The following is a 54707-nucleotide window of genomic DNA, read 5'->3' as shown; positions in this document are numbered from 1 at the left end:
CTCGTACAGGCGAAGACGGCGCGGACGGTGCAGGCGCAGTTCCTTCGCGCCTTCGCTCATGCCGCGGTACGCCTTGTGAAGCCGCTCCTCGGCCGCACGCGCACGCTGGTGCCAGACCATGCTGCGGCGCTGGGCGATCTGCTGCACCAGCGTGCCCGCCGCGAGTGCCAGCATCAACAGGCCGAACATCGGCAGCGACAACCAGGCCAGGTACAGCAGGCAGCCCGAGGCCACCACCACGGCAACGGCGAGGGCGGAAAGAGAGAACACCGTGCCGCTGATCGTGTCCACGTCGTTCACGAGCACGGGCATCAGGCGGTGCGTGCGGAACCGCTCCAGGGCATCGACGGGCGCCGCGAGGATCTTGCTCGCCAGCGTACGCCGCACCTGCGCGACCAGGCGCTGGCCGATCCAGTTGCTGCTGATGAGCGACGCAGCACGTGCCACCAGCGTCAACAGGCACAGGCCCACGACGGCGCCGAGCAGGCTTGCGCCGTGGTACTCAGTGGCTTGCAGGGCGGCATTGATCTGGGCCAGCAGCGCGACGGTGGCCGCGCCCGCGGCCACGCCCGCGAGCGCCGAGAAGACGAGCCAACCCCAGTAGGGCCGCAGCAGCCGCAGCAACTCGATCACTGTGGCCCACGCTGCAGGCTTGGTCATGGCGTCGGCGGCGCCCACCGTGGTGTGCGCGCGATCGCTCGCCAGATGCAGCCGGGCGCGGGACTTGGAAGAGGTGGAAGAGCGATCAGCAGCCAATGGGACACCCGTCGTGCAAGATGGAAAAACGGCCCTGCTTGCGAAGATGTGGCGGTAGCTGGATCGAAGCGCGCTCGAGGGCAAATTGAGCCTACAAATTATTACGGCTCTTCCAATTCCCGCCAGCGCATTTACCCCTGTGTTTGGTGTGCTCTTTGGAGACCAACGTGAATTGCTAGACACAAATTGGCACGACGTGTTTCTTGCGCTCTGGAATCCGGCGCCTCTTGTTGGCGCAGGCACAATCGCGCCATGTTCTCCGCGCTGCAGCAACTCACCCTGAACCTGTTCAGCGACGCGCCGGCTGCCCCCACAGTGAATTCCAGCGCGCCCGAGCGCTCATCCGGCCCGACCCGCGGTCCGGCGGGCGAGGCCCCGCGGGCCGAGCCGCGCGTCGTCGCCCTCGATGGCGCCGCCTTGCTGCCGCTGCCGTTGGCCGATGCACTTGCGCCGGCCAGCTTCACCCATCCGCGCGCGAATCGCCAGGCGCGATTGGGCGACGCCTTCGTCGACTATGAATTCACCCGGGTCCAGCGCCGTACCATCGGCTTCGTGATCGGGCCCGAAGGCTTGAGCGTGCGCGCCCCGCGCTGGGTGCCCCTGCGCGAGGTGGACGCCGCGCTGCAGGAAAAGGCCGCGTGGATCGTTCGCAAGCTCGCCGAAATGCGCGAGCGCCAGCAGCGGCAGGAGTCCGAACGCATCGAGTGGCGCGACGGCGCCGAATTTCCCTTTCTCGGCGAGACGGTCACCGTGGTGCTCGATCCCGCGCATGGCTTCGCGGCCAGTGGCGGCGTGCTCGACCTCGGCGCCGACGGCAATGCCCGCGTGCTGCGCCTGTCGCTGGCGCGCAATGCCTCCAGCGTTCAGGTGCGCGATGCGGCGCAAGCCTGGCTGATGCGCCAGGCTCGACGCATCTTCATCGAGCGGCTCGACCACTTCGCCCCGCTGCTGGGCGTGGCGTGGAAGAAGCTGTCGCTGACGAACGCCTCCACCCGCTGGGGCAGCGCCAGCATCGACGGCGCCATCCGGCTGCACTGGCGGCTGGTGCATCTGCGCATGCCGGTCATCGACTACGTGGTGGCGCACGAGCTGAGCCACCTGCGCGTGATGGACCACAGCCCGCGCTTCTGGGAGACGGTGGAAAGCGTCGTGCCCGACTACCACCACCTGCGCCGCCAACTCAAGGACGCGCACATGCCGCGCTGGGGCTGAGCGGCGTGATGCTTGCGATGGGCGTCGATCGGGCCGGCCAGGATCCGCTGCTGCTGCGCCGGCTGTTGCGCGCGAAGGACCGCATGGACGCCGCCTCTCACGAGGATTGGCCGGTCGAGCGCCTGGCCGGCGTGAGCCACGTCTCCGAAGCGCACTTCGCCCGGTCCTTCAAGGAGGCCTTCGGCATCCCGCCGCACCGCTACCTGCTGACACGCCGCATCGAGCGAGCCGTGGCGCTGCTGCGCGACAGCGACCTGCCCATCACCGACATCGCCTTGCAGACAGGCTGGCGCAGCCTTGGCACTTTCGGGCGGATCTTCCGCGACATCACCGGCGAGACACCCGGCGCGAGCCGCGCTCGAGCGCGCGCGGCGGCCCACGGTCTGGCCAGCGTGCCCGCCTGCATCGTCGGCGCGGCGCAGCGCCCCGATCTCAGGACCGCAGTTTTGGAGAAGCGCCGGCGTGCGGCCGGCGGTACAAAAGAGGCTCTACTCAAGGATCCTCAATGAACCAAAGTGTCCAGGTCGTCGGCGTGTATGTGCGGGATCAGGATGAAGCGCTGGCCTTCTACGTCGACAAGCTCGGATTTCGTGTCCACACCGACGTGCGCAATGGCGACTACCGCTGGCTGACGGTGCAGGCGCCCGGCCCGGCGTCTTTCCAGCTCGGCCTGTTCGTGCCCGGGCCGCCCGTCCATGACGCGGCAACGGCGCAGGCACTGCAGGCAATGGTCGCCAAGGGCGCGATGCCGCCGCTCGTTCTCGAAGTCGACGATTGCCGCGCCGCCTGCGAGCGCATGCGCGCCCAGGGCGTCGAGTTCACGCAGGAGCCGGTCGATCGCTACGGCACCGTCGATGCGGGCTTTCGTGATCCGGCCGGCAACGGCTGGAAGGTGATCCAGTCGCGCCGCTGAAGGCGAGGCAGCCGGTGGCTCAATGCCGTGCGGTCGGTCGGCGCGCCAGCTCGCCGGCCAGCTCTCCGAGCCGGCGCAGTGCCGCGTCCACCTCCGGGCCGTACGGCCAGCCGCAGTTGATGCGCAGGCAGTGGTCGAAGCGGGCCGAATTGGAGAACAGGGCGCCCGGCGCGACCAGGATCTGTTCGGCCAGGGCCATCTCGCACAGCTGCTGGCCAGACAGATCTTCGGGCAACTCCACCCACACCTGCAGGCCGCCCGGCGGCAGGTTCATCCGCGTGCCGGCCGGAAAGTAGCGGGCGATGCCGTCGGCCGTGCGCTCGCGCTGCCGGGCCAGCGCGGCGCGCAGGCGCTGCAGGTGCCGGTCGTAGGCGCCGGTGCCCATGAACTGCGCCACGCCGACCTGCGCCAGGCCCTCGTTGTTGCGGGTCTGCGCGTACTTGAGCATCTCCACGCGTGCCTGCCAGCGGCCGGCCGCGATCCAGCCCAGGCGCAGGCCCGGCGCCAGGATCTTGTGGAGCGACGCGCAATGGATCACCTGCCCGGTGCGGTCCCAGCTCTTGATGGCTCGCGGGGGTGCGTCACCATCCGCCAGCGCGGTGTAGGTGTCGTCCTCGATCAGGGCGATGCCGCTCGTCTCGCACAGCTTCAGCAGTTGCCGCTTGTGCGCATCGGGCATCAGGCTGCCCAGCGGGTTCTGCAGATGCGGCACCACCACCACGGCGCGCACGTCCGGGTAGGCCCGCAGGGCCAGTTCCAGTGCCTCCAGCGACAGTCCGGTGCGCGGGCTGGTCGGGATCTCGAGTGCGCGCAGGCCAAGGCTTTCGAGCACCTGCAGCAGGCCGTAGAACGTCGGCGATTCGACCGCGACCGTGTCGCCGGCCTGCGTGACCGCGCGCAGCGCCAGGTTCAGCGCCTCGATGCAGCCGTTGGTGACCAGGATGTCGTCGGGCGCCAGGGTCATGCCGCCGGCCAGCGCACGCCGGGCCAGTACCGAGCGGAAGCCGAGGTCGCCGCGCTGCTGCGGGGCGGCGGTCAGCAGTTCCGGGCGCGTTCGCAATGCCTTGGCCAGCGCGGCGCGCAGCGGCTCGCCCGGATACAGGTGCGGCGCGGCGCGCGCAATCGAGAAATTGATCTTCACCGGCCGGTCGCGCCGGTTCGCCACGAACGCCGACACGCGGGCATGAATGCCGACGTACTGCGCCGGATCCGGCGCGCGATGGACGGCGGGTTCGGCCATCGCGGTGAGCGCCAGCCGCGCCGGCTGGCGCACGAAGTAGCCGGACCGCTCGCGCGCCTCCAGCCAGCCGGCGCTCTCGAGCTCGCGGCACAACTGCAGCGCCGTGGACAGGCTGACCGAGTGCAGCCGCATCAGGTTGCGCAGCGACGGCATGCGCTGCCCGTGCGCCAACGTGCCGGCCTGGATCGCGTCCAGGTAATGCGCGGCGAGGCGCTTGTAGAGAACAGGTGTGTCCATGGGGCGGGTGGCCATGGTGGCGCGAATGCGCCGGCCGGAACAGATGCAGATCGACCGGGAAAGGACCATAACAGAGCCCCGCCGCCGCCGTCTGTTTCGTGGCAATGACCCGACTCTGTGCCTTATCGCGGGTGCCCGCGCTTCCTACGATGAAGGCGTTCTCATCCCACCTGGAGCCGGCCGTGACCATCACCGCATCCACCCCTTCCGCCGCGCGCCCGAACTGCCTGGACGCAGGCCAATGCCTGCTGATGCCGGTGCGAGCCGGCGCCGTCATCCAGGTCGTGCGCGGCCGCCTGCATCTGACCGAGCCGCCGCGCTGGCTTGCGGAAACCCTGTCGTGGCCAACCTTGGCGCTGGCCGAGGGACAGGCGCACTGCGTGGGTCAGGCCGGGTGGCTGGCATTGCGGGCGGGCGACGGCGAAGCGGCGCACTGGCTCCAGTCCGACCCCGTGCCGGCCTGGGCGACCGCGTGGCGCCGGCTGCTCTATTTCGGGCGTGCCGGCATCTTCGCCAGGAGCGCCGCGCGCCGCGCCAGGCTTTCGGGCGGCCACATCTCCGACGCCTTGTAGTACTGCGTCACCGCCGGCGTGCCGGCAGGCAGCGCCACCCAGGGCTGCCTGGACTCGGTGAAGATGTGGATCTGCGGAGGCAGCGCGTCGGGATCGTCCAGCGTTCCCACCCGCACGAAACTCACCGCCGCGCCGAAGCCCGCGTAGTGGCTCCACAGCGCCACGCGGCAATGCGGGCAGCGGGCGATCCGCTGGCCCTCGCCGCTGTTCGAGGGTGTGTCCACCAGTTCGGCGTGGCCCTGCAGCAGCGTCACGCGGTCGGTCTCGATCATGGCGTTGAGCGCGAATGCGCTGCCGGTCTCGCGCTGGCACCAGCGGCAGTGGCAGCAGTGCACGAACAGCGGGCGGCCGCTCATGCGGTAGCGCACCTGGCGGCAGGTGCATGCGCCCTCGCGCTCGACAGCGGGTTCGACGTTCATCGGGCAACCTCCGTTCTGCGACCTGCGGTGCGAGTCCCATCCGCAGCAGCCGGGGCAGGGCTCGTTCGGCGACTGGCGCCTGTTTCTACTCCCCGCGAGTGTGGATCACGCCGCCGTCGACCACCAGCGTCGAGCCCATGACGTAGTCGCCGGCGCGCGATGCCAGGTAGATGGCGGCGCCGGCCATGTCCTCCGGCTCGCCGATGCGGCCGGCCGGAATGCGCTTGGCCACTTCGTCGCCGTGGTCGCGCGCCGTGCGGTTCATGTCCGAGGCGAAGGCGCCGGGGGCGATCGCGCTCATCACGATGCGGTCCTTGGCCAGGCGAGTCGCCATGCGGCGGGTGAGGTGGATCAGCCCGGCCTTGCTGGCCGCATACGAGTACGTTTCGAGCGGATTGACGGCGATGCCGTCGATGGACGCGATGTTGATCACCTTGGCGAGATGGTCGGTGGCCGCCGCCTTGAGCATCGGAGTCAGCGCCTGGGTGAGGAAGAACGGCGTCTTCATGTTCAGGTCGACCACCTTGTCCCAGCCGCTTTCCGGAAAGCTCTCGTACGGCGCGCCCCAGGCGGCGCCTGCGTTGTTCACCAGGATGTCGAGGCTCTCTTCATGCTTTTGCAGCGCCGCGACCAGCGCCTGCACGCCATCGGGCGTGGACACGTCGGCCGGCAGCGAGACACAGGTGCCGAGCGCCGACATCTCGCGCGCCGCGGCGTCGCAGGCTTCGGCCTTGCGCGCGGAGATGTAGACCCGTGCACCCTGGGCCAGGAAGCCCTCGGCGATCATTCGTCCGATGCCGCGCGAGCCGCCGGTGACGAGGGCGCTGCGGCCCTTCAGGGAGAAGAGTTGGCTGGTGTCCATGCGTGTGTCTCCTGGATGAAATCTGCACTTGTGCCCGAGCTTAAGTGCGATGCGCCCCGTCGCGGCGTCACCTACGCGCCACGCGCTGACTGGCCGCGGCGCCTAGGAGTGCCGGCCCAGCGCGGCGAGCGTGTCGTCGATCTCGGCAAAGTCGGGACGGGCGCTGGCCGAAGGGGCCAGGCAGCGCGCCTGCAGGTCCTGCAGCGCATCCCGCGCCGCAGCGCCCAGGCCGTCGCCCGCATGGGCCAGCAGTTCTTCGAGCAGGCAGCCGAACGCACGTGCCTCGACGCGCCGCACGGCCGTCGCCTGGGCGCTGGCCGGCGGCGAAAAGGACGCGGCGCCGAAGTCGCCCAACAGCGCCTGCGCGCCGCCGTTCCATAGGATGTTGTGCGCGTACAGGTCGCCATGCGTGATGCCGCGCGTGTGCAATTGGCGCACGGCCGACGCCACGCCGCTGGCGATGCCGAGCACGCTGGCGGGGGCCAGGCGGGTGTCCGGCGGGTATTCGTCGCGCGTGCAGCTTTGCAGGCTGGGCGGGCCGGCCAGGTTGCGCCAGGCGGGGTCGACCAGCCCCAGCACCAGGCCGCGGGCCCCCTGCGGATGGCCGGTCACCCGCCCGCGCACGGGGATCAGCGAAGGATGGGAGCCGGCCGCGATGCAGGCGTCCATCTCGCTCGTCGGCGAACCATCGCTCGTGACCTCGCCCTTGAAGAGCTTGACCGCGACCGCCTGCGGTTGGCCTGCCGCATCGGTCCAGGTGGCGCGGTGGATGCGCCCGGACGCACCCTCGCCCAGGAGCTCATGGACGGCCAGACGCGACCAGGCGATGTCGGGCGCCGGGTTGGCTGCGCTGGCGCCTGCCTCGGCCGCCTGCGCCAGCGGATTGCCGGCAAAGGCCAGCCAGGCCAGGCGCGGCAGCGCCGGCAGCCAGTCGGGCAGCGCCTGCATGCGGTTGCCGGCGATGCGCAGCAGTTCCAGCCGCTCGCAGGCGGCCAGCGTCTGCGGCAGCGCTGTCAGGCGGTTGCCGGCCAGCATGAGCTTTTGCAGGCGCGGACGGTGGCCCAGGTCGGGCGGCAGCGCGGCGATCCGGTTGCCGGTGAGGATCAGCCAGCGCAGCCGCGCCGGCAGTGCCGCCGCCGGCACCTGCGCGATGTGGTTGGCCTTGAAGCCCACCATCTCCAGCGCCGGGCAGTCGCCCAGAACGTCAGGCAGGCGCGTGAAGCGGTTGTCCGACGCGAACACCACGCGCAGGCGTTGCAACCGGCCGAAATCGGCAGGCAGCTCATCGAGCGCGTTGCCGGTGAGGTCCAGCACCTCGAGCGAATCGGCCAGTTGGAAGATCTCGCGAGGAAACTCCTGCAGGCCGCCGCGCAGCTGCAGCCGCCGCGTGCCGGCCAGCCGGCCGGCGCGCAGGTCGTCCAGCGTGCGCCGCGCCGCGTCGGCGGCGCCGTCCGCCTCGGCTGGCGCGGCCATCAGGCGCCGCCGGGCAGGCCGAAGCGGTAGATGCCGTCGTCGCCCAGCGTGCGCACCAGTTGGCCGCCGAAGCGCAAATAGTGCAGGTGCGCCACCGCCTCGCCCATGGCGAACGTGGTCTGGTGCAGGTCGAGGGCGCGGGTGAACAGCACCGGCAGGCATTCGGCAGCCGAGCGCGGCTGCGTGCTGCAGAAGTCGAGCAGCGCGCCCAGATGCTTGCGGTGGTGCTTTTCCAGCTGCTCCACGCGCTTGTGCACCCCGGTGAACGGCTTGCCGTGGGCCGGCAGGCCGAGCACGTCGGCCGGCAGCTCGAGGAAGCGGCGGATGCTCGTGAGGAACAGGCGCAGCGAGTTGGCCTCCGGCTCGCCCGCATGCACGCTGACGTTGGTCGAGATGCGCGGCAGCATCATGTCCCCGCCCAGCAGCACGTTGAGCGCCTCGCAGTAGAGCGAGATGTGCTCGGGCGCGTGGCCGTACCCGCTGATGCACCGCCAGGTGCGCCCGCCGATGGTCAGTTCGTCGCCGTCGAGCATGCGCACGAATTCGTCGGGCACCGAGGGAACCAGGCTGGCGTAGTAGTGCGTGCGGCGGCGGATCTCGGCCTGCGCCGCGGGGTCGGTCAGCCCGTGGGCGCCGAAGAACCGCGCCGCGTCCTCGCCGCCGGCGGCGCTGTCGCCCTTGGTGCACAGCAGCCGCGCCACGTGGTAGTCGGTCGAGCTGATCCACAGCGGCACATTCCAGCGCTCGCACAGCCAGCTGGCCAGGCCGATGTGGTCCGGGTGCATGTGCGTGACGATTACCCGCAGCACGGGCAGCCCTTCGAGCGCGCTGTCGAAGACCTGTTCCCATTGGGCGCGCGCTTCGTCCCGTGCGATGCAGCAGTCGACGATCGACCAGCCTTCGCGCCCGTCGATCTCGTCGCGCAGCAGCCAGAGGTTGATGTGGTCGAGCGCGAAGGGCAGTGCCATGCGGATCCAGCGCACGCCGGGTGCGACCTCGATCGTGGTGCCCGGCGCGGGCAACTGGTCGCCGAAGGGGTAATGAAGTTCGCGTTCGAGGGGATTCATGTACGATTGACGTTTACGTAAACGTCATTTGTGAATCGGTCATTGTAGAGAGTGCAGCGCAATCGTGCTGTCGCCCTCGATACGCCCCCGATCCCGCCATTTTTTTTCGCGAGCACATGTCCGGACAGACCTACACCATCGGCGAGCTGGCGCAGGAATTCGACCTCACGACGCGGGCCATACGCTTCTACGAGGACATGGGCCTGCTGGCCCCGCAGCGATGCGGCCCCGGCGGACGCCAGCGCGTCTATGCCAGCCGCGACCGCACCCGCCTGGCGCTGACCCTGCGGGCCAAGCGCCTGGGACTGAGCCTGACCGAGGCCAAGGACGTGCTGGACATGTACGACAGCCCGCGAGACACCGTGCCCCAGCTGGAGCGATTCCTGGATATCCTGGGCGTCCACCGGCGCCAGCTCGAAGCCCAGCTGGCCGAGCTCCAATCCAACCTGGAAGACGTGCGCGGCCAGGAGCGACAGGGCCGCGCCGCGCTGGCCCGGGCACGCCGCGCCGCTTCCGCCGTCGCCTGAAATGGCGGCACCAGGCCCATCACCGTCCCTCACAATCCGAACCACCATGCCAGACAGCCTCAGCGACCTCTTCGCCCTCAACCGCACCTGGGCCGCCCAGACCGAGCGCGACCGCCCCGGTTTCTTTACCAGCCTCGTGAAACAGCAGTCGCCCCGCTACATGTGGATCGGCTGCTCGGACAGCCGGGTGCCGGCCAACCAGATCACCGGCCTCGAGCCCGGCGAGGTGTTCGTGCACCGCAACGTGGCGAACATCGTCGTGCATTCGGATCTCAACGCCCTGTCGTCGATCCAGTTCGCCGTCGAACGCCTCAAGGTCGTCCACATCATGGTGGTCGGCCACTACGGCTGCGCCGGCGTGCAGGCGGCCCTGGAAGGCGCGCGCATCGGCCTGGCCGACAACTGGATCCGCCACATCCAGGACGTGCGCGACCGTCACCGCGGCCTGCTGGAAAGCCTGCCGGAGGTGGCGCGCGCCAACGCCCTGTGCGAACTCAACGTGATCGAGCAGGTCGTCAATGTCTGCGGCAGCACCGTGATGCTCGACGCCTGGGGCCGGGGCCAGAACGTGCGCGTGCACGGCTGGTCGTTCGGCGTGCACGACGGGTTGCTCAACGACCTGCAGATCACCGTCAACAGTTCCGAGGCGCTGCAGAACCTCTATCCGGACGCGATCGAGCGCATCCGCGAGAAGTGGACCAAGACCCCCGAGCTGCCGGCCGCCTGACGCCGCACCTGCACCTTGCCCGACCAGGACGGACCCGAACGGGAGAAAAAGCCAGCGATGTTCCCGCAGCGACTGGACTCCCCGCTGGCCTACGCCGTGGCCAAGGCGATGGCCGATGGCTTCAATCGCCACTACCGGCTGTTTCGCGCCGAATCCGCGCGCGCCAAACACCGCTTCGAGACGGCCGACTGGCACGGCCAGCAGCGCGCCCAGCGAGAGCGCATCGAGTTTTATGACCTGCGGGTGGCCGAGGCGGTGGCGCGGCTGGAGAAGGAGTTCAAGGCCGGCGAGCAGCCGATGGAGGTATGGCACCAGATCAAGCTGCACTTCATCGGCCTGCTGGTGAACCATCACCAGCCGGAACTGGCCGAGAGCTTCTTCAACTCGGTCACCACCAAGATCCTGCATCGGGCGTACTTCCAGAACGACTTCATCTTCGTGCGCCCGGCCGTCAGCACCGAGTACCTCGAGACGCGCGACGCGCCCACCTACCGCGCCTACTACCCGCCGCACGACACGCTGGACGACACCGTCATCCGCATGCTGGAGGACTTCGGCCTGCAGGGCGCCTGGGCCGACCGGCACCGCGACGCGCAACGCGTCGCGCAGGCGGTGCTCGGCCGCTTCCACCAGGTCAAGCTGCGCGCCAACTTCCAGGTGCAGGTGCTGTCGGGTCTGTTCTATCGCAACAAGGGCGCCTACGTCGTCGGCAAGATCATCAACGGCTTCGTCGAGCTGCCGTTCGCGCTGCCGATCCTGCATGACGCCGCCGGGCGCTTCTACGTCGACGCCGTCCTGTTCGGCGAGGACGACCTGCAGATGCTGTTCTCCTTCGCGCGTGCCTACTTCATGGTCGACATGGAGGTGCCGTCGGCCTACGTGCAGTTCCTGCGCTCGCTCATGCCGCGCAAGCCGCGCGCGGAGATCTACAACGCGCTCGGCCTGGCCAAGCAGGGCAAGACGCTGTTCTACCGCGACTTCCTGGCGCACCTCAACTACTCCACCGACAAGTTCCGCATCGCGCCCGGCATCAAGGGCATGGTGATGCTGGTGTTCGACCTGCCGTCCTTCCCGTTCGTGTTCAAGGTCATCAAGGACTTCTATCCGCCGCAGAAGGACACCACGCGCGAGCAGATCAAGGGCAAGTACCTGCTGGTCAAGCAGCACGACCGCGTGGGTCGCATGGCCGATACGCTGGAGTACAGCAACGTCGGCTTCCCGCTGTCGCGCTTCGAGCCCGACCTGCTGGCCGAGATCGAGCAGTTCGCGCCCAGCCAGCTCGAGATCGGAGACCGCGACGGCAATGGTGAGATGGAAGTCGTGCTCAAGCACGTCTACATCGAGCGGCGCATGATCCCGCTCAACATCTACCTGCAGGAAGCCTTCGACCAGCTCGACGCACCCGACGATGCCGAAGGCCGCACCCAGCGCCGACGCGCGCAGCAGCAGCTCGAGCAGGCGGTGGTCGAATACGGCAACGCCATCAAGGACATGGTGGCCGCCAACATCTTCCCCGGCGACATGCTGTGGAAGAACTTCGGCGTCACCCGCGGCGGCAAGGTGGTGTTCTACGACTATGACGAGATCGAATACCTCACCGACTGCAACTTCCGCAAGGTGCCCCCGGCGCGCAACGAAGAAGACGAGATGAGCGGCGAGGTCTGGTACCGCGTCGGGCCCAAGGACGTGTTTCCCGAGACCTTCGCGCCGTTCCTGCTGGGCAACGACCGCGTGCGCGAGGTGTTCATGGCGCACCACGCCGACCTGCTCGACGCCAGCTTCTGGCAAAGCCACAAGGAGCGCATCGGCGCGGGCCAGATGCTCGATGTCTTTCCCTATGACGAGGCCCGGCGCTTCGTCCACGACGGCCACGCACCGTGGCTCTAGCAGTTTGAGTCCGTTTTTGTATTGATCCCTGAATTGAAGGAGTACGGCTATGAGTGAATCCATCGTCATCGTCGGTGCGGCACGCACCCCCATGGGCAGCTTCCAGGGCGACTTCTCGTCGCTCGCCGCGCACGACCTGGGCGGTGCCGCCATCAAGGCCGCGGTCGAGCGCGCCGGCATCGCGCCGGAGGTGGTGGGCGAAGTGCTGTTCGGCAACTGCCTGATGGCCGGCCAGGGCCAGGCGCCCGCGCGCCAGGCGGCCTACAAGGGCGGCCTACCCGACAGCGCCGGCGCCGTCACGCTCAGCAAGATGTGCGGCTCGGCCATGAAGGCGGCCATGATGGCGCACGACATGCTGCTGGCCGGCACGCACGACGTGATGGTCGCGGGCGGCATGGAAAGCATGACCAACGCGCCCTACCTCATGCTCAAGGGTCGCGGCGGCTACCGCATGGGCCACGACCGCATCTTCGATCACATGATGCTCGACGGCCTGGAAGACGCCTACCAGCCCGGCCGCTCCATGGGCACCTTCGGCGAGGACTGCGCCGCCAAGTACCAGTTCTCGCGCGAACAGCAGGATGCGTTCGCCATGGCCAGCGTGCAGCGCGCCCAGCACGCCACCGCCGACGGCCTGTTCAAGGCCGAAATCGCGCCGGTGACGGTCAAGACGCGCGCCGGCGAGACCGTGGTGGCCATCGACGAAGGCCCGGGCAAGATCAAGGTCGACAAGATCCCGACGCTGCGGCCCGCCTTCAAGAAGGACGGCGGCACCATCACCGCCGCCTCCAGCTCGTCCATCAACGACGGCGCCGCGGCGCTGGTCATGATGACCGAGTCGGCGGCCAGGCGGCTGGGCGCCAGGCCGATCGCCCGCGTGCTCGGCCACGCCACCCACGCGCAGCAGCCCGAATGGTTCTCCACCGCGCCGGTGGGCGCCGTGCAGAAGCTGTTCGCCAAGACCGGCTGGAGCGCCGGCGATGTCGACCTGTGGGAGGTCAACGAGGCTTTCGCCGTGGTGCCGATGGCGCTGATGAAGGAACTGGGCGTGTCGCACGACATCGTCAACGTGCACGGCGGCGCCTGCGCGCTGGGCCACCCGATCGGTGCCAGCGGCGCGCGCATCATGGTCACGCTCATCCACGCGCTGCAGCAGCGCGGCGGCAAGCGCGGCGTGGCCACGCTGTGCATCGGCGGCGGCGAAGGCACCGCGGTGGCGATCGAGCTGGTCTGACGAAGGCGAACAATGGCATCGAAGACATCGAGCACTGCGCGCATGGCGGCCCTGGCCGCCGCCCTTTGGATGGCGGGGATCGGCGGCAACGCCTGGGCCCAAGGTCGCGACGACGCGCTGCTGGCTGCCGCCACGACCGAGAAGGCGGCCCTGCTCAAGACGCTGGAAACGTTGGTCAACATCGAGACCGGCACCGGTGACGCCGAAGGCCTGGCCGCATCGTCCGCCTTCGTGGAAGGCGAGCTCAAGTCGCTGGGTTTCGCCGTCACGCGGCACAAGGCCGTCGGCGACGTGGTGGGCGACAACATCGTCGGCTACCTGGCCGGCAAGGGCGGCCGCAAGCTCCTGCTGATGGCGCACCAGGACACGGTGTATCCGCGCGGCTTCCTGGCAAAGGCGCCGTTCAAGGTCGAGGGGGACAAGGCCTACGGGCCCGGCATCGCCGACGACAAGGGCGGCGTCGCCGTCATCCTGCACACGCTGCGCCTGCTCAAGGCACGCGGCTTCCAGGACTTCGGCAGCATCACGGTGCTGTTCAACACCGACGAGGAAAAGGGCTCCTTCGGTTCGCGCGACCTGATCCAGGACGAGGCGAAGAAGGCCGACTACATCCTGTCCTTCGAACCCGGCGCGGCCGGGCACGAGGGCTTCGTGCTGGCCACCTCGGGCATTGCCTACGTGCAGGCCCAGGTCACCGGCAAGGCGTCGCATGCGGGCGCCGCGCCGGAGCAGGGCGTCAACGCCCTGGTCGAGGCGTCCGACCTGGTGCTGCGCACGATGGGCCTGGACGACAAGGACAAGGGCCTGCGCTTCAACTGGACGATGGCCAAGGCGGGCACGGCCAACAACATCATCCCCGACAGCGCCACCGTGAATGCCGACGTGCGCTATGCGCGCAACGAGGACTTCGACGCCGCCATGAAGACGCTGCAGGAGAAGGCGCAGCAAAAGCGCCTTCCCGACGCGGTCGTCAAGGTCGACGTCAAGCGCGGTCGGCCGGCCTACAACGCAGGCGACGGCGGGCGCGCGGTGATCGACAAGGCGATCGCCTTCTACAAGGAGGCCGGCGCCGGCGAGATGGCCCTGGTGCCGCGCACCGGCGGCGGCTCCGACGCGGCCTACGCGGCGCTGTCGGGCAAACCGGTGATCGAGGGCTTGGGCCTGCCCGGCTTCGGGTACCACAGCGACAAGGCCGAGTACGTCGACATCGAGGCGGTGCCGCGGCGTCTGTACATGGCCGGCCGCCTGATCATGGACCTGGGCGCGGGCAAGTGACCGCATGATCGAGACGCTCGACCAGTTGCGCGCGCTCTACGCCGCCCCCGGCGAGCGCGCCGTGCGCAAGCAGATGGCCGCGCTGGATGCGCACGGCCGCCGCTTCGTGGCGCTGTCGCCGTTCTGCGTCATCGCCAGCGGCGGGCGCGGCGGCGACCTGCTCGATGCCTCGCCGCGCGGCGGCGCGCCCGGCTTCGTCAAGTGCAGCGACGACGGCGCCAGCCTGCTGCTGCCCGATTCGGGCGGCAACAACCGGCTCGACACGCTCGAGAACCTGCTGGCGGATCCGCGCGTGGCGCTGCTGTTCATGATCCCCGGCATGGACGAGACGCTGCGCGTCAACGGCACCGCGCGGCTGCGCGACGAGCCGGCGTTCTGCGACCGCTTTGCGCAGGAACGCCAGCGTCCGAAGCTGGTCGTCGAGATCGCCGTGCGCGAGGCCTACCTGCATTGCGCCAAGGCCTTCATGCGCTCGCAGCTGTGGCAGCCGCAGACGTGGATTCCGCGTGACGCGATGCCGACCATGAACCAGATGATCCGCGACCAGACCGGCGGCGCGACCGCTGCCGAGACGCAGGAACAGATGCTGGCGCGCTACCGCGAGCAGCTGCGCGGCGAACAGTCGCCTTCCTGAGCATCCATACCGACAAGAACGAACGAGACGAAAGATCGCCATGCTGCTGACGCCCGAACAGGAATCCATCCGCGATGCCGTGCGCGCCTTTTCCCAGGAGCAGCTGTGGCCGCATGCCGCGCGCTGGGACCGCGAGCACACCTTCCCCACGCAGGCGCATGCCGGCCTGGCCGAACTGGGCGCCTACGGCATTTGCGTGCCCGAGGAACACGGCGGCGCCGGGCTGGACTACCTGACGCTGGCGCTGGTGCTCGAGGAGATCGCCGCAGGCGACGGCGGCACCAGCACTGCCATCAGCGTGACCAACTGCCCCGTCAACGCCATCCTCATGCGCTATGGCAGCGCGGCGCAGAAGAAGCAGTGGCTGACGCCGCTGGCGCAGGGCCGCATGCTCGGCGCCTTCTGCCTGACCGAGCCGCAGGCCGGCAGCGACGCGTCGAGCCTGCGCACCACCGCGCGCAAGGACGGCGACGACTACGTCATCAACGGCGTCAAGCAGTTCATCACCAGCGGCAGGAACGGCCAGGTGGCCATCGTCATCGCCGTGACCGACAAGGCTGCGGGCAAGCGCGGCATGAGCGCCTTCATCGTGCCGACCGACGCGCCCGGCTACCAGGTCGCGCGGCTGGAGGACAAGCTCGGCCAGCACAGCAGCGACACGGCGCAGATCAACTTCGAGGACTGCCGCATCCCGGCCGACAACCTCATCGGCGCGGAAGGCGAGGGCTACAAGATCGCCCTCGGTGCGCTGGAGGGCGGGCGCATCGGCATCGCCGCGCAAAGCGTGGGCATGGCGCGCAGCGCGTTCGACGTTGCGGTCCGGTACGCCAAGGAGCGCCAGGCCTTCGGCGGCAGCATCTTCGACCAGCAGGCCGTAGGCTTTCGCCTGGCCGAATGCGCCACGCAGATCGAAGCTGCTCGCCAACTCATCTGGCATGCCGCGGCACTGCGCGATGCCGGGCGGCCCTGCCTGAAAGAAGCCGCCATGGCCAAGCTCTTTGCCAGCGAAATGGCCGAGCGCGTGTGCAGCGCCGCCATCCAGACGCTGGGCGGCTACGGCTACGTGCAGGACTTCCCCCTCGAGCGCATCTACCGCGACGTGCGCGTGTGCCAGATCTACGAAGGCACGTCGGATATCCAGAAACTGCTGATCCAGCGGGCCATCTGAGGTTCGGCGCCGCGATGAGTGCCGCAGATTTCCTTCTTGCCCCTGAAGTCCAGAAACTGCTCAAGGTGGTCCTTGCCGAGCCGGCCGGCGAGTTCACCGTCGGTGAACTCGCCAGGAGGACGAAGCTGGACGCGGCCGACGTGGAGCGCACGCAGGCGCACCTCGTCACGAGCGGCATCCTGACCGAGCGGGCCGGCGAGGACGGCGAGTCGATGGCGGTGTGCGCGAATCGATCGTTCGTCTTCTACGACGAGCTGAGGGCCATCGCGCTCAAGTCGTTCGCCGCGGCCGAGCCCATCCGCGCAATGCTGCGGTCCAGGTTCAAGGCGTCGGTCGTGCGGGCCTTCATTCTTGGCGAAGACGAGGAAGGCACCGTCGAGCTGCTGGTCGTCCATGGGGAGCTGGTCCCGGACAAGGCGGACATGTCGGCAGCGTGCCAGAAGCTCTCGGCATCGATCGGGCGCCACCTCAAGGTGCATGTGATCTCCTCGAACACGCATGCCCGCCTTGGTTCGCGCGACGGCCTTGGCTTCAAGTTGAACTCCGGCCGAGCGTTCGAGATCATTGCGCAAGGCCAGACCAAGGCAAAGCCCCAACTGCGGCGCGAAGGCTTTCTGCAGAGCGCCCGCAAGCGCCTGTGGGCCTGACCGGGGCCAGATTCGTCAGCTTGCGTACGGCGAACCCGGGGCGCCACGCAGCACCGCCTGGCCGGTGCGCGGATTCGTCAGGGTCACGTTCTCGAGCGCCTTGATCCGCCATTGGCCGGCCTGCCGCGTCAGCACGGCAAGGATCAACGTGTCCACGGCGTGAGGGCCCGCCGGGTGTGCCGTACCGGCCGCGAGGCGGCTCCAGAAGTGAATGACCGCCGCGCCGTCGCCGGTCGTGACGACGTCGATCAACTCGTTCTCCAACGTGGAATCGCTGTAGATGGTTTCATGGATGGGCGTGTGCAGCTTCACGATCTCGCTGGCGCCCCGCACGTAGTGGCCGAAGCGGTTCACGAAGGTCGCGTCCTCATGGAACAGTGCGCCCAGAGACGCCATGTCGTGGCTGTTCCAGGCGTCCTGGAACGCGCGGGGAACGTCTTCTGGTTGTTTCATTTCCTTCATCCGGGCTTTCAGGTGGCGGCAACGACGACCGGCCAGGCCAGGTTGTAGCACCGGCGCGCCGCGACGCATCTCTACAATGCCCGCCCTTTGAACATCACCGGGAACCGCGCATTCATGGACATCGTCGTCAACGAAGAACTCAAGGCCTACATCGACCCGTTGACCGCGGAGGAATACGAAGCGCTCGAACGCAGCCTGCTGGCCGAAGGCTGCCGCGATGCGCTGGTGCTGTGGGGCGACGTGCTGGTCGACGGCCACAATCGCTACGGCATCTGCCAGAAGCATGGCCTGCCGTTCAACACGGTGCAGAACACGCGCTTCCAGTCCATGGAAGACGTGCACTTGTGGATGATCGACCAGCACCTGGGCCGGCGCAGCGTCTCTGACTTCCAGCGCGGCGTGCTGGCCTTGCGCAAGCGCGAGATCGTGGCGCAGCGCCGCGCGCGCGCCGCCGCGGCGCCGCAGGACGCCGAGGTGCCCGCGCCGCGCGAGGAGGCGAGCGGCCCTGGCGCGGATGACGCCGCCGCGCAGGCGCTCGCCACGCGCGAGGCCCTGGCACGTGCGGCGCGGTTGACCAACACGCAGGTCGCCATGATCGAGAAGATCCAGAAGCAGGCGACGCCCGAGCTCGTGGCGGCCATCAAGTCCGGCGACATTTCGCTGAACGCCGCGGCCGTGGTCTCCACCTTGCCGGCCGAAGAGCAGGTTGCCGCCGCCAGCGCCGGCAAGGACGAGCTCAAGCAGGCGGCCAAGCGCGCGCGCGAAGCCAGGCGCAAGCCGCGCGAGCCGGGCGCCGAACCCGCCGGCGACGCGGCGGCAGGCGAACCCGGCGCCGACGCCTCCGCCGCGGGGGATACGGTCGAGGCGTTGCGCAAGCGCGTGGCCGAGCTCACCGCCGAGAACACCGGCCTGCGCAAGCAGGTGATGAATCTGCTGGACCAGCTCAATCGCCGGCCGGGTGGTGGCGAGGCGCCGCCCGAGGCGGCCGTGGACGCCGACGCGCCGTTCTGAGCGGGTCGGCCCCGCGCACCATGATCTGCCGCAGATGTTGAAAAAGGCGCAAGGCCCCCGAAAGCGGCGGGAAGGCGCGAGCACAGTTGTCCCGTTTCGGCAACAATTGTGTCTACTTATGCCTGACGCCATCGCTCCCACCGAGCGCGGTCGGGTGGCCGGTCTGCTGCGGGGCCTGAGCCACCTCTGGACCGACACGCCGCATGCCAACCCGCTGGTGGACCAGCGCCTGGCGCAGGCGTACGTGCTGGACACGCGCGACACGCCTTTCTCGGCTGGCCTGGTGGCGGCGGTGTTCTGGATCACCTTCCTGATCATGACCGGCGACAAGGGCACGCTGGTGTGGGCGGTGATGGTCCACGGCATGCAGGTGCACATGTACTTCCACCTGCACCGCGAGCGGCCGGAGACCTATGGCGTGCAGGACGCCTTCCGAATCCGGCGCGACCTCGAGACGCGCATGCTGTTCCCGGGCGTGGTGTGGGCGCTGGCGCCGTGGTTGTTCTTTCCCAGCGGGCAACTGGCCTACATCCTGCTGATGTATTTTTTCATCAGCGCCATGACCAGCGCCTCGACCATGGCGATCTCGCAGTGGTGGCGGGCCGCGGTGCTGTTCGCCGTGCCGGGCTACCTGAGCCTGTCGGTCCGCCTGATATGGGAAGGGGACAACGTCACCATCCTGATGGGCGCGCTGGTGGTGCTGCAGTTGTGGTCGGCGCTGTACTACTCGCACAAGCAGCACCGGTTGATCGTGGAATCGATGAACACCGGCTTCGAGAACACGCGGCTGACCCAGGCGCTGTCGCGCGAGCTCGACCAGGTGGCGCAACTGGCGGCGCAGCGCGCGCGCATCTTCGCCGCCGCCAACCACGACCTGCGCCAGCCGATGCATGCGCTGTCCATCTTCGTCGACGCGCTCAGCCCGGTGCAGCCGCCCACGCGCGAGACCCTGCGCGCCATGCGCGACAGCGTCGATGCGCTGCGCACCTCGGTCGACGCCTTGCTCGACATCGCCCAGTTCGACGGTGACGGCTTGCAGGCCACGATGGAGCCGGTGCGACTGGCGCCGCTTTTTCGTTCGCTGCGCAGCCGCTTCCAGCCGATGGCCTCGGCCAAGGGCCTGACCCTGCGCTTCGCCGCCACGGACGCGGCGGTGCGATCGGACGAGCGCGTGCTGTCGCGGCTCCTGGGCAACCTGGTCGACAACGCCATCAAGTACACGTCGCGCGGCACGGTGCTGGTGGCGGTGCGCCGCGCGCACACGGACGCCGGGCCGGCCTGGCGGCTGGAGGTGCGCGATTCGGGCATCGGCATCGACACGGCGCACCGCGAGGAGGTGTTCGAGCCGTTCTTCCAGCTCGACAACCCGGGCCGCGACCGCAGCCGCGGGCTGGGGCTCGGCCTGTCGCTCGTGGCCAGCATGGCGCGCATGCTGCAGTCGCGCATCCACCTGCGTTCGCAACCCGGCCGTGGCAGCGTCTTCAGCCTGACGCTGCCGGCCGCGCCGCCCGGCGACGCGCCGGCGGACACCGCGCCGGCGCCGCTGGAGGACGCGACGCCGCGCCGCGTGCTGGTGCTCGACGACGAGGAGCCGGTGCGCCGTGCCATGGCGACGCTGTTGCGCGGCTGGGGCCACGACGTGGCGCTGGCGGCCAACCCCGGCGAGGCCTGGGAGCTCGCCGGCGAGTTCGACCTCCTGCTGGGCGACCTGCGCCTGGGCAGCGGCTTGTCCGGCCTGGCCGCGGCGCAGGCGCTGCACGGTGTGGGCAAAGTGCGGCGGGTGGCGATCCTGACCGGCGAGACCGCCGCCAAGCACCGCACCGAGGTCGAGCGCGCCGGGTATCCGCTGCTGTACAAGCCGGCTGACGCGCGCCGGCTGCGGGCCTTGCTGGCGGCCGACGAAGCGGGGCGCTGAGCGCGCGCGCGGACGTTCAGCCCGTCCGGCTTCGGCCCCCAATCGCCGCCGAGACACTGCGCGCCACCTCGGCGATCGCCGCGTCCTGCTGCGCGGCGGGCACCGTCGCCCGCGTCAGGTAGCAGGTCACCAGCACCGGCGCCGCGCCGCCGGGCGGCCAGAACACGCCGATGTCGTTGGCCGTGCCGCTTTCGCCGGCGGTGCCGGTCTTGTCGCCGACACGCCAGCCGGGCACGCCGGCGCGCAGCCGCTTGTCGCCGGTGCGGTTGCCGGTGGCCCAGGCGACCAGTTGCGCGCGGCCCGCCGGCGACAGCGCCTCGCCCAGCATCACCTTGCGCATCGAGCGCAGCATCGCGGCCGGCGTCGTGGTGTCGCGCTCGTCGCCCACGGCGGCCTCGTTCAGGCCCGGCTCGTTGCGGTCGAGCCGGCTCACCGGGTCGCCGAGCGTGCGCATGAAGGCGGTCAGGCCGGCCGGCCCGCCGTGGCGCGCCAGCAGCAGGTTCGCCGCGCTGTTGTCGCTCAGCGTCACGGCCGCGTCGCACAGCTCGGCGACGGTCAGGCCGCCGCCGGGCTCCTTGCCTTCGCGGCGTGGGCCGGCGTGCGGGCCGGAGACCGGCGAATAGGGCACCAGTACCTCCGGCCCGTACTCGATGCGGGTGTCCAGCCGCTCGCGGCCCTGGTCCACCAGCGCCAGCATCCAGGCCGCCAGCATCAGCTTGAAGGTGCTGCACATGGCGAAGCGTTCGTTCTCGCGCCAGCCCAGTGCCAGCCCGGAGCCTGTGTCGAGCATGGCCACGCCCAGGCGGCCGCCCGTGCCTGCCTCGATGCGCGCCATGCCGGCGCGCCAGGCCGCGCCGGCTTGCTTGCCTGCGGCCGCAGGGGCCGCGCCCGCCGTGCCGGCCATCAATGCCGACATGGCCAGGCCAAAGGAAAATTCGCGTCTTCTCATCATCAACAGGATCTCCGTGGTCAGGGAATGCCCTCGACAATAGGCACATCCCGCCGTCCGCACCATCGACAAGAAGCGCGGCCGGACCCAAGAAAAACTGGCCCACCATGCACCTGCCGCTCAACGCGCTGCGCGCCTTCGAGGCTGCCGCGCGCCACTTGAACCTGACCCGCGCCGCCGAGGAACTGCACGTGACGCAGACGGCGGTGAGCCAGCACATCCGCAATCTCGAGCAGCGCCTGGGCCGGCCGCTGTTCCGGCGCCTGCCGCGCGGCCTGGCGCTGACAGACGAGGGGCAGTCGCTGCTGCCCGTGGTGGCCGAATCGTTCTCGCGCGTCGGTGCCGCGCTGGCGCAGCTGGGCGATGCGCGTCCGCGCGAGGTGCTCACCGTCGGGGCCGTGGCCACCTTCACCGTGGGCTGGCTGCTGCCGCGGCTGCGCCAGTTCCAGGAGGCCTGCCCGTTCGTCGACCTGCGCCTGCAGACGCACAACAACCGGGTCGACCTGGCGGCCGAGGGGCTCGACTTTGCCGTGCGCTTCGGCGACGGCGCCTGGCATGGCACGCGCGCCGACGCGCTGCTGCAGGCCCCGCTGTCGCCGATGTGCGCGCCGGCGACGGCGGCGCGGCTGCGCGTGCCGGCCGACCTGGCCCGCGAGACCTTGCTGCGCTCGTACCGCGCCGACGAATGGACCGACTGGTTCGCGGCCACCGGCACGGCTTGCCCGGTGTTGCGCGGCACCGTCTTCGATTCGTCGCTGGCGCTTGCCGAAGCGGCCGCGCAGGGCGCCGGCGTGGCCCTGCTGCCGGTGCGGCTGTTCTCGCGCGAACTGCAGCAGGGCCGGCTGGTGCAGCCGTTTGCACAGGAACTGGCGCGCGGCGCCTACTGGCTCACCTCGCTCAAGTCGCGCCGGCCCACCGCGGCGATGAAGGCCTTCCGCGAATGGCTGGTGACGGCCTGCGCCACGGCGCCGCAGCGGCCGTTCTGAGTCCTGGGCCGCCGCCTGTCAGCGACACTTCACGAGCATGAACGACCAAATTCCCTGTCCCTGCGGTCGCACCGACACGCGCGGCCGCGCGCTCGCCTACGCCGACTGTTGCGGCCGCTACCTCGACCACTTCGACAGCCGGCCCGCCCCGGATGCCGAATCGCTCATGCGCTCGCGCTACAGCGCCTTCGTGCGCGAGCGCGCCGACTACCTGCTCGCCACCTGGCATGCCGGCCAGCGGCCGGCTTCGCTCGATTTCGAGCCCGGCGCGCGCTGGCTCGGCCTGTCGGTCAAGTCGCACCGCCGCATCGACGACACGCATGCCGAAGTCGAGTTCGTGGCGCGCGTGCGGGACGCCGGCGGCCGGGCCACGCGCCTGGCCGAACGCAGCCGCTTCGTGCGCGAGCGCGGCGCGGACGGCCTGGCGCGTTGGTACTATGTGGACGCGGCCGGCGACCCGGCCGCCGGCGCCGGCTGAAGGCCGCGCCGGACTCTTTCCTTCCGACTCCCCGCATGAGCCCCATTCCCTTCGACGCCGTGCTGTTCGACTGCGACGGCGTCCTGGTCGACTCCGAACCCATCACCAACCGCGTGCTGCGCGACATGCTCGAGGAGCTGGGCTGGTCCATGTCCCTTGCCGACTGCATGCGCACATTTGTCGGCAAGGCGGTCAAGGACGAGATCGACCTGATCGAATCGCACACCGGCACTCGCATCACGTCCGAATGGCTGGCGCAGTTCCGCGAACGCCGCAACGAGGCGCTCGACCGCGAGCTGGTCGAGATTGCCGGCGCGCCGGCCGCGGTGCGCGCGCTGCATGCGCGCCTGGGCGGGCGCATCGCCTGCGCTTCCGGCGCCGACCGCCTCAAGGTGGAACTGCAGCTGGAAAAGATCGGCCTGCTCGACGCCTTCCAGGGGCGGGTGTTCAGCGGCCACGAGATGCCGCGCTCCAAGCCGGCCCCGGACGTCTACCTCGCCGCCGCCCGTGCGCTCGACGCCGACCCGCGCCGCTGCGCGGTGGTCGAAGACACCGTCACCGGCGCCATGGCCGGGCTCGCCGCCGGCGCGACCGTGTTCGGCTACAGCCCGGGCGGGCTGGGCCACAGCAGCGCCGACGCGCTGCGCGCCATTGGCGTGGTGCATATCTTCGTCGACATGGCGCAGCTGCCGGCCGTGCTGGCGGCGCACCGCATGCACGACGCCTGAGCAACGCGGCGCCTGTTCCGACAGCCACCGCCGCGGCTGGCCGGCAAGCGCGCCACGCGCGCACGGCTAGCATGGGGACATGGCTTCGCAACTCCTTTTGCACTCGGGCCGCTGCGTGACGTTGGCGGCGGCAGTCATGTCGCTTGCCGGTGGCGCTTGGGCGCAGCGCACCTTGCAGCCTACGGCCACAGGCGAGCCCGTGCCCCAGGCGTCGCAACCTTTCCAATGGCAGCCATCGGTGCAAGTGGCGCAGGCGACGCCGCAGCAGCGCCAGCAACAGGCCGCGCGCCGGCACGAGGAGGCACGGCAGGAACGCGCCCGTCAGGACCGCCAGCAACGCGATCGGGTGGACCAGGCGCGGCGCGACCAGCGCACGCAGGACCAATGGACCCAGCAGCGCAACCAGCTGCAGGTTCAGCAGGATCAGGCCCGGCGCCTGCAGCAGACCCGCCGCGAGGATCTGCTGCACCAGCAGCAAGTGCAGATGGAGCAGGCGCAGCAGCAGGAGCAGGCGCGACGCCAGGCCGAGCAGGCGAGGGCGCGCCAGCAGCAGCAACGCTGAGCGCGAGCGGGCATCGTCGCTTCAGCGATCCTGCTCGCGGAACTCGCCCGGCGTGCTGCCCGTCCACTGGCGGAACGCACGCGCGAAGCTCTTCTCGTTGCGAAACCCCACCGCCAGCGCCACCTGCTTGATCGGCCGCTGCGGGCCGCCGCGGCGCAGCAGCGCGATGGCCGACTCGCGCCGGACCTCGTCCTTGAGCGCCTGCAGCGTCATGCCTTCCTCCTGCAGTTGGCGATGCAGTGTGCGCGCAGACACGTTGAGCAGCGTGGCCAGGGCCTGCGCATTGCCGGTTTCCTGCGGCCGGGTGCGCAACAGCTCCCGCACCCGCTGGCCCAGCAGGCGGTCGCGCCGGTACTGCAGCACCGTCAGCGGCAGGGCGCGCCGCAGCATCACGCGCAGTGCCCGTTCGTCGCGATGCAGGGGCAGCTGCAGGTAGCGCTCGTCGAAGCTGTAGCTGGCGTGATCGGCGCCGAACAGCACCCGCTCGCAGAACATGAGCGGATAGGCCTCGGCATGCGGCGGCGCCGGATGCGGGAATGCCGCCTCGCGCAACGACACCCGCGAGTCGATCGCCCAGCTGGCGAACCCGTGGAGGAAGCGCAGCATCGTCACCAGGCAGAACTCGCGGAACTCGCCCAGCGGCCGCAGCTCGATCACCGAGACGGTGGCCAGCCCGCCCTGGATGTGCAGCTCGATGCGGATGTCGTCGGCCAGCAGCCAGTGGTGGCGGCACCAGCGCTTGATGGCCACGCCGAGGTTGGGGGCGCTGATCGACGCGCGGCACAGCATGCCGTAGCTGCCCCAGGGCAGGCGGCGGCCGAACCAGCCCAGGGCCTCGTCGTCCAGCTCCTGCATGGCATGGCCGGAGAGGGTCTCGAACTGCGCAGCCGTCACCCGGGCCTGCGGATTGCGCACGTCGCGCGGCGCGATCTGTGCCTGCTGCAACGCCGCCGCCGGGTCCTTCCCGTAGCGCGCGTAAGCGCGGACGATCGCCTGGACGAACGCCATGGGCGTGGCGGCGCGGGGCTGGCCGCGCAGGGCGGGCGTGGACATCTGGTGGCTCGAAGTGGTGGCGCGATTTGCAACTATTGTGGCGCCATTTGCGCCGCTGCCGGGCGTAAGCTGCGATTTTTCGCATGGCCGCCATGGCGCGAAGCCGTGGTGACGTCCACGCGGGCAGCCTCTTGAAGGAGACAAGCGACATGCACGATCCCGGCCTGAACTTCGACCTTGGCGAGACGCTCGATTCGCTGCGTGACGCGGTGCGCGACTTCGCCGCGCACGAGATCACGCCGCGCGCGGCGCGCATCGACAGCGACAACCTCTTTCCGCATGACCTCTGGCGCAAGCTCGGCGAGCTGGGCCTGCACGGCATGACGGTCAAGGAGGAATACGGCGGCACCGAGCTGGGTTACCTGGCGCACATCATCGCCATGGAAGAGGTCTCGCGCGCCTCCGCTTCGGTCGGCCTGTCCTATGGCGCGCACTCCAACCTGTGCGTCAACCAGATCCACCGCAACGGCAGCGATGCGCAGAAGAAGAAGTACCTGCCCAAGCTGGTCAGCGGCGAGCACGTGGGCGCGCTGGCGATGAGCGAACCCAACGCCGGCTCCGACGTGGTCAGCATGAAGCTGCGCGCCGAGAAGAAGGACGGCTGCTACGTGCTCAACGGCAGCAAGATGTGGATCACCAACGGCGGCGACGCCGACACCCTGGTGATCTACGCCAAGACCGACCTGGAGATGGGCGCGCGCGGCATGACCGCCTTCATCGTCGAGAAGGGCTTCAAGGGCTTCTCGGCCGGCAACAAGCTCGACAAGCTGGGCATGCGCGGCTCCAACACCTACCCGCTGTTCTTCGACAACTGCGAGGTGCCCGAGGAAAACGTGCTGGGCGGCGAAGGCAATGGCGCCAAGGTGCTGATGAGCGGCCTGGACTACGAGCGCGCCGTGCTCTCGGGCGGCCCGCTGGGCATCATGGCCGCCTGCATGGACGCGGTGCTTCCCTACGTGCACGAGCGCAAGCAGTTCGGCCAGAGCATCGGCGAATTCCAGCTCATGCAGGGCAAGGTCGCCGACATGTACAGCACCTGGCAGGCCACCCGCGCCTACGTCTACGCGGTGGGCAAGGCCTGCGACCGCCAGGACCACGCGCGGACCTTCCGCAAGGACGCCGCCGGCGCCATCCTCTACTCGGCCGAGAAGGCGACGTGGATGGCCGGCGAGGCCATCCAGGCGCTGGGCGGCGTCGGCTATACCAAGGACTTCCCGGTCGAGCGCCTGTGGCGCGACGCCAAGCTCTACGAGATCGGCGCCGGCACCAGCGAGGTCCGCCGCATGCTCATCGGCCGCGAGCTGTTCAACGAGACGGCCTGAGGCCGGCGGGCCGCCCGCCCGCGCAAGAACGACAAGGAGACAAGCGATGAGCCAGAGCGACGCCAAGGGCGCCACCGACGTGCCGCTGATCGAGCAGACCATCGGCGATTTCTTCGACGACATGGTCGCGCGCCAGCCCGACCGCGAAGCGCTGGTCAGCCGGCACGAAGGCCAGCGCTTCACCTACCGCGAGTTGCAGGCCGCGTCGAACCGCCTGGCCAGCGCCCTGCTGCGCACAGGGCTCGTGCCGGGCGACCGGGTGGGCATCTGGTCGCACAACAACGTGGCCTGGGTGCTCATGCAGATCGCGACCGCCAAGGTCGGGCTCGTCCTGGTCAACATCAACCCGGCCTACCGCACGGCCGAGGTCGAATATGCGCTCAACAAGGTCGGATGCAAGGCGCTGGTGACCATGGCGCGCTTCAAGACCAGCGACTACCTGGGCATGCTGCGCGAGCTGGCGCCCGAGCTGGCCGCCGCTGCGCCGGGTGCCCTGGCCTCGGCCCGCTTGCCGCAGCTCGCGCGCGTGGTGTGGATCGACGCGCCGGCCGGGCAGGGTGGCGACGAGCCCGGCATGCAGCGCTTTTCCGACCTGCTCGCCAGCGGCGATGCGCACGACCCGCGCGTGGCGCAGGTGCAGGCCGCGCTGGGCGCCGGCGACCCCATCAACATCCAGTTCACCAGCGGTACCACCGGCTTCCCCAAGGGCGCCACGCTGACGCACCGCAACATCCTGAACAACGGCTTCTTCATCGGCGAATGCATGAAGCTCGGGCCGGATGACCGCCTTTGCATTCCCGTGCCGCTGTACCACTGCTTCGGCATGGTGCTGGGCAACCTGGCCTGCCTGACGCATGGCTCGGCCATCGTCTACCCGAACGACGGCTTCGATCCGCTCACCGTGCTCGAGACGGTGCAGGCCGAGCGGTGCACCGGCCTGCACGGCGTGCCGACCATGTTCATCGCCGAGCTGGACCATCCGCGCTTTGGCGAGTTCGACCTGTCGACCCTGCGCACCGGCATCATGGCCGGCTCGCCCTGCCCGATCGAGGTGATGAAGCGGGTGGTCGAGCAGATGCACCTGTCGCAGATCACCATCGCCTACGGCATGACCGAGACCAGCCCGGTCAGCTGCCAGAGCAGCACCGACACGCCGCTGGACAAGCGCGTGGCCACCGTCGGCACGGTGCAGCCGCACCTGGAGGTCAAGATCATCGACCCCGAATCGGGCGCCATCGTGCCGCGCGGCGAGCGCGGCGAGCTGTGCACCCGCGGCTACTCGGTCATGCACGGCTACTGGGACGACCCGGAAAAGACCGCCGAGGCGATCGACGCCGAGCACTGGATGCACACCGGCGACCTCGCCACCATGGACGACGAGGGCTACGTGAACATCGTCGGCCGCATCAAGGACATGGTGATCCGCGGCGGCGAGAACATCTACCCGCGCGAGATCGAGGAGTTTCTGTACCGCCACCCCAAGGTGCAGGACGTGCAGGTGGTCGGGCTGCCCGACAGGCGCTATGGCGAGGAGCTGTGCGCCTGGATCATCCGCAAGCCGGGCCAGTCGGTCACCGAGGAAGAGGTGCGCGATTTCTGCAAGGGGCAGATTGCGCACTACAAGGTGCCGCGCTACATCCGTTTCGTCGACGCGTTCCCGATGACCGTGACCGGCAAGATCCAGAAGTTCAGGATCCGCGAGCAGATGGCGTCCGAGCTCGGCCTGACGGCCGACCGGACCGCCTGACGCCGCCGGCTTTTGCGCCACGCCACCGTGTCCCGTCCGCCAAGCCCCGGCTCCTGCGAGTCAGCCATCATCGCCCGCCGTCCGCGCGACGCCGGCGGCGGCGGTCTGCTGCGCCACCTTGACCCGCCGGCGCAACGAGATCTCGGACAGGTCGAGCTCGGCCACCAGCGTGCGCAGCGATTCGTCGTTGATGCGCTCGGCGAACCGCTCGGCATACAGCGCGTCGCGTTCGACATGCAGGCACTTCAGGCGCATCTCGAGTTCGAGCAGGTAGCGCTGGCGCCGCTGCTGCTGCGCCAGCGGCGTCTCGGCCTGCGCCTCGGGCGAGCCGGCGTCGGCACTGCCGTCGTCGAGCAGGCTCATGCGGCGGCGGTAGTCCTGCGTCAGTCGGCCGACCGTCTCCTGGTACTGGGCCATCCAGTCGGCGTCGCCGGCTTCGGGCCGGTCCGGGTCGAGGGCCAGGTCGGTCACCGCCGCGCGGCAGGCGGCCAGCCTGGCCGCGCGCTCCTCGCGCACCTCGCGCGTCTCGCTTGCCGGCGGCAGCCGGCGCAGCACCAGCGGCAGGCCGATGCTGCCCAGCACCAGCGTGACGATGATGGTGCCGGTGGCCAGGAAGACCAGCAGGTCGCGCGCGGGGAAGGGCGTGTCCGCGTCCAGCATCAGCGGCACCGACAAGGCGCCGGCCAGCGTCACCGCGCCGCGGATGCCCGCCAGTGTGGCCGCCAGCTCGGTCAGCCAGGTGCGCCGCGCGCCGGCATCGCCGGCCAGGCGCGCCTTGAGCAGGCGGCCCTGCATGGCCAGCACCAGCCAGCCCCAGCGCAGCGCCAGCAGGGCGGCGGTAAGGGCCAGCACGTAGCCGGCGAGCTGCCAGCCGCCGTAGCCCGAGCCTTCCATGCCGGTGACGATCGACGGCAACTGCAGCCCCAGCAACAGGAAGATGGCGCCGTTGAAGGACGATTCCAGCATGGCCCAGGCGCCGGCGCTCTGCATGCGCTCGCCGATGAACTCGCCGCGCCGCAGGTCGGCGAAGTTGGTGGCGAAGCCGGCCGCCACCGCGGCCAGGATGCCCGAGACCCCGACGCGCTCGCCCAGCATGTAGGCGGCAAAGGGCAGCAGCAGGAGCAGCATCACCATCTGCGTGGCCGCCAGGTCGCCCAGACGGCGGGTGATCAACTCGCGCAGCCAGGCGAAGCCCCAGCCCAGCCCGACCCCGACGGCCAGCCCGCCCACCGCCACCCACACGAATTCGCGTGCCACGCCACTCCACGAGAAAGCGCCGGTGACGGTGGCGGCAACGGCGAATTTCAGCGCCACCAGGCCGGAGGCGTCGTTGAGCATCGACTCGCCTTCGAGGATGTGCATGGTGCGCGCCGGCATGCCCAGGTTGCGGGTGATCGCCGAGACCGCCACGGCGTCGGTCGGCGAGACCACCGCGGCCAGGGCGAAAGCCACCGGCAGCGGCATCTGCGGGATCATCCAGTGGATCAGCCAGCCCAGGCCCAGCACCGTGGCCAGTACCAGCGCCAGGGCCAGACGCAGGATCGGCTTGTACAGCGCGAAGAACTCCCGCTTGGGAATGCGCCAGCCGTCCGAGAACAGCAGCGGCGGAATGAAAAGCAGCAGGAACAGTTCCGGATCGAACGCCACGTGCAGCCCCTGGCGCGGCCAGGACAGCAGCGCACCCAGCGCGATCTGGATCAGCGGCAGCGGAATGGCGCGCAGGTAGCGGGCGGCCACGCCGGTCACCGCGCCCAGCATCAGCATCAGAAGAACGGTTTCAACGGTATCCACGTCGGCATCGGCAGGTCGGCCGCGAAGCTGGGCCTTGGCCCCGCATCATCGCGCAGCCCGGCTTCGCGGCGCCAGAACAGAAGGCATTCATGAGCAAACTCGTCTCCCAACTCAACCCCCGTTCGGAGTCCTTCCAGGCCAACGCGGCTGCCATGCGCGCGCTGATCGACGACCTGCGCGCCCAGTTCGCCGGCGTCGAGGCCGGCGGCGGCGAGGCCGCGCGCGCCAAGCACACGGCCCGCGGCAAGCTGCTGCCGCGCGACCGCGTGGCGCAACTGCTGGACCCGGGCACGCCGTTCCTGGAGTTGTCGCCGCTGGCCGCATACGGCATGTACAACGGCGACGCGCCGGGCGCCGGCCTCATCGCCGGCATCGGCCGCGTCAAGGGCGTTCACTGCATGATCGTGTGCAACGACGCCACGGTCAAAGGCGGCACCTACTACCCCATGACCGTCAAGAAGCACCTGCGCGCGCAGGAGATCGCGCAGCAGAACCGCCTGCCGTGCATCTACCTGGTCGATTCCGGCGGCGCCAACCTGCCGAACCAGGACGAGGTGTTTCCCGATCGGGACCACTTCGGCCGCATCTTCTACAACCAAGCCAACATGAGCGCCCAGGGCATCGCCCAGATCGCGGTGGTGATGGGCTCGTGCACGGCCGGCGGCGCCTACGTGCCGGCCATGAGCGACGAGTCGATCATCGTGCAGAAGCAGGGCACCATCTTCCTGGGCGGCCCGCCGCTGGTGAAGGCGGCCACCGGCGAGGTGGTGTCGGCCGAGGATCTGGGCGGCGGCGACGTGCACACGCGCCTGTCCGGCGTGGCCGACCACCTGGCGCAGAACGACCTGCACGCGCTGGCGCTGGCGCGCGAGGCCGTGGGCAATCTGAATGCCGCGCGAGCGGAGGCCGCGCCGGCCGACCTGCCGCCGCGGCCGCCGGCGTTCGACGCCGCCGAGCTCTACGGCGTGATTCCCACCGACACGCGCAAGCCGTTCGACGTGCGCGAGATCATCGCCCGCATCGTGGACGGCAGCGAATTCCACGAGTTCAAGGCGCGCTTCGGCACCACGCTGGTGTGCGGCTTCGCCGCCGTCGAGGGCATGCCGGTAGGCATCGTGGCCAACAACGGCATCCTGTTCTCCGAGAGCGCGCAGAAGGGCGCGCACTTCATCGAGCTGTGTTGCCAGCGCAAGATCCCGCTGGTGTTCCTGCAGAACATCACCGGCTTCATGGTGGGACGCAAGTACGAGAACGAGGGCATCGCCCGCCATGGCGCCAAGATGGTCACCGCCGTGGCCACCGCCAGCGTGCCCAAGTTCACCATCATCATCGGCGGCAGCTTCGGGGCCGGCAACTACGGCATGTGCGGCCGCGCGTACTCGCCGCGCTTCCTGTGGATGTGGCCCAACGCGCGCATCAGCGTGATGGGCGGCGAGCAGGCCGCCAGCGTGCTGGCCACGGTCAAGCGCGACGGCATCGAGGCCAGGGGCGGACAGTGGGGCGCGGACGAGGAAGAGGCGTTCAAGAAGCCCATCCGCGACCAGTACGAGCGGCAGGGCCATCCCTACTACGCCACCGCCCGCCTGTGGGACGACGGCATCATCGATCCGGCCGACACCCGCCGCGTGCTGGCGCTGGGCCTGGCCGCCGCCCGCAACGCGCCGGTGCCGGAGCCGCGGTTCGGCGTGTTCCGGATGTAGCCCTCGAAGGAGTGCAGGCAGCATGCAGCTGATCGACTATTTCATCCGCCTGGCCCGCTATCACGCGTGGGCCACCGAGCTGCTGCTCGGCAAGAGCCTGGCGCACCTGGGCGACGAGCAGTGGCACCGCGACTGCGGCCTGTACTTCGGCTCGGTGCATCGCACGGTGAACCACCTGCTGGTGACCGACAACATCTGGCATGCCCGCTTCGCGCAGGGCGTCTCGCCGCGCATGGCGCTCGACACCGAGCTCTATCACGAGCGCGATCCCCTGGTGGCCGCGCTGCGCCAGGCCGTGCAGCGCTGGCCGCGCTGGCTGGCCGGCGCCGACGCCGAGCGGCTGGCGGGCGACCTCAGCTACACCCGCAACAACGGCGAGACGGTGCGCATTCCCTTCGCGCCCGCGCTCGGCCATGTCTTCAACCATGCGACCCACCACCGCGGCCAGTTGTCTGCCGCACTCACGTCGATGGGCTTTCCCGGCCCCGAACTGGACTGGGTCTATCAGCTACAGCAGGAGGCGCGCGGCGCGACATGAGCAGCAACAGCGAATTCACCACCCTTGAACTGGCCATCGACGGTGCGGTGGCGCGCATCTGGCTCGACAGGCCGGAAATGCGCAATGCCATCGACGACGTCTTCATCCGCGAACTGGGCGAGGCCTTCGTCCAGGCCGAGGCGGCGCCCGGCGTGCGCGCCGTCGTGCTGGGCGGGCGCGGCCCGGCCTTCTGCGCCGGCGCCAACCTAAACTGGATGAAGAAGGCCGCCGGCTACACCCACGAGCAGAACCTCGAGGACGCCGCCGGCCTGCCGCGCATGCTGCGCACGCTGGAACGCAGCCGCCTGCCGGTGATCGCGCGCATCCACGGCGACGTCTACGCCGGCGGCATGGGCCTGGTGGCGGTGTGCGATGTCGCCATCGCCGCCGACACGGCGAACTTCTGCCTGTCCGAAGTGAAGATCGGCCTGATCCCCGCGACCATCAGCCCCTATGTCATCCGTGCCATGGGCGCGCGCGCGGCGCAGCGCTACTTCCTCACGGCAGAGCGCTTCGGCGCGGCCGAGGCGCACCGCATCGGCTTCGTGCACGAGATCGTGGCGCCGGATGCGCTCGACACCAAAGTCGACGAGGTGCTGCGCAGCATCGCTGCCGCCGGCCCGGTCGCGGTGCAGGAAAGCAAGCGCCTGTGGCGCGACATGGCCGGCCAGCCGATCACCGAGGCGCTGTCGCAGGACACAGTGGAGCGCATCGCGCGCTTGCGTGCCAGCGACGAAGGCAGGGAAGGCCTTCGCGCCTTCCTCGAGAAGCGCAAGCCTTCCTGGGTGCAGGGCGCTGGCAAGTAGCCCGCGCCAGGACACGTCACCACCATGAACACGCTCGACGCGCTCAGCATGCCGCAGCTCCTGGCCCTGGCCGGTGCCCTCGGCTGGGCCAGCGGCGTGCGGCTGTACCTGGTGGTGTTCCTCGCCGGCCTGGCCGGCTACCTCGGCTGGGTCCCGTTGCCGCAGGGCCTGCAGCTGCTGGCGCATCCCGTGGTCCTGGTGGCCAGCGGCTTCATGCTCTTCGTCGAGTTCTTCGCCGACAAGATCCCCGGGCTGGATTCGTTGTGGGACATGGTGCACACGGTGATCCGGGTGCCCGCCGGCGCCGCGCTCGCGGCCGGCGTGTTCGGCGCCGACCATGCCGCCATGGCCGTGGCGGCGGCGCTGGTCGGCGGCAGCCTGGCCGCCACCTCGCATGCGGCCAAGGCCACTACGCGCGCGGCCATCAACACCTCGCCCGAGCCCTTCAGCAACGTCGGTGCCTCGCTGGTCGAGGACAGCGCCGTGCCGGCCGGCCTGTGGCTCGCGCTGGCCCACCCGCTCGTTTTCGGCGTCGTGCTGCTGGCGCTGATCGTCCTGAGCATCTGGCTCATCCACAAGAGCTGGCGCTTCTTGCGCGCGCTGTTCTCGCGCGTGGCGCGCATCTTCAGCGGCCGCCCCGATCCGGGCGTGAGCCCTGCCTTCACCCGAAAGACTCCGAACGGAGATTGATGACATGTTCAAGAAGATACTGATCGCCAACCGCGGTGACCTGCCGCGCAGCGGCGCAGCGCCGAAGGCAAAGTGCATGGCCCGCGCAGCGGGCGCAGGCGAACTCACCGCGGAGACCAAGCATGTTTAGGAAGATACTGATCGCCAACCGCGGTGAGATCGCCTGCCGGGTTGCCGCCACTGCGCGCCGCATGGCCATCCAGACCGTGGCGGTGTATTCCGACGCCGATGCCCACGCCAACCACGTGCGGGCCTGCGACGAGGCGGTCCACCTGGGCGGCAGCGCGCCGCGGGACAGCTACCTGCGCTGGGAGAAGATCATCGAGGCGGCCCAGGCCACCGGCGCCGAGGCCATCCACCCCGGCTACGGCTTCCTCAGCGAGAACGAAGACTTCGCCAAGGCCTGCGCCAAGGCAGGCCTGGTGTTCATCGGCCCGCCGGCCGAGGCCATCCTCGCCATGGGCCTGAAGGCCGAATCCAAGCGCCTGATGGAGAAGGCCGGCGTGCCGCTGGTGCCCGGCTACCATGGCGCCGAGCAGGGCCCGGACCTGCTCCAGCGCGAGGCCGACCGCATCGGCTACCCGGCGCTGATCAAGGCCAGTGCCGGCGGCGGCGGCAAGGGCATGCGCATCGTCGAGCGTTCGGAAGATTTCGCCGCCGCGCTCGCCTCGTGCCAGCGCGAGGCGATCAACAGCTTCGGCAGCGACGCGGTGCTGATCGAGAAATACGTGCAGCGCCCGCGCCACATCGAGATCCAGGTGTTCGGCGACACCCAGGGCAACTGCGTCTACCTGTTCGAGCGCGACTGCTCGGTGCAGCGGCGCCACCAGAAGGTGCTGGAGGAAGCACCCGCGCCCGGCATGACCGAGGCCATGCGCCGCCAGATGGGCGAGGCCGCCGTCAACGCCGCCCGCGCGGTCAACTACGTCGGCGCGGGCACGGTCGAATTCATCGTCGAGCAGACCGGCGGCTACGACCAGCCCGAGGCCATGAAGTTCTACTTCATGGAGATGAACACGCGCCTGCAGGTCGAGCACCCGGTCACCGAGGCCATCACCGGGCTGGACCTCGTCGAGTGGCAGCTGCGGGTGGCCGCCGGCGAGCCGCTGCCGCTGGCGCAGGACGAACTGCGCATCCACGGCCATGCGATCGAGGCGCGCATCTGCGCCGAGAACCCGGACAACGGCTTCCTGCCCGCCACCGGCACCCTGCACGTCTACCGCAAGCCGCCGCAGCACACCAGCTTCCAGCGCAGCCGCGTGCGCATCGACGACGGCGTGCGCGAGGGCGGCGAGATCTCGCCCTTCTACGACTCGATGATCGCCAAGTTGATCGTGCACGGCGCTACCCGCGCCGAGGCGCTGGCACGGCTCGACGCCGCGCTGGCACAGACGCACATCGTCGGCCTGGCGACCAATGTGCAGTTCCTGCGCCGGGTGCTGCACACCGAATCGTTCTCGCAGGCCAGGCTCGACACCGCGCTGATCGAGCGCGAGCGCGCCGTGCTGTTCGACCAGGAGCCGCTGGGCCTGCCGCTGGCCGCCGCGGCGGCCGTGGCCGACACGCTGCTGGGCGAGGCCGAGGCGGCCGGCCCCGATCCGTTCGACCGGCGCGACGGCTGGCGCGTGGCCGGTGCCGCGGTGCGGCCCTTCAGCTTCGAGTTCGGCGGCCAGACCCATGCGGCCGAGTTGCGCTACCTGCCCGGCGGTGCGCTCGAACTCGAGGTCGGCGGCGCGGCCGGCCCGCTGCAGATCGGCCGCCTGCCCGACGGCGAGACCGAGGTGGCCTTCAACGGCCGGCGGCACACGCTGCGGATCGACACGCACGGCGGCATCGCGCATGTCTTCGGCGCCCAGGGCGCCACCCGCATCGCCACGATCGATCGCCTGGCCCACGCCGGCGACACCCAGGCCGAGGGCGGCCGGCTGACGGCGCCGATGCCGGGCAAGGTGGTGTCCTTCGCCGTCAAGGCGGGCGACACGGTCACGCGCGGCCAGCCGCTGGCCGTGATGGAGGCCATGAAGATGGAGCACACCATCGCCGCGCCGGCCGACGGCAAGGTCGAGGAACTGCTGTACGCGCCGGGCGACCAGGTGGCCGAGGGCGCGGAGCTGCTGCGCCTGGCGGCCTGAGCCGCGCCGGCGCGCGCGGCGCCGTTAAGCTTGCCGGCATGAAGATCACCGTCTGCCTCACCGACAACCGTCCCGAACCCTGGGTCAAGGCGCTGCGCGAAGCCTTGCCCGACGCGCAGGTCGACGCCTGGGCGCCCGGCGCGCCGCAGGCCGACTTCGGCGTGGTCTGGGTGCCGCCGCAGCAGTTCCTGGACGAGCAGCCGGGCCTCAAGGCCGTGTTCAACATCGGCGCCGGCGTCGACGCGCTGACGCGGCTGCGCATGCCGCCGCAGGCGGCGCTGGTGCGCATCGACGACGGCGGCATGGCCGTGCAGATGGCCGAATACGTGTGCCATGCCCTCATCCGCCACTTTCGCGAGCTGGATGCCTACCAGGCCGCCGCCGGCGAGCGCGAGTGGGCCTTCCGCCGGCCGCTGCTGCGCACCGACTTCCCGGTGGGCATCATGGGCCTGGGCGTGCTGGGCCAGCGCGTGGCGCGGGCGGTGCAGCACTTCGAGTTCCCGGTCAACGGCTGGAGCCGCACGCCCAAGGACATCGACGGCGTGCGCTGCTTCGCTGGCGACGACGGCCTGGGCCAGTTCCTGGCCGCCAGCCGCGTGCTCGTGTGCCTGCTGCCGCTGACCCCGGACACGCGCGGCATCCTGTGCCACAAGACGCTGTCGCAGCTGCGCCCCGGCGGCTACGTCATCAACGTGGCGCGCGGCGGCCATCTGGTGGAGGACGAGCTGATCCCGCTGCTCGACAGCGGTCACCTGGCCGGCGCGACCCTGGACGTGTTCCAGGTCGAGCCGCTGCCCGAAGACCATCCCTTCTGGGCCCACCCGCGCATCACCGTCACGCCCCATGCGTCCGCGCGCACCCTGCGCGACGAGACCGTGGCCCAGATCGCCGGCAAGATCCGCGCGCTGGGCCGCGGAGAGCGCATTGCCGGCGTGGTCGATCCGGTTCGCGGATACTGAACCACGGACACGAGCCAACCAGAGAGCCCCCATGAAGTACCCCACCCGCGTGAAGATGGTCGACGTCGGCCCGCGTGACGGCCTGCAGAACGAAAAGTAGCCGGTGCCCACCGAAGTCAAGCTCGGCCTCATCGAGCGCCTGCAGGACGCCGGCCTGACCGAGATCGAGGCCACCAGCTACGTCAGCCCCAAGTGGGTGCCGCAGATGGGCGACAACGCGCAGGTGATGGCCGGCATACGGCGCAAGAAGGGCGTGCGCTACTCGGTGCTCACGCCCAACATGAAGGGCTTCGAGGCGGCGGTGGCCGGCCCGCGCGAGACCTGGCCCGACGAGATCGTCGTCTTCGGCGCCGCCAGCGAGGCGTTCAGCCAGCGCAACATCAACTGCTCCATCGCCGAGAGCATCGAGCGCTTCCGCCCGGTGGCGGAGGCGGCGCGTGCGCAGGGCATCTTCGTGCGCGGCGCCATGTCCTGCACGGTGGGCTGCCCGTACGAGGGCGAGGTTGCGCCCGAGCGCGTGGGCATGCTGGCGGGCATGATGAAGGACATCGGCGTGCAGCACGTCGGCGTGGCCGACACCATCGGCGTGGGCACGCCGGTGAAGGTGCGCCGCGCGATCGAGGCCACGCTGGCGCACTTCGGCGTGGACGAGGTCTCGGGCCACTTCCACGACACCTACGGCCAGGCGCTGGCGAACACGCTGGCCAGCCTGGAGATGGGCGTGTGGCAGTACGACACCTCCGTCGCCGGCCTCGGCGGCTGCCCGTATGCCAAGGGCGCCACCGGCAACGTTGCGACCGAGGACGTGGTCTACATGCTGCACGGCATGGGCATCGAGACCGGCATCGACCTCGACCGCCTGATCGACGCGGGCGTCTACATCAGCGAAGCGCTCGGGCGCGAGCCGAATTCGCGCGCGTCCAAGGCGATCCGCAACAAGCGCGCCGGCTGAGCGGCCATGCAGCGCGAGGAGCTCGAACGGACCTTCGACCAGCAGGCCGAGTCATATGACGGCCAATGGGCCAGGCTCGCGCCCCTGCGCGAGGCGGTGCACCTGCTGGCGAGTGCGGTGTTCGCGCAACTGCCCGAGGATTCGCGCGTGCTGTGCGTCGGCGCGGGCACCGGCGCCGAGATGATCGACCTGGCCCGGCGCTTTCCGGGCTGGCGCTTCATGGCGGTGGAGCCGTCCGCCGGCATGCTGCAGGTCTGCCGCCGCCAGGCCGAGGCGCAAGGGATCGCGGACCGCTGCGAGTTCCACGGAGGCTACGTGGATTCGCTGCCCACCTCCTGCGGCCCGTTCGATGCGGCCACCTCGCTGCTCGTCTCCCAGTTCCTGCTGCAGCGCGAGGAGCGCTGCGCGTATTTCCGCGCCATCGGCGCGCGGTTGCGCCCCGGGGGGCTGCTGCTGAGCTCGGACCTGGCTGGCGACACCCGTTCGCCCGAGTTCCGCAGCCTGCTCGAGGTCTGGTTCCGGCTGATGAGCAGCGCCGAAGTCACGCCCGAGGCAGTCGAGCGCATGCGTGCCGCCTACGCGCGCGACGTGGCCATCCTGCCGCCGGCCGAGGTGGCGGCGCTCATCGCGGCGAGCGGGTTCGAGCTGCCGGTCCAGTTCGCGCAGACCGGGATGATCCACGCCTGGTACAGCTGGCGCGCGCCGCAAGCAGCTGGCTGAGTGCCATGTGGCCGGACCCGGGCGATCGCCTGCTCACGGTCATCACGCCGACCATCGGCCGGCCCGGCCTGGACGCGCTGATCGCATCGATCGACGCCCAGACGCTGGGCGCCTCGCGCATCTTCCATATCCTGCTGTGGGACGACCGCCGGGCGCCGGACGCAAAGCCCTGGGCGGGCTACCAGGGGCCGGGCCGCCTCAGCCTGGCGCTGGGTGCCGGCTTCGGCGTCCAGGGCCATGCGCCCGGTTCGGCGCTGCGCGCGGTCGGGCTGATGGCGGCCGCCACGCCCTGGGTGACCTTCGCCGACGACGACGTCACCTGGGCGCCCGAGCATGCCGAGTCGCTGCTGGCGGCGGCGCACGGGCGCCAGTGGGCCACCTGCCTGCGCCGCATCCTGTCGCCCGCCGGCGAGGACCTGGGCGTGGACCGGTTCGAGTCGGTCGGCGACGATCCTTCGCGCCGCGTGCCCTACGAGATGTGCGACGGCAACACGATGGTGCTGCGGCGCGAATGGGGCGTCACGGCGGCGCCGCTGTTTCGCGAGACGCGGTACTACGACGACGATCGCCGCCTCTACGCCCTGCTCAAGGCCAATGCCGGCGAGCGCGGGCGCAGCGGCCGGGCCACCATCCGGCAGGTCTGTCCGGATCGGCTGCTGGAGTTCTTCCGCGCGCACTGCACGCCGTAGGCGGCGGTTGGCGTCAGGCCGCCTGGCCGCGGCCTTCCGGTCCCGGGGACGGGAGGACGCCTTCGGGCAGGGCACGCCAATGCCCCTCCCGGTGCTGGCCGGCGGCGACCTTCTCGATGAGGCCGCGGCGCGCGTGGCGCGTCAGCGCCATCGTGACGCTGGAGGCGAAGTCGCTCTCCTCGCGCCGCGTCGGGAACGTCAGCTGGCGCAGCCGCACCACCTGGGCGGTCACCTCGCGCGAGGTCAGCACCGCGCCGCCGGCCTTGCGCACCGTCTCCAGGCTGAGCTGGCTGACGTCGCCACGCGCGAGCGTGGAGAGCATCTTGGGGCGGTCCGGCAGCTGCGCGGCCGCGATCTGCGGCAGTTCGGCCGAGGGGTCTTCCAGCAGGATCAGGTGGTCCAGGCTGCGCAGCGCCTCGTGCATCTTGCGCAGCGCCGCCTGCGTGCGCCGGATCTCGTCGGCCAGCTCGGTGCGGCGCTCGAGCAGCCCGCCCAGCAGCGCGGGCCTCTCGGTCAGGGAAAAGCGGGGCGCGGCGCGCGTCTGGCGCGGCCGCGACGCGGCAGGGATTGCGATGTTCATGCGGCGTCGTCGCTCAGCCGGCCGCCAGGCGGGTGCCGCCACCGACCGAGGTGGAACGCCGGGCGCCATCGGGGCCGTAGAACATCTGTGCGCTCGACTGCAGGAAATTCAGCGCCCGCTGGGTGAATTCGAGGTGCGCCCAGACCGTGGCGCCGTTGCGCATGTTCTCGTCGCGGGCACGGGCCGCGAGCGCCAGCAGGTCGGACCACGCCTTGCGGGTGACGTCGCCGCCGGCGATCGCCGCCGCTTCGGCGCCGGCGCGGCCGGGCTCGAAGCCGGCTGCCTGCTGCGCGGCCTCGCGCCGGCTGTCCAGTCCGGACAGGCGCTCGAGCAGTTCTTCCTTGCGCGCGCCGATGTCCATCAACTGGGTGAAGCGGCTCTGGGCCATGGCCTCCTGCTCCCGGGCCAAGAGCTCGCGCAGCGTCTCCATGCAGCCCAGTTGCGCCTGCAGGCAGGCCAGGAAGGCGGCATTCATTCGGGCTTCTCCGGGCCGAGCAGGCTGCGCACGCTGTCGAGCAGGCCGCTGGCGATGCGTTCCGGGTCGACCTGGTAGCGGCCGGCGCGAATATCCTCGCGGATGGCCGCGACGCGGGCGGCGTCGAATTCGCCGTCCGGCGGGCCGGGCATGGCATGAACCTGGGCCGAGAGCTGCACGGTGCTGTCCTTGGTGCTTCCAGCGGCGTTGGCAGCGGTCGCGGCGGCAGCGCCAGGTTTGGCGGGACGGGCGGGCGACGTGGCCGAAGGCGCGGATGGGTCGATCTTCACGATGTTTCCTCAGTGGGGCTGCCTTCTATATCGGCGCACGGATTCGAAACTTTAGGCCACGGTGGCGCAGAAGCGGGAAAACCCGCTACTGCGCCAATTGGATACGGCCTTCCTCGTCGGCCAGGCCGGTCACCAGCCGGCCGTCGCGGGTGCGGGCCTGGACCGTGGCGCCGGCTTCGGCCCGGGTCATGGCCTTGCCTTCGGTGCTGATGGTGAAGCCCGATCCCTGGGCCACCACCTGCACCGTCTGGCCCTGCTGGATCACCACCGTGCCACGCAACAGGTCCTTGCGCAGCGGCGCTCCGGCGGCGATGCGCTGCGAACTGGTCACGCCCTGCAGGACGGATTCGTCGGTGACCACCGAGCGCGGCAGCATGCTCAGGTCACCGGTGCGCTCGACCCAGTCGCCGGGCCGGAACGGCTCGCCTGGCGCAATCGCCCGCGCGGCGACGAAATAGCGGCCCCGGACCGTCACGCGGGCAGCCACGTAGCGCGTCCACGGGTCCTGGCTGCTGCGGCAGCGCAGTCCGATGGACACCCGGCCCCAGGGGGCGCTGCCGGTGGGCAGGAAGGCTTCGTAGTCGGCGTCGCAGTCGGGCAGCGCCGGGCCGGCCCGGAAGGTCACGCTGGCTTCGCCCGGCAGGCCGGCCGTCTGCGTCCGCACCAGCCGCTCGATCGCCTGGTGCGCGGCGTCCGGCAGGGGCGCGGCGGAGCCCGGCATGGCAAAGGCCATCGCCACGCCGGCCAGCCATGCGGGCACCGATTCGCGCAGTGCGCGCGCAAAGGTCCAGTTGCTCAGTAGTTCCATGGTGTTCATTGCTCTCGCCTTGGCCGGAATTCTAGGAACGCGCCCGCCTCGGCGAAGGGGTGAAGTGCAGCCCAAAACCGCCTTTGTTCGATCCATTGCCCGGGACGCCCGTGCATAGACTTGCTTTCCATCTGGTTCGGCCTGCGTCCTCCGCGTATGGAGCGCCGGCATCGCACGAAGGATGGAAACATGATCGACAAGCTGGACGCCGCGCTTCGCTTCAACAGCGAGGCGCTCAACCTCAGGGCCCGGCGCCAGGAGGTGCTGGCCGCCAACATCGCCAACGCCGACACGCCCAACTACAAGGCGCGCGACTTCGACTTCAGCAGCACGCTCAGCCGCGTCGTCGAGGAGGGCCGCGGCGCGCAATCGCTGTCCATGGCCACGACCTCGGCGCGCCATCTCGGCGGCGAGGCCGGTGCGCTGCCCGACGAAGACCTGCTCTACCGCGTGCCGACCCAGTCGAGCATCGACGGCAATACGGTCGACATGAACGTCGAGCGCGTCAACTTCGCGGACAACGCGCTGCGCTACGAATCCAATCTCACCGTCATCGGCGCCAAGATCAAGACGCTGCTGTCGGCGGTGCAGCAATAAGCAGGACGGGAAGCCAGCCATGCCCATCTCCAGTCCCGCGATGAACATCTTCAACGTCGCCGGCTCGGCCATGACGGCCCAGTCGCAGCGCATGAACGTCACCGCCAGCAACCTGGCCAATGCCGACAGCGTCGCCGGCCCGGACGGCCAGCCCTACCGCGCCAAGCAGGTGGTGTTCGAGCTCGACCCGTCGGCGCAGCAGGACATCGGCGGCGTGCAGGTCGCGCGCGTCATCGACGACCCGTCGCCGCCGCGCATGCAGTACGACCCCAAGAACCCGCTGGCCGACGCCGACGGCTACGTCGCCATGCCCAACGTCAACGTGGTCGAGGAGATGACCAACATGATCTCCGCCTCGCGCAGCTACCAGGCCAACGTCGAGGTGCTCAACACCGCCAAGACGCTGATGCTCAAGACGCTGACGGTCGGCCAGTAAGCAGCCCCAACACAACAATCCCATGGCCATCGCCGATACCTCTTCCATCTCCGGCGCCAACGCCGCGTCCGCCGCCGCCAGCGCCACCAGCGTCTCGAGCAGCGACAACGAGCAGCGCTTCCTGACCCTGCTGGTGACCCAGCTGAACAACCAGGATCCGCTCAACCCGATGGAGAACGCGGAGCTGACGTCGCAGCTGGCGCAGATGAGCACCGTCAGCGGCATCGAGAAGCTCAACAGCACGCTGTCGGGCCTGGTCAACCAGACCGGCTCGAACCAGGTGCTGCAGGCTGCATCGCTCATTGGCTACAACGTGCTGTCGCCCGGCAACACGATCACCACGCAGACCCCCGCCGATGGCGAGGACCCTGCCGTGCAGGCCTTCGCGGTGCAACTGCCGGGCACGGCATCGGACGTGCAGGTCAAGATCGTCGACGCCAGCGGCAAGACGGTGCGCACCATCGACGCCGGAACGCTCGGCGAAGGCATCAATGCCGTCACCTGGGACGGCAAGGACGAGCTCGGCCAGGCCGTGCCGGCCGGTGCCTACAGCTTCACCGTCGCGGCCACCAACGGCAGCGCGCCGGTGCAGGCCACCTCGCTGACCTTCGCCCAGGTGGCGGCGGTCAAGCAGGGCGACAGCGGCGTGACGCTCGAGCTGGTGTCGGGCCAGAGCATCAGCCTGTCCGACGTGCGCATGTACCTGTGAGCGGTCTCCCTCCCCCAAGCATCTCCAGCAAGGAATCCCCATGAGCTTTTCGCAAGGCATCAGCGGCCTCAACGTGGCCGCCTCCAATCTCGACGTCATCGGCAACAACATCGCCAACTCCGGCACCGTGGGCTTCAAGTCGTCCACCGCCACCTTCCAGGACATCTACGCCGGCTCGCGCATCGGCCTGGGTGCCTCGGTCTCGGGCGTGGTGCAGAACTTCACCCAGGGCGTGACGCAGACCAGCAGCCGCCCGCTCGACGTGGCCATCCTCAACGGCGACGGCTTCTTCCGCCTGGCCAGCGCCAGCGGCGAAGTCATGTACTCGCGCAACGGCCAGTTCACCAAGGACAAGGACGGCTACATCGTCAACAGTTCCGGCCTGCGCCTGACCGGCTACGGCGTGAACGCCAGCGGTGGCATCAACGGCGGCACGCCCGAGGCGATCCAGATCCAGACCGGCTCCATGCAGCCGAACGCGACCACCGCGATCGACACCGAGTTCAACCTCGACGCGCGCAGCACCGTCCCGACCAAGACCCCGTTCGACGCGGCCGATTCGGACACGTACAGCTACTCCAACGCCGTCGGCCCGGTGTACGACTCGCTGGGCAACCCGCACGACATGGTCGTGTACTTCGTCAAGACGGCCGACAACGCCTGGGACGTGTACGGCACCGCCGACGGCACGCCGCTGGCCGCCGGCGCCAGCCTGTCGGGCCTGACCTTCGACGCCAACGGCAACCTCACCGCACCGGCCAACGGCGCGATCACGCTGCCGAACATGAACTTCGGCAACGGCTCGGCGCCGGCCGACATCACCGTCGACATGAGCGGCACCACGCAGTTCGGCTCGGCCAACGGCATGAGCAAGCTCAGCCAGGACGGCTACGCCTCCGGCGAGCTGACCTCGTTCTCGATCAACCCCGACGGCACCGTCACCGGCAAATTCTCCAACGAGCAGACGCGCCTGCTGGGCCAGGTGGTGCTGTCGTCGTTCGCCAACCCGAACGGGCTCGAGCCCAAGGGCGACAACATGTGGGCCGAAACCCAGGCCTCGGGCGCGGCCCTGACCGGCACGCCGGGCGAGGGCACCAAGCTCGGCTCGCTCGCTTCCGGCGCGCTGGAGTCTTCCAACGTCGACCTCACGTCCGAACTGGTCAACCTGATCGTCGCGCAGCGCAACTACCAGGCCAACGCGCAGACCGTGAAGACGCAGGACCAGGTCATGCAGACGCTGATGAACATCCGCTGACGCGGATTCCCCAGGCCGTCATTCCGACAACACACCCCAGGAGAGCGCAATGGACCGCATGCTGTACGTCGCCATGAGCGGCGCCAAGCAGGCCATGGAGCAGCAGGCCTCGGTCGCCAACAACATGGCGAACGCCTCGACCCCGGGCTTCCGGGCCCAGATCGACGCCTTCCGGGCGGTGCCGGTGGTCGGCGACGAGCCCACCACCCGCGCCTTCGTCGTGGCCACCACGCCGGGCGCGGATTTCTCGCACGGCCCGCTGACCGACACCGGGCGCGAGCTCGACGTGGCGGTCAACGGCGACGGCTGGCTGGTCGTGCGCACGCCCGACGGCGGCGAGGCCTACACCCGCGTGGGCAACCTGCAGGTCGGCCCCGACGGGCAGGTCACGACGATGGGCGGCCGCCCGGTGGTGGGCGATGCCGGTGGGCTGGTGATACCGCCCGGCTCCACCGTCACGGTCGCATCCGACGGCACCATCGCCGCGCGCGGCCCCGGCGATCCGGCCACCGGCGTGGGCGAGGTCGGCCGGCTCAAGCTCGTCAACCCCGACACGCGCGACCTGGTGCGCGGAGACGACGGCCTGTTCCGCATGCGCGACGGCCTGCCGCCGGCCGAGGCCGATCCCGCGGTCACCGTCGCTGCCGGCGTCATCGAGGGCAGCAACGTCAATTCGGTCGAGGCCATGGTCGCAATGATCGCCAGCGGACGCAGCTTCGAGATGCAGATGAAGTCGATCCAGACCGCCAACGAAGACGCGCAGGCCGCCAACCGGCTGCTTGCCTACGGCTGAGCCGCGCGGCCCAGCCATTCCTCATCAGGAGCCTTGCAATGATCCGTTCCCTTTATGTCGCCAAGACCGGCCTCGAAGCGCAGCAGACGCAGCTGGACGTGGTGGCCAACAACCTCGCCAACGTCGGCACCACCGGCTTCAAGAAAAGCCGTGCCGTGTTCGAGGACCTCATGTACCAGAACCTGCGCCAGGTCGGCGGCCAGACCTCCGACCAGACGCGCCTGCCCTCGGGGCTGCAGGTCGGCACCGGCGTGCGCGTCGTGGCCACCGAGCGCATGCACGCGCAGGGCAACATGACCAAGACCGACAACCCGAAGGACGTCGCCATCAACGGCGCGGGCTTCTTCCAGGTGCAGATGCCCGACGGCACCACCTCGTACACGCGCGACGGCTCCTTCCAGACCGACAGCGAGGGCCAGCTGGTGACCGCCAGCGGCTTCCTGATCGAGCCGGCCATCACCATCCCGCAGAACACCACCAGCCTGACCATCGGCCGCGACGGCATCGTCTCGGTGACCCAGGCCGGCAGCACCGCGACCATCCAGGTCGGCCAGCTGCAGCTGGCGACCTTCCTCAACCCCGCCGGCCTGCAGAGCCAGGGCGAGAACCTCTACACCGAGACCGACTCCTCCGGCCCGCCGAACCTGGTCAACCCCGGGGTGGATGGCGCCGGCATCGTGAGCCAGGGCTACACCGAGGCGTCCAACGTCAACGTGGTCGAGGAGCTGGTGAACATGATCACCACGCAGCGCGCCTACGAGATCAACAGCAAGGCGGTGCAGACCTCGGACCAGATGCTGCAGCGGCTGGCGCAGCTATGACCTCCCCCAAGGGCTGGTTGCACACCCCCAGTCTCCGCGCACTTCGTGTCGCTTCGCCAACCCCCTCGCCGGGGGCAACACCAATGGCCCGGCAAAGCCGGTTCCATGGTGTTCGCGAAGGGGCTTCGCTGGCGCTCGCCTTTGGCTTGAGGCGGGTGGGGGTACTGGCGGTGGCGGGGGTGCTGGGCGGCTGCGCGCTGGTGCCGAAGGAGCCGCTGGTGCACCAGCCGATGACGGCGCGGGCCGATCCGTATGCGCCGCCGGCGTCGCGGCTGACGAACGGTTCCATCTTCGTCGGGGGCGGGCAGGGCATCGCCTTGTTCGAGGACCGGCGGCCGCGCAGCGTCGGCGACATCCTGACCATCGTCATCAGCGAGAAGATCAACGCCAGCAAGAACTCCGGCGCCAACGCGACCCGCACCTCCAGCACCGGCGCGGCGTTCGAGCTGGTGCCCAAGGTGCTCGGCGGGCTGCTCAAGGACCAGGACGCCAAGCTCTCGGGCAGCAGCGCACTCAACGCCAAGGGCGGCGCCAGCGCGGCCAACAACTTCAACGGCGTGATCACGGTGACCGTGACCGACGTGCTGCCCAACGGCAACCTGCTGGTCAGCGGCGAGAAGCAGATGGGCATCAACCAGGGCACCGAGTTCATCCGCTTCTCGGGCGTGGTCAACCCGCGCACCGTCACCGGCAACAACACGGTGCTGTCGACCCAGGTGGCCGACGCGCGCATCGAATACACCGCCAAGGGCTACATCGACGAGTCGCAGCAGATGGGATGGCTGCAGCGGTTCTTCCTCAACGTCATGCCATATTGATATGAACCCCCAGTCTTCGCGCGCTGTCGCGCGCTTCGCCGACCCCCTTGCAGGGGGCAATGCCTGCGGCCCGGCAAAGCCGGTTCCGCGGCATTTCCCGAACGGCTCGTTGCACTCGCGCCTGCTGCGCTCCGGGCGTGGGGTTCATCGCTCGCTGCGCATCGGGCGGCGGTTTGGTGGGTGGTGGGTGTGGCTGGTGCAGGCCATGCTTGTCGCGGCCTGCCTGTTTGCGCTGTCCACGCGGGCGGCGCATGCCGAGCGGCTCAAGGAGCTGGCGACGATCCAGGGGGTGCGGGACAACCAGTTGATCGGCTACGGGCTGATGGTGGGGCTGGACGGCACCGGCGACCAGACCATGCAGACGCCGTTCACCACGCAGAGCCTGAGCAACATGCTGCAGCAGCTGGGCGTGACGATCCCGGAAGGCGTGCGGATGCAGCTCAAGAACGTGGCGGCCGTGATGGTCACCGCCTCGCTGCCGGCGTTCGCGCGGCCGGGGCAGACGATCGACGTCACCGTCTCGTCGATGGGCAACGCCAAGAGCCTGCGCGGCGGCACGCTGCTGATGACGCCGCTCAAGGGCGCCGACGGCCAGGTCTACGCGATCGCGCAGGGCAACATGGTGGTCGGCGGCGCAGGCGCCTCGGCCAACGGCAGCAAGGTGCAGGTCAACCAGCTCAGCTCGGGGCGCATTCCGGCCGGCGCGCTGGTCGAGCGCGCGGTGGCCACCGACTTCGCCTCCCAGGACGGCGCGGTGATGGTCGAGATGCAGCGCTCGGACTTCGGCAACGTGCAACGCGCGGTGGACGCCATCAACCGCCAGTTCGGCCCCGGCTCGGCCGTGCCGGTGGACGCGCGCGCGCTGCGCGTGTTCGCGCCGGCCTCGCCCAACGAGCGCGTCGGCTTCCTCGCGCGCCTGGAGGCGCTGGAGATGACGCCGACGCAGGAGGCCGCGCGCGTGGTGATCAACGCACGCACCGGCTCGGTGGTCATGAACCAGGCGGTGCGGGTGGAGAACTGCGCGGTCGCGCACGGCAACCTGTCGGTGGTCATCAACACCGAGCCCGTGGTGAGCCAGCCCGAGGCCTTCTCGGGCGGGCGCACGGTGGCGGCGCGGACCTCGCAGATCTCCGTCGACCAGGGCGGCGGCGCGCTGCAGATGGTGCGCGGCGGCGCCTCGCTGGCCGACGTGGTCAAGGGCCTGAACAGCCTGGGCGCCAATCCGCAGGACCTGGTGTCCATCCTGCAGGCCATGAAGACCGCCGGCGCGCTGCACGCCGAGCTCGAGATCATCTAGCAGGCGCGAACCCATGACCAGCGCGACGCTTTCCTCCCGGGCCGCCGCCGACGCGCGCACTGGCGCGCTGGACCAGCGCTTCGCGCTCGACGTGCAGGGCGTCGACGCGCTGCGCCGCACCGTGCACGCCTCTCCGCAGGAAGGGCTGCGCCAGGTGTCGCGCCAGTTCGAGGCCATGTTCATGAACATGGTCATCAAGAGCATGCGCGAGGCGGTGCCGCAAAGCGGCCTGTTCGACAGCCAGAGCCAGCGCATCTACACCTCGATGCTCGACCAGCAGCTGGCGCAGAACCTGTCGGGCCGCGGCGTCGGCCTGGCCGAGGCGATGCTGGTCCAGCTGCAGCGCCAGGTTTCGTCCGGCGCGACTGACATGGACGTCGATCCGGCACCGGCCACGGCCTACGTGCCCTCCGCGCGCGACGCGCTGGCGTCGCCGTCGGCCGGCGTGCCGCGCAGCGCTGCGCCGTCGCGCATGGCCCGCGTCGACCTGAGCGTCTACCAGGCCAATGCCGACCGCGAAGAGTCGTCGGCCGCCACCGCATCGCTGCAGAACCACGTCGACCGCTTCGTCCAGCGCATGGGCGCCTCGGCCGAGGCGGCGAGCAACGCCACCGGCGTGCCGGCGCCGCTGATCCTGGCACAGGCCGCCCTCGAGTCGGGCTGGGGCAAGCGCGAGATCCGCGGCGACGACGGCACGCAAAGCCACAACCTGTTCGGCATCAAGGCCGACAAGAGCTGGCGCGGGCCGAGCGTCGAGGTCTGGACCACCGAATACGTCGACGGCGAGCCGCAGCGAGTGCGCGCGAAGTTCCGCGCCTACGGCTCGTACGAAGAAGCCTTTACCGACTACGCGCGCTTTCTCACGCGCAACCCGCGCTACGCCGGCGTGCTGGACACCGACGACGCGGCCGAGGCCGCGCACGGCCTGCAACGCGCCGGCTACGCGACCGACCCGCAGTACGGCCGCAAGCTCGTGCAGATCATGCGGCAGCTCGGTTGAACGTCTCGCATTCCCTCCCACCCTCCCAGGAAACCTCCCCATGTCAGACATCGCGACCTTGCGATCCCGCGCCGCGCCTGCGGCATCGACCTCCACGTCCGGCGCGGGCCGGCTGGAGGTGGTCAGCTTCACCCTCGGCGACGAGGAATACGGCATCGACATCCAGAAGGTGCAGGAACTGCGCGGCTATGACGCGGTCACCCGCATCGCCAACGCGCCCGACTACATCAAGGGTGTCGTCAACCTGCGCGGAACCATCGTGCCGATCATCGACATGCGCATCAAGTTCGGCCTGGGCGAACCCACCTACGACCAGTTCACCGTGGTGCTGGTGCTCAACGTCGCCGGCCGGGTGCTGGGCATGGTGGTCGACAGCGTGTCCGACGTGATCACGCTCGCCGCCGAGCAGATCAAGCCGCCGCCGCAGATGGGCTCGGTGCTCGACACCGACTACCTCATCGGCCTGGGTGTCCTCGAAGGCCGAATGCTGATCCTGGTCGACATCGACCGGCTAATGTCCGGCGAGGAACTGGTCCGGATCGAAACGCTTGCCGCCTGAGGCGCCACCACACGCCGACGCATACAGCGATCACAGGAGACAAGCATGAAGGAATGGAAGATCCGCACCCGGCTGGGTGCCGGGTTCGCACTGGTCCTGGCCCTGGTGGCGGCCATTGCCGCGGTGGGCATATGGCGCCTGCAGCACGTGGGCGAGGCCACGCACGACATGGCGCAGCTCGAACTCGAGAAGGAGCGGCTTGCCGCGACCTGGCTGCTCAACACCAGCAACAACAGCATCCGCACGTTCGCGCTGCTCAAGAGCAACGACCCGGACGTGCAGGACTACCTGCAGAAGGCGATGACGCGCACCAGCGCCGCCATCAGCGAAACCCAGAAGAAGCTCGAAGGCATGCTCAGCGAGCCTCAGGAGCTGGCGCTGCTCGAAGAGATCAAGGCCAGGCGTGCGGCATACGTCGGCCTGCGCACCCAGATCCTCAAGCTCAAGGCCGACGGGCAGCTCGACGAAGCCGCGCGGCTGGGCAAGGAAAAGCTGATCGGCACGCTCGACAGCTACGACGCGAGCATCCGCGCGATGTCGGAACACCTGCGCGCACGCATCGACGCCACGGCGGCGGAGATCGACGGGCAATACCGGGCCGGGCGGACGCAGCTGATGGTGATCGCGGCGCTGGCGCTGGCCGTGGGCGCCGTGCTGTCGTGGCTGCTCACGCGCAGCATCGTGCAGCCGATCGACGAGGCGCTGCTCATTGCCGAGACCGTGGCGGCAGGCGACCTGAGCCAGGAGTTCTCCACCGACCGCGGCGGCGACTTCGGCCGCCTGCTGCGCGGCATGGGCGACATGGAGGACATGCTGACCGACATGGTCGGCCGCATCCGTGCCTCGGCCGACGCGATCGTGCTGGCATCGGGCGAGATCGCCTCGGGCAACCAGGACCTGTCGTCGCGCACGGAAGAGCAGGCCAGCTCGCTGCAGCAGACCGCCGCCTCGATGGAGCAGCTGACGAGCACCGTCAAGCAGAACGCCGACAACGCGCGCCAGGCCAACCAGCTGGCGGCTTCGGCGTCCGAAGTGGCGGTGCGCGGCGGCAGCGTGGTCGGGCAGGTGGTCGACACCATGGGCTCGATCAACGCCAGCTCGCGCAAGATCATGGACATCATCGGCGTGATCGACGGCATTGCGTTCCAGACCAACATCCTGGCGCTCAACGCGGCGGTGGAAGCCGCCCGCGCCGGCGAACAGGGCCGCGGCTTCGCGGTGGTGGCCTCGGAAGTGCGCAGCCTGGCGCAGCGCTCGGCCTCGGCGGCCAAGGAGATCAAGCAGCTGATCGACGACTCGGTCGGCAAGGTGCACGCCGGCAGCCAGCTGGTCGCGACCGCAGGGCGGACCATGGAAGAGATCGTCGAGAGCGTCAAGCGTGTGACCGACATCATGGGCGAGATCGCCTCGGCCAGCCAGGAGCAGACCTCGGGCATCGAGCAGATCAACCAGGCCATCACGCAGATGGACCAGGTCACGCAACAGAACGCCGCGCTGGTGGAAGAGGCCGCGGCGGCCGCCGCCTCGCTGCAGGAGCAGGCCGGCGGCCTGTCGCAGGCGGTGGGCACTTTCCGCCTCGAACGCGCGGAGGAGCAGGCCGCCGCCGAGGAGGCCTCAACTTTCGCCTAGGGATGCCGATAACGGTTCAGGGCACGGCATCGGGCCGGCCTGCAACCCGTGAGAAGGACCCGCGAGAGAGCGCGCAACACACATGCGAGTCAACCTACCGATCACCGACAAGGAATACCCGCTGCCCGTGGACGCGGCGCTCGTCTCGCGCACCGACCTCAAGGGCCGGATCACCTATGTCAACCCGGCCTTCGTCGAGGCCAGCGGATTCGAACGCGAGGAACTGATGGGCAAGGCCCACAACATCGTGCGCCACCCCGACATGCCGGAACAGGCATTCGCAGACATGTGGCAGACACTCGGCCAGGGCCTGCCCTGGACCGGCGTGGTGAAGAACCGCCGCAAGAACGGCGACTTCTACTGGGTCCTGGCCAACGTGACGCCGATCCGCCGTGGCGGCGCCAGCGTCGGCTACATGTCGGTGCGCAGCCGTCCGGAGCAGGCCGAAACGGCCTATGCCGAGGCGCTGTACCGGCGCATGCGCGAAGGCCGCTCCGGCGGCGCCCGCCTGCGCCAGGGCGAAGTCGTGCGTCCGGCCTGGGCCGACCCGCTGGCCGCCGTGCGGCGCATTCCGGTGCGCCAGCGCGTGCGCGCCGTCACGGGCGGCGCCGTGGCGCTGACCCTCGGACTGGCCGCGGTGGCGTGGGCGCGCGCCGGCGGCGCGGCCGGCCTGTCGCCGCTGCTGCTGTCCGGTCTGGCGATCAACGTGCTGGCATGGGCCGCCCTGGGCCTGTTCCTCGACCGCACGGTGTTCCGTCCGCTCGACCGCGCCCTGCAGGTGGCGCGCGGAATCGCGGGCGGCCAGCTCGCGCGCTTCCAGGTGCGCGCCGGCGACGAGACGGGCGACCTGTTGCGTGCGCTCAACCAGATGAGCGCCAACCTGTGCGGCGTGGTGGCCGACGTGGGCATCGGCGTCAACGGCGTGCTGGGGACGTCGGGGCAGATCGCCGGCGGCACGCAGGACCTGTCATCGCGCACCGGCGCGCAGGCCAGCTCGCTGGAGCAGACGGCCGCATCCATGGAGCTGCTGACCGGCACGGTCAGGCAGAACGCCGACAACGCGCATCAGGCCGACGCGCTGGCCGGCGCGGCGTCGGACGTGGCGCTGCGCGGCGGAAGCGTGGTCGGGCAGATGGTCGACACCATGAAGGCCATCGAGGCGTCGTCGCGGCGCATCGGCGACATCATCGGCGTGATCGACGGCATCGCGTTCCAGACCAACATCCTGGCGCTCAACGCGGCGGTGGAAGCCGCGCGCGCCGGCGATCAGGGGCGCGGCTTCGCCGTCGTCGCCAGCCAGGTGCGCGAGCTGGCGCAGCGATCCGCCTCCGCCGCCAAGGAGATCAAGGGGCTGATCGACGACTCGGTCGGCAAGGTCGGCGCCGGCGCGGCGCTGGTCGGCGAAGCCGGCCGCACCATGAACGAGATCGTGGGCAGCGTGCGGCGCGTCACCGACATCATGAGCCAGATCACCACCGCCAGCCAGGAGCAGAGCGCGGGGATCGACCAGATCAACCAGGCCATCGCGCAGATGGACCAGGTCACCCAGCAGAACGCCGCGCTGGTCGAGCAGACCAGCGCGGCAACCCATGCGCTCCAGGCGCAGGCCCAAGGCCTGGCCGGCGCAGTCAGCGTCTTCAGGCCGCAGTAACTCAACCAGGGAAGGAAGGACATATGCAGATCGCGAGCACAGACACCATTCAACCGCGCGCCGGCATGCCGCCCGGCGCGGACGGACGCCAGGAGTTCCTCTCGTTCACGCTCGGCGAGGAGGAATACGGCATCGACATCCAGAAGGTGCAGGAGCTGCGCGGCTACGAAGCCGTCACGCGCATCGCCAACGCACCGCCCTTCATCAAGGGCGTGGTGAACCTGCGCGGAATCATCGTGCCGATCATCGACATGCGCATCAAGCTGTCGCTGGGCACGCCCACGTATGACCAGTTCACCGTGGTGATCGTGCTCAACATCGCCGGCCGCGTGGTCGGCATGGTGGTCGACAGCGTCTCCGACGTGATCACCCTGGCACCCGAGCAGATCCGCCCGGCCCCGGCGATGGGCGCGGCACTGGACACCGACTACCTCGTCGGGCTGGGCACGCAGGGCGAGCGCATGCTCATCCTGGTGGACATCGAGCGCCTGATGTCCAGCGAGGAAATGGGTCTGGTGGAAGCAACGGCCTGAGAGCCGGCACACCGAAGATCGTTCGAAAAGCCAACAAGACGAAATCAGGGAGATTTCATGAGATTCATTGCCAAAACCCGTATCCGGACACGCCTGGCCATCGCCTTCGGTCTCGTCCTGATGTTGCTGGTCGGCGTGGCCTGCCTTTCGCTGCACGCCATGAGCGACATCCAGGCCAACATCGTCAAGATCGTCGAAGAGAGCAACGCCAAGGTGGGCTATGCCAACCAGATGTCGTCGGACATCCGCACCATGGCCATCCTCGACGGCTACCTGATCCTGTTGTCGGATCCCGTGGAGATGCAGGACTACGTCAAGCGCATCCAGGACTCCAGGGACAGCTTCCGCAAGGCAAGGGAGAAGCTGGGCAACCTCGTCGCCTCGCCCGAGGGCCGGGCGCTGCTGGCCAAGATCGACCAGACGATGGCCGCCTGCCTGGCGCTGAACGAAGAACTCATCAAGATCGCGCTGGAAGACCTCAACCAGCAGGCGACGCAGTTCTCGCTCACCAAATTCCGGCCGGCGCTGCGCGCGGCCATCTATGCGGTGCGCGACCTGGTCGAGCATGAGACGCGCAGTGCCGCCGCAGTGCAGGCCGAGTCCGCCCACAGCTACGCGCGGGCGCGCAACCTGGTGATGCTGCTGTCCGCCCTGGCCGCGTTGCTGGCCGCGGCGATCGGCTGGCTGATCAGCCGCTCGATCACCAGCCCGATCCGCAACGCGGTCGTCGTGGCCCAGCAGGTGGCGTCCGGCGATCTGTCGGCCCGCATCGACGTCCAGGGGCAGGACGAGACCAGCCAGCTCATGCATGCCCTGCGCGAGATGAATGACAGCCTGTCGAAGGTGGTGAGCGAGGTGCGCTCTGGCACCGACACCATCGCCACCGCGTCCAACCAGATCGCCAGCGGCAACCAGGACCTGTCGTCGCGCACCGAAGAGCAGGCCAGCTCGCTCGAGCAGACCGCCGCTTCCATGGAAGAGCTGACCAGCACCGTCAAGCAGAACGCCGACAACGCGCGCCAGGCCAACCAACTGGCCGTGTCCGCATCGGAAGTGGCGGTGCGCGGCGGCGACGTGGTGGGCCAGGTGGTGGACACCATGGGCTCGATCAACACGTCGTCGCGCAAGGTGATGGACATCATCGGCGTGATCGACGGCATCGCGTTCCAGACCAACATCCTGGCGCTCAATGCGGCGGTGGAAGCCGCGCGTGCGGGCGAACAGGGCCGCGGCTTCGCGGTGGTGGCCTCGGAGGTTCGCAGCCTGGCGCAGCGCTCGGCCGCGGCGGCCAAGGAGATCAAGCAATTGATCGACGACTCGGTCGGCAAGGTCGAGGAGGGCAGCCGCCAGGTGGCGGAGGCCGGCCGGACCATGGAAGAGATCGTCGAGAGCGTCAGGCGCGTGACCGACATCATG

At 69.7% G+C, this 54707-nt stretch carries 57 protein-coding genes and 1 pseudogene (1 of these 58 running past the window's edge); 44 read left to right on the top strand and 14 right to left on the bottom strand.

The window, feature by feature from the left end:
* On the bottom strand, positions 1-660 hold the beginning of the coding sequence (locus VES41_RS20155) for a cyclic peptide export ABC transporter (RefSeq protein ID WP_324820759.1). The gene continues 1098 nt to the left of window position 1, outside the view; only the first 660 of its 1758 coding nucleotides appear in the window; its start codon is at positions 658-660; its stop codon lies beyond the left edge, outside the window.
* 348 nt (positions 661-1008) lie between these two features.
* Between VES41_RS20155 and VES41_RS20150 the strand changes: the two genes are divergently transcribed.
* From VES41_RS20150 to VES41_RS20140, 3 genes are read left to right on the top strand one after another with little or no spacing between them, the layout of a single operon-like run.
* A complete protein-coding gene (locus VES41_RS20150; RefSeq protein WP_324820715.1) occupies positions 1009-1968 on the top strand; it encodes a SprT family zinc-dependent metalloprotease in 960 nt (319 codons plus the stop codon).
* Positions 1969-1976: 8 nt separating this feature from the next.
* Positions 1977-2477 (top strand): helix-turn-helix transcriptional regulator, encoded by a 501-nt coding sequence (locus VES41_RS20145; protein WP_324820713.1) that lies wholly within the window; start codon positions 1977-1979, stop codon positions 2475-2477.
* Positions 2474-2881: a VOC family protein gene (locus VES41_RS20140; protein ID WP_324820711.1), complete on the top strand. Its 408-nt coding sequence runs from the start codon at positions 2474-2476 to the stop codon at positions 2879-2881. Before VES41_RS20145 ends, VES41_RS20140 begins: the two co-directional genes overlap by 4 nt.
* A 19-nt stretch (positions 2882-2900) precedes the next feature.
* Here the strand turns inward: VES41_RS20140 and VES41_RS20135 are convergent, their stop codons facing one another.
* On the bottom strand, positions 2901-4358 hold the full coding sequence (locus tag VES41_RS20135) for a PLP-dependent aminotransferase family protein (protein WP_324820709.1): 1458 nt from the start codon (positions 4356-4358) through the stop codon (positions 2901-2903).
* A gap of 182 nt (positions 4359-4540) precedes the next feature.
* Between VES41_RS20135 and VES41_RS20130 the strand changes: the two genes are divergently transcribed.
* Positions 4541-4930 (top strand): hypothetical protein, encoded by a 390-nt coding sequence (locus VES41_RS20130; RefSeq protein ID WP_324820707.1) that lies wholly within the window; start codon positions 4541-4543, stop codon positions 4928-4930.
* On the opposite strand, the gene VES41_RS20125 is transcribed toward VES41_RS20130, so the two are convergent.
* From VES41_RS20125 to VES41_RS20110, 4 genes are all read right to left on the bottom strand, one after another.
* Entirely contained in the window at positions 4846-5349 is a 504-nt protein-coding gene (locus VES41_RS20125) for a GFA family protein (RefSeq protein ID WP_324820705.1), read from the bottom strand. The two genes, VES41_RS20130 and VES41_RS20125, sit on opposite strands and share 85 nt — an antisense overlap.
* Before the next feature lie 85 nt (positions 5350-5434).
* Positions 5435-6211 (bottom strand): SDR family oxidoreductase, encoded by a 777-nt coding sequence (locus VES41_RS20120; protein WP_324820703.1) that lies wholly within the window; start codon positions 6209-6211, stop codon positions 5435-5437.
* Between the two features lie 102 nt (positions 6212-6313).
* The gene (locus tag VES41_RS20115; protein ID WP_324820701.1) at positions 6314-7684 is read right to left on the bottom strand and encodes a leucine-rich repeat-containing protein kinase family protein; all 1371 of its coding nucleotides are present in this window, start codon (positions 7682-7684) and stop codon (positions 6314-6316) included.
* Entirely contained in the window at positions 7684-8751 is a 1068-nt protein-coding gene (locus tag VES41_RS20110; protein ID WP_324820699.1) for an MBL fold metallo-hydrolase, read from the bottom strand. Before VES41_RS20110 ends, VES41_RS20115 begins: the two co-directional genes overlap by 1 nt.
* A gap of 116 nt (positions 8752-8867) precedes the next feature.
* Between VES41_RS20110 and VES41_RS20105 the strand changes: the two genes are divergently transcribed.
* From VES41_RS20105 to VES41_RS20070, 8 genes are read left to right on the top strand one after another with little or no spacing between them, the layout of a single operon-like run.
* A complete protein-coding gene (locus VES41_RS20105; RefSeq protein WP_324820697.1) occupies positions 8868-9278 on the top strand; it encodes a MerR family DNA-binding transcriptional regulator in 411 nt (136 codons plus the stop codon).
* A gap of 46 nt (positions 9279-9324) precedes the next feature.
* Entirely contained in the window at positions 9325-10005 is a 681-nt protein-coding gene (can, locus tag VES41_RS20100) for a carbonate dehydratase (RefSeq protein ID WP_324820695.1), read from the top strand.
* 57 nt (positions 10006-10062) lie between these two features.
* Complete coding sequence (gene aceK, locus VES41_RS20095; RefSeq protein WP_324820693.1) at positions 10063-11892, top strand: bifunctional isocitrate dehydrogenase kinase/phosphatase; 1830 nt, start codon at positions 10063-10065, stop codon at positions 11890-11892.
* Between the two features lie 49 nt (positions 11893-11941).
* On the top strand, positions 11942-13126 hold the full coding sequence (locus VES41_RS20090; RefSeq protein WP_324820691.1) for an acetyl-CoA C-acyltransferase: 1185 nt from the start codon (positions 11942-11944) through the stop codon (positions 13124-13126).
* Between the two features lie 12 nt (positions 13127-13138).
* A complete protein-coding gene (locus VES41_RS20085) occupies positions 13139-14401 on the top strand; it encodes a glutamate carboxypeptidase (RefSeq protein WP_324820689.1) in 1263 nt (420 codons plus the stop codon).
* 4 nt (positions 14402-14405) lie between these two features.
* A complete protein-coding gene (locus VES41_RS20080) occupies positions 14406-15035 on the top strand; it encodes a pyridoxamine 5'-phosphate oxidase family protein (RefSeq protein WP_324820686.1) in 630 nt (209 codons plus the stop codon).
* A 40-nt stretch (positions 15036-15075) separates the two neighbouring features.
* Entirely contained in the window at positions 15076-16203 is a 1128-nt protein-coding gene (locus VES41_RS20075) for an acyl-CoA dehydrogenase family protein (RefSeq protein ID WP_324820684.1), read from the top strand.
* Positions 16204-16217: 14 nt separating this feature from the next.
* Complete coding sequence (locus VES41_RS20070) at positions 16218-16850, top strand: hypothetical protein (protein ID WP_324820682.1); 633 nt, start codon at positions 16218-16220, stop codon at positions 16848-16850.
* 15 nt (positions 16851-16865) lie between these two features.
* On the opposite strand, the gene VES41_RS20065 is transcribed toward VES41_RS20070, so the two are convergent.
* Positions 16866-17303 (bottom strand): SgcJ/EcaC family oxidoreductase, encoded by a 438-nt coding sequence (locus tag VES41_RS20065; RefSeq protein WP_324820680.1) that lies wholly within the window; start codon positions 17301-17303, stop codon positions 16866-16868.
* Positions 17304-17426: 123 nt separating this feature from the next.
* Here VES41_RS20065 and VES41_RS20060 point away from each other — a divergent pair, with 123 nt between their 5' ends.
* Together VES41_RS20060 and VES41_RS20055 are read left to right on the top strand one after the other, a co-directional pair.
* A complete protein-coding gene (locus VES41_RS20060; protein ID WP_324820757.1) occupies positions 17427-18323 on the top strand; it encodes a plasmid replication/partition related protein in 897 nt (298 codons plus the stop codon).
* A 118-nt stretch (positions 18324-18441) separates the two neighbouring features.
* Positions 18442-20238, top strand: coding sequence for an ATP-binding response regulator (locus VES41_RS20055; protein WP_324820678.1), 1797 nt, complete (start codon positions 18442-18444; stop codon positions 20236-20238).
* A 16-nt stretch (positions 20239-20254) separates the two neighbouring features.
* Here the strand turns inward: VES41_RS20055 and bla are convergent, their stop codons facing one another.
* Entirely contained in the window at positions 20255-21190 is a 936-nt protein-coding gene (gene bla / locus VES41_RS20050) for a class A beta-lactamase (protein ID WP_414719194.1), read from the bottom strand.
* A gap of 104 nt (positions 21191-21294) precedes the next feature.
* Between bla and VES41_RS20045 the strand changes: the two genes are divergently transcribed.
* The 4 genes from VES41_RS20045 (at position 21295) to VES41_RS20030 (ending at position 23941) form a co-directional block, all read left to right on the top strand.
* Positions 21295-22173 carry a LysR family transcriptional regulator gene (locus tag VES41_RS20045; RefSeq protein WP_324820674.1) on the top strand — a complete coding sequence of 293 codons (879 nt, stop codon included), beginning with the start codon at positions 21295-21297 and terminating at the stop codon, positions 22171-22173.
* 37 nt (positions 22174-22210) lie between these two features.
* Positions 22211-22651, top strand: a complete 441-nt coding sequence (locus tag VES41_RS20040; protein WP_324820672.1) for a YchJ family protein — start codon at positions 22211-22213, stop codon at positions 22649-22651.
* A 35-nt stretch (positions 22652-22686) separates the two neighbouring features.
* A complete protein-coding gene (locus VES41_RS20035) occupies positions 22687-23379 on the top strand; it encodes an HAD family phosphatase (protein ID WP_324820670.1) in 693 nt (230 codons plus the stop codon).
* 79 nt (positions 23380-23458) lie between these two features.
* On the top strand, positions 23459-23941 hold the full coding sequence (locus VES41_RS20030) for a hypothetical protein (RefSeq protein ID WP_324820668.1): 483 nt from the start codon (positions 23459-23461) through the stop codon (positions 23939-23941).
* A gap of 21 nt (positions 23942-23962) precedes the next feature.
* On the opposite strand, the gene VES41_RS20025 is transcribed toward VES41_RS20030, so the two are convergent.
* A complete protein-coding gene (locus tag VES41_RS20025; RefSeq protein WP_324820666.1) occupies positions 23963-24994 on the bottom strand; it encodes an AraC family transcriptional regulator in 1032 nt (343 codons plus the stop codon).
* A 149-nt stretch (positions 24995-25143) separates the two neighbouring features.
* Here VES41_RS20025 and VES41_RS20020 point away from each other — a divergent pair, with 149 nt between their 5' ends.
* Positions 25144-26316: an isovaleryl-CoA dehydrogenase gene (locus VES41_RS20020; RefSeq protein WP_324820664.1), complete on the top strand. Its 1173-nt coding sequence runs from the start codon at positions 25144-25146 to the stop codon at positions 26314-26316.
* Between the two features lie 46 nt (positions 26317-26362).
* Positions 26363-28063: an AMP-binding protein gene (locus VES41_RS20015; RefSeq protein WP_324820663.1), complete on the top strand. Its 1701-nt coding sequence runs from the start codon at positions 26363-26365 to the stop codon at positions 28061-28063.
* Positions 28064-28123: 60 nt separating this feature from the next.
* On the opposite strand, the gene VES41_RS20010 is transcribed toward VES41_RS20015, so the two are convergent.
* Positions 28124-29854: a Na+/H+ antiporter gene (locus tag VES41_RS20010; protein WP_324820661.1), complete on the bottom strand. Its 1731-nt coding sequence runs from the start codon at positions 29852-29854 to the stop codon at positions 28124-28126.
* A gap of 89 nt (positions 29855-29943) precedes the next feature.
* Between VES41_RS20010 and VES41_RS20005 the strand changes: the two genes are divergently transcribed.
* From VES41_RS20005 to VES41_RS19960, 10 genes and pseudogenes are all read left to right on the top strand, one after another.
* Positions 29944-31554, top strand: coding sequence for a carboxyl transferase domain-containing protein (locus VES41_RS20005; RefSeq protein ID WP_324820659.1), 1611 nt, complete (start codon positions 29944-29946; stop codon positions 31552-31554).
* A gap of 22 nt (positions 31555-31576) precedes the next feature.
* Positions 31577-32092, top strand: coding sequence for a DinB family protein (locus VES41_RS20000; protein ID WP_324820657.1), 516 nt, complete (start codon positions 31577-31579; stop codon positions 32090-32092).
* Positions 32089-32898 (top strand): enoyl-CoA hydratase/isomerase family protein, encoded by an 810-nt coding sequence (locus VES41_RS19995; RefSeq protein WP_324820655.1) that lies wholly within the window; start codon positions 32089-32091, stop codon positions 32896-32898. The genes VES41_RS20000 and VES41_RS19995 overlap by 4 nt, the downstream gene beginning before the upstream one ends.
* Before the next feature lie 24 nt (positions 32899-32922).
* Complete coding sequence (locus VES41_RS19990) at positions 32923-33588, top strand: DUF4126 domain-containing protein (RefSeq protein WP_324820653.1); 666 nt, start codon at positions 32923-32925, stop codon at positions 33586-33588.
* A gap of 4 nt (positions 33589-33592) precedes the next feature.
* Positions 33593-33718, top strand: a complete 126-nt coding sequence (locus VES41_RS19985; protein ID WP_324820651.1) for a hypothetical protein — start codon at positions 33593-33595, stop codon at positions 33716-33718.
* Complete coding sequence (locus VES41_RS19980; RefSeq protein WP_324820649.1) at positions 33711-35720, top strand: acetyl/propionyl/methylcrotonyl-CoA carboxylase subunit alpha; 2010 nt, start codon at positions 33711-33713, stop codon at positions 35718-35720. The genes VES41_RS19985 and VES41_RS19980 overlap by 8 nt, the downstream gene beginning before the upstream one ends.
* Positions 35721-35758: 38 nt before the next feature.
* Positions 35759-36679, top strand: coding sequence for a glyoxylate/hydroxypyruvate reductase A (locus VES41_RS19975; protein ID WP_324820647.1), 921 nt, complete (start codon positions 35759-35761; stop codon positions 36677-36679).
* 31 nt (positions 36680-36710) lie between these two features.
* Positions 36711-37631, top strand: a pseudogene (locus tag VES41_RS19970) (hydroxymethylglutaryl-CoA lyase).
* A 6-nt stretch (positions 37632-37637) separates the two neighbouring features.
* Positions 37638-38351, top strand: a complete 714-nt coding sequence (locus tag VES41_RS19965; RefSeq protein WP_324820645.1) for a class I SAM-dependent methyltransferase — start codon at positions 37638-37640, stop codon at positions 38349-38351.
* 5 nt (positions 38352-38356) lie between these two features.
* Entirely contained in the window at positions 38357-39040 is a 684-nt protein-coding gene (locus VES41_RS19960) for a glycosyltransferase family A protein (protein ID WP_324820643.1), read from the top strand.
* Positions 39041-39053: 13 nt separating this feature from the next.
* Here the strand turns inward: VES41_RS19960 and VES41_RS19955 are convergent, their stop codons facing one another.
* The 4 genes from VES41_RS19955 to flgA form a co-directional block, all read right to left on the bottom strand.
* A complete protein-coding gene (locus VES41_RS19955; RefSeq protein ID WP_324820641.1) occupies positions 39054-39620 on the bottom strand; it encodes a hypothetical protein in 567 nt (188 codons plus the stop codon).
* A gap of 13 nt (positions 39621-39633) precedes the next feature.
* Positions 39634-40095, bottom strand: a complete 462-nt coding sequence (locus VES41_RS19950) for a flagellar protein FlgN (protein WP_324820639.1) — start codon at positions 40093-40095, stop codon at positions 39634-39636.
* A complete protein-coding gene (gene flgM / locus VES41_RS19945) occupies positions 40092-40385 on the bottom strand; it encodes a flagellar biosynthesis anti-sigma factor FlgM (protein ID WP_324820637.1) in 294 nt (97 codons plus the stop codon). The genes VES41_RS19950 and flgM overlap by 4 nt, the downstream gene beginning before the upstream one ends.
* Positions 40386-40470: 85 nt before the next feature.
* Positions 40471-41202, bottom strand: a complete 732-nt coding sequence (gene flgA, locus VES41_RS19940; protein ID WP_324820635.1) for a flagellar basal body P-ring formation chaperone FlgA — start codon at positions 41200-41202, stop codon at positions 40471-40473.
* Positions 41203-41382: 180 nt separating this feature from the next.
* Between flgA and flgB the strand changes: the two genes are divergently transcribed.
* The 14 genes from flgB to VES41_RS19870 all read left to right on the top strand — a co-directional run.
* Positions 41383-41790, top strand: a complete 408-nt coding sequence (flgB, locus tag VES41_RS19935; protein WP_324820633.1) for a flagellar basal body rod protein FlgB — start codon at positions 41383-41385, stop codon at positions 41788-41790.
* A gap of 19 nt (positions 41791-41809) precedes the next feature.
* On the top strand, positions 41810-42226 hold the full coding sequence (gene flgC / locus VES41_RS19930; protein ID WP_324820631.1) for a flagellar basal body rod protein FlgC: 417 nt from the start codon (positions 41810-41812) through the stop codon (positions 42224-42226).
* A gap of 22 nt (positions 42227-42248) precedes the next feature.
* Positions 42249-42935, top strand: a complete 687-nt coding sequence (locus VES41_RS19925; protein WP_324820629.1) for a flagellar hook assembly protein FlgD — start codon at positions 42249-42251, stop codon at positions 42933-42935.
* Positions 42936-42975: 40 nt separating this feature from the next.
* Entirely contained in the window at positions 42976-44190 is a 1215-nt protein-coding gene (gene flgE, locus VES41_RS19920; RefSeq protein WP_324820627.1) for a flagellar hook protein FlgE, read from the top strand.
* Positions 44191-44239: 49 nt separating this feature from the next.
* The gene (locus tag VES41_RS19915; protein ID WP_324820625.1) at positions 44240-44983 is read left to right on the top strand and encodes a flagellar basal body rod protein FlgF; all 744 of its coding nucleotides are present in this window, start codon (positions 44240-44242) and stop codon (positions 44981-44983) included.
* A 38-nt stretch (positions 44984-45021) separates the two neighbouring features.
* Positions 45022-45804, top strand: a complete 783-nt coding sequence (gene flgG / locus VES41_RS19910; protein ID WP_324820623.1) for a flagellar basal-body rod protein FlgG — start codon at positions 45022-45024, stop codon at positions 45802-45804.
* A gap of 83 nt (positions 45805-45887) precedes the next feature.
* On the top strand, positions 45888-46622 hold the full coding sequence (locus VES41_RS19905) for a flagellar basal body L-ring protein FlgH (RefSeq protein ID WP_324820621.1): 735 nt from the start codon (positions 45888-45890) through the stop codon (positions 46620-46622).
* Positions 46623-46827: 205 nt separating this feature from the next.
* Positions 46828-47919, top strand: a complete 1092-nt coding sequence (locus VES41_RS19900) for a flagellar basal body P-ring protein FlgI (RefSeq protein WP_324820755.1) — start codon at positions 46828-46830, stop codon at positions 47917-47919.
* A 13-nt stretch (positions 47920-47932) separates the two neighbouring features.
* Positions 47933-48919 carry a flagellar assembly peptidoglycan hydrolase FlgJ gene (gene flgJ, locus VES41_RS19895; RefSeq protein ID WP_324820620.1) on the top strand — a complete coding sequence of 329 codons (987 nt, stop codon included), beginning with the start codon at positions 47933-47935 and terminating at the stop codon, positions 48917-48919.
* Positions 48920-48959: 40 nt separating this feature from the next.
* The gene (locus VES41_RS19890; protein ID WP_324820618.1) at positions 48960-49478 is read left to right on the top strand and encodes a chemotaxis protein CheW; all 519 of its coding nucleotides are present in this window, start codon (positions 48960-48962) and stop codon (positions 49476-49478) included.
* 45 nt (positions 49479-49523) lie between these two features.
* Positions 49524-51107 carry a methyl-accepting chemotaxis protein gene (locus tag VES41_RS19885; protein ID WP_324820615.1) on the top strand — a complete coding sequence of 528 codons (1584 nt, stop codon included), beginning with the start codon at positions 49524-49526 and terminating at the stop codon, positions 51105-51107.
* An 82-nt stretch (positions 51108-51189) separates the two neighbouring features.
* On the top strand, positions 51190-52758 hold the full coding sequence (locus VES41_RS19880; RefSeq protein ID WP_324820613.1) for a methyl-accepting chemotaxis protein: 1569 nt from the start codon (positions 51190-51192) through the stop codon (positions 52756-52758).
* A 65-nt stretch (positions 52759-52823) separates the two neighbouring features.
* Positions 52824-53291, top strand: a complete 468-nt coding sequence (locus VES41_RS19875; protein WP_324820753.1) for a chemotaxis protein CheW — start codon at positions 52824-52826, stop codon at positions 53289-53291.
* A 57-nt stretch (positions 53292-53348) separates the two neighbouring features.
* On the top strand, positions 53349-54707 hold a 1359-nt coding region (locus VES41_RS19870), incomplete at its 3' end, for a methyl-accepting chemotaxis protein (protein WP_324820612.1).

Source organism: Variovorax sp. (assembly GCF_035634955.1).
GTDB lineage: Bacteria > Pseudomonadota > Gammaproteobacteria > Burkholderiales > Burkholderiaceae_C > Variovorax.
This window is presented reverse-complemented; position numbering and strand designations above follow the sequence as displayed.

What these genes read in the sequence shown, in the direction of transcription:
- VES41_RS20150 (WP_324820715.1), top strand. Translation starts at nt 1,009, where the DNA reads ATGTTCTCCGCGCTGCAGCAACTCACCCTGAACCTGTTCAGCGACGCG.
- VES41_RS20145 (WP_324820713.1), top strand. Translation starts at nt 1,977, where the DNA reads ATGCTTGCGATGGGCGTCGATCGGGCCGGCCAGGATCCGCTGCTGCTG.
- VES41_RS20140 (WP_324820711.1), top strand. Translation starts at nt 2,474, where the DNA reads ATGAACCAAAGTGTCCAGGTCGTCGGCGTGTATGTGCGGGATCAGGAT.
- VES41_RS20135 (WP_324820709.1), bottom strand. Translation starts at nt 4,358, where the DNA reads ATGGACACACCTGTTCTCTACAAGCGCCTCGCCGCGCATTACCTGGAC.
- VES41_RS20125 (WP_324820705.1), bottom strand. Translation starts at nt 5,349, where the DNA reads ATGAACGTCGAACCCGCTGTCGAGCGCGAGGGCGCATGCACCTGCCGC.
- VES41_RS20120 (WP_324820703.1), bottom strand. Translation starts at nt 6,211, where the DNA reads ATGGACACCAGCCAACTCTTCTCCCTGAAGGGCCGCAGCGCCCTCGTC.
- VES41_RS20115 (WP_324820701.1), bottom strand. Translation starts at nt 7,684, where the DNA reads ATGGCCGCGCCAGCCGAGGCGGACGGCGCCGCCGACGCGGCGCGGCGC.
- VES41_RS20110 (WP_324820699.1), bottom strand. Translation starts at nt 8,751, where the DNA reads ATGAATCCCCTCGAACGCGAACTTCATTACCCCTTCGGCGACCAGTTG.
- VES41_RS20105 (WP_324820697.1), top strand. Translation starts at nt 8,868, where the DNA reads ATGTCCGGACAGACCTACACCATCGGCGAGCTGGCGCAGGAATTCGAC.
- can (WP_324820695.1), top strand. Translation starts at nt 9,325, where the DNA reads ATGCCAGACAGCCTCAGCGACCTCTTCGCCCTCAACCGCACCTGGGCC.
- aceK (WP_324820693.1), top strand. Translation starts at nt 10,063, where the DNA reads ATGTTCCCGCAGCGACTGGACTCCCCGCTGGCCTACGCCGTGGCCAAG.
- VES41_RS20090 (WP_324820691.1), top strand. Translation starts at nt 11,942, where the DNA reads ATGAGTGAATCCATCGTCATCGTCGGTGCGGCACGCACCCCCATGGGC.
- VES41_RS20085 (WP_324820689.1), top strand. Translation starts at nt 13,139, where the DNA reads ATGGCATCGAAGACATCGAGCACTGCGCGCATGGCGGCCCTGGCCGCC.
- VES41_RS20080 (WP_324820686.1), top strand. Translation starts at nt 14,406, where the DNA reads ATGATCGAGACGCTCGACCAGTTGCGCGCGCTCTACGCCGCCCCCGGC.
- VES41_RS20075 (WP_324820684.1), top strand. Translation starts at nt 15,076, where the DNA reads ATGCTGCTGACGCCCGAACAGGAATCCATCCGCGATGCCGTGCGCGCC.
- VES41_RS20070 (WP_324820682.1), top strand. Translation starts at nt 16,218, where the DNA reads ATGAGTGCCGCAGATTTCCTTCTTGCCCCTGAAGTCCAGAAACTGCTC.
- VES41_RS20065 (WP_324820680.1), bottom strand. Translation starts at nt 17,303, where the DNA reads ATGAAACAACCAGAAGACGTTCCCCGCGCGTTCCAGGACGCCTGGAAC.
- VES41_RS20060 (WP_324820757.1), top strand. Translation starts at nt 17,427, where the DNA reads ATGGACATCGTCGTCAACGAAGAACTCAAGGCCTACATCGACCCGTTG.
- VES41_RS20055 (WP_324820678.1), top strand. Translation starts at nt 18,442, where the DNA reads ATGCCTGACGCCATCGCTCCCACCGAGCGCGGTCGGGTGGCCGGTCTG.
- bla (WP_414719194.1), bottom strand. Translation starts at nt 21,190, where the DNA reads ATGATGAGAAGACGCGAATTTTCCTTTGGCCTGGCCATGTCGGCATTG.
- VES41_RS20045 (WP_324820674.1), top strand. Translation starts at nt 21,295, where the DNA reads ATGCACCTGCCGCTCAACGCGCTGCGCGCCTTCGAGGCTGCCGCGCGC.
- VES41_RS20040 (WP_324820672.1), top strand. Translation starts at nt 22,211, where the DNA reads ATGAACGACCAAATTCCCTGTCCCTGCGGTCGCACCGACACGCGCGGC.
- VES41_RS20035 (WP_324820670.1), top strand. Translation starts at nt 22,687, where the DNA reads ATGAGCCCCATTCCCTTCGACGCCGTGCTGTTCGACTGCGACGGCGTC.
- VES41_RS20030 (WP_324820668.1), top strand. Translation starts at nt 23,459, where the DNA reads ATGGCTTCGCAACTCCTTTTGCACTCGGGCCGCTGCGTGACGTTGGCG.
- VES41_RS20025 (WP_324820666.1), bottom strand. Translation starts at nt 24,994, where the DNA reads ATGTCCACGCCCGCCCTGCGCGGCCAGCCCCGCGCCGCCACGCCCATG.
- VES41_RS20020 (WP_324820664.1), top strand. Translation starts at nt 25,144, where the DNA reads ATGCACGATCCCGGCCTGAACTTCGACCTTGGCGAGACGCTCGATTCG.
- VES41_RS20015 (WP_324820663.1), top strand. Translation starts at nt 26,363, where the DNA reads ATGAGCCAGAGCGACGCCAAGGGCGCCACCGACGTGCCGCTGATCGAG.
- VES41_RS20005 (WP_324820659.1), top strand. Translation starts at nt 29,944, where the DNA reads ATGAGCAAACTCGTCTCCCAACTCAACCCCCGTTCGGAGTCCTTCCAG.
- VES41_RS20000 (WP_324820657.1), top strand. Translation starts at nt 31,577, where the DNA reads ATGCAGCTGATCGACTATTTCATCCGCCTGGCCCGCTATCACGCGTGG.
- VES41_RS19995 (WP_324820655.1), top strand. Translation starts at nt 32,089, where the DNA reads ATGAGCAGCAACAGCGAATTCACCACCCTTGAACTGGCCATCGACGGT.
- VES41_RS19990 (WP_324820653.1), top strand. Translation starts at nt 32,923, where the DNA reads ATGAACACGCTCGACGCGCTCAGCATGCCGCAGCTCCTGGCCCTGGCC.
- VES41_RS19985 (WP_324820651.1), top strand. Translation starts at nt 33,593, where the DNA reads ATGTTCAAGAAGATACTGATCGCCAACCGCGGTGACCTGCCGCGCAGC.
- VES41_RS19980 (WP_324820649.1), top strand. Translation starts at nt 33,711, where the DNA reads ATGTTTAGGAAGATACTGATCGCCAACCGCGGTGAGATCGCCTGCCGG.
- VES41_RS19975 (WP_324820647.1), top strand. Translation starts at nt 35,759, where the DNA reads ATGAAGATCACCGTCTGCCTCACCGACAACCGTCCCGAACCCTGGGTC.
- VES41_RS19965 (WP_324820645.1), top strand. Translation starts at nt 37,638, where the DNA reads ATGCAGCGCGAGGAGCTCGAACGGACCTTCGACCAGCAGGCCGAGTCA.
- VES41_RS19960 (WP_324820643.1), top strand. Translation starts at nt 38,357, where the DNA reads ATGTGGCCGGACCCGGGCGATCGCCTGCTCACGGTCATCACGCCGACC.
- VES41_RS19955 (WP_324820641.1), bottom strand. Translation starts at nt 39,620, where the DNA reads ATGAACATCGCAATCCCTGCCGCGTCGCGGCCGCGCCAGACGCGCGCC.
- VES41_RS19950 (WP_324820639.1), bottom strand. Translation starts at nt 40,095, where the DNA reads ATGAATGCCGCCTTCCTGGCCTGCCTGCAGGCGCAACTGGGCTGCATG.
- flgA (WP_324820635.1), bottom strand. Translation starts at nt 41,202, where the DNA reads ATGAACACCATGGAACTACTGAGCAACTGGACCTTTGCGCGCGCACTG.
- flgB (WP_324820633.1), top strand. Translation starts at nt 41,383, where the DNA reads ATGATCGACAAGCTGGACGCCGCGCTTCGCTTCAACAGCGAGGCGCTC.
- flgC (WP_324820631.1), top strand. Translation starts at nt 41,810, where the DNA reads ATGCCCATCTCCAGTCCCGCGATGAACATCTTCAACGTCGCCGGCTCG.
- VES41_RS19925 (WP_324820629.1), top strand. Translation starts at nt 42,249, where the DNA reads ATGGCCATCGCCGATACCTCTTCCATCTCCGGCGCCAACGCCGCGTCC.
- flgE (WP_324820627.1), top strand. Translation starts at nt 42,976, where the DNA reads ATGAGCTTTTCGCAAGGCATCAGCGGCCTCAACGTGGCCGCCTCCAAT.
- VES41_RS19915 (WP_324820625.1), top strand. Translation starts at nt 44,240, where the DNA reads ATGGACCGCATGCTGTACGTCGCCATGAGCGGCGCCAAGCAGGCCATG.
- flgG (WP_324820623.1), top strand. Translation starts at nt 45,022, where the DNA reads ATGATCCGTTCCCTTTATGTCGCCAAGACCGGCCTCGAAGCGCAGCAG.
- VES41_RS19905 (WP_324820621.1), top strand. Translation starts at nt 45,888, where the DNA reads ATGGCCCGGCAAAGCCGGTTCCATGGTGTTCGCGAAGGGGCTTCGCTG.
- VES41_RS19900 (WP_324820755.1), top strand. Translation starts at nt 46,828, where the DNA reads ATGCTTGTCGCGGCCTGCCTGTTTGCGCTGTCCACGCGGGCGGCGCAT.
- flgJ (WP_324820620.1), top strand. Translation starts at nt 47,933, where the DNA reads ATGACCAGCGCGACGCTTTCCTCCCGGGCCGCCGCCGACGCGCGCACT.
- VES41_RS19890 (WP_324820618.1), top strand. Translation starts at nt 48,960, where the DNA reads ATGTCAGACATCGCGACCTTGCGATCCCGCGCCGCGCCTGCGGCATCG.
- VES41_RS19885 (WP_324820615.1), top strand. Translation starts at nt 49,524, where the DNA reads ATGAAGGAATGGAAGATCCGCACCCGGCTGGGTGCCGGGTTCGCACTG.
- VES41_RS19880 (WP_324820613.1), top strand. Translation starts at nt 51,190, where the DNA reads ATGCGAGTCAACCTACCGATCACCGACAAGGAATACCCGCTGCCCGTG.
- VES41_RS19875 (WP_324820753.1), top strand. Translation starts at nt 52,824, where the DNA reads ATGCCGCCCGGCGCGGACGGACGCCAGGAGTTCCTCTCGTTCACGCTC.